The organism is Sinomonas sp. R1AF57 (assembly GCF_002224485.1).
GTDB classification, from domain to species: Bacteria; Actinomycetota; Actinomycetes; order Actinomycetales; family Micrococcaceae; genus Sinomonas; species Sinomonas flava.
The window spans coordinates 2,548,843-2,605,763 of sequence record NZ_CP022463.1 but is presented as its reverse complement, the minus strand read 5'-3'; the positions used below and the strand labels follow the sequence as shown (position 1 = coordinate 2,605,763).

Annotated in this window: 51 protein-coding genes (2 of these 51 only partly in view); 42 read left to right on the top strand and 9 right to left on the bottom strand. The window is 69.5% G+C overall.

Going from position 1 to position 56,921, the window contains the following annotated elements; all coding sequences use genetic code 11:
* The 10 genes from rplA to rplL form a co-directional block, all read left to right on the top strand.
* On the top strand, positions 1-445 hold the 3' portion of the coding sequence (gene rplA / locus CGQ25_RS11990) for a 50S ribosomal protein L1 (protein WP_208709984.1). 263 nt of this gene lie to the left of the window's left edge; 445 of the gene's 708 nt are visible here — the last part of the coding sequence; its start codon lies off the left edge, out of view; its stop codon occupies positions 443-445.
* 115 nt (positions 446-560) lie between these two features.
* Positions 561-1,730 carry a hypothetical protein gene (locus tag CGQ25_RS11985; protein WP_208709982.1) on the top strand — a complete coding sequence of 390 codons (1,170 nt, stop codon included), beginning with the start codon at positions 561-563 and terminating at the stop codon, positions 1,728-1,730.
* Positions 1,731-1,798: 68 nt separating this feature from the next.
* Complete coding sequence (locus CGQ25_RS11980; RefSeq protein WP_208709980.1) at positions 1,799-5,536, top strand: nitrate reductase subunit alpha; 3,738 nt, start codon at positions 1,799-1,801, stop codon at positions 5,534-5,536.
* Positions 5,536-7,263 (top strand): nitrate reductase subunit beta, encoded by a 1,728-nt coding sequence (narH, locus tag CGQ25_RS11975; protein WP_208709978.1) that lies wholly within the window; start codon positions 5,536-5,538, stop codon positions 7,261-7,263. The genes CGQ25_RS11980 and narH overlap by 1 nt, the downstream gene beginning before the upstream one ends.
* Positions 7,260-7,889 (top strand): nitrate reductase molybdenum cofactor assembly chaperone, encoded by a 630-nt coding sequence (gene narJ / locus CGQ25_RS11970; protein ID WP_208709976.1) that lies wholly within the window; start codon positions 7,260-7,262, stop codon positions 7,887-7,889. The genes narH and narJ overlap by 4 nt, the downstream gene beginning before the upstream one ends.
* Positions 7,889-8,644, top strand: a complete 756-nt coding sequence (narI, locus tag CGQ25_RS11965) for a respiratory nitrate reductase subunit gamma (protein WP_208709975.1) — start codon at positions 7,889-7,891, stop codon at positions 8,642-8,644. The genes narJ and narI overlap by 1 nt, the downstream gene beginning before the upstream one ends.
* A 15-nt stretch (positions 8,645-8,659) precedes the next feature.
* Positions 8,660-9,910, top strand: coding sequence for an MFS transporter (locus CGQ25_RS11960; protein ID WP_208709974.1), 1,251 nt, complete (start codon positions 8,660-8,662; stop codon positions 9,908-9,910).
* 130 nt (positions 9,911-10,040) lie between these two features.
* Positions 10,041-11,576, top strand: a complete 1,536-nt coding sequence (locus CGQ25_RS11955; protein WP_208709973.1) for an ATP-dependent DNA ligase — start codon at positions 10,041-10,043, stop codon at positions 11,574-11,576.
* A 243-nt stretch (positions 11,577-11,819) separates the two neighbouring features.
* Complete coding sequence (gene rplJ, locus CGQ25_RS11950) at positions 11,820-12,401, top strand: 50S ribosomal protein L10 (protein WP_208709972.1); 582 nt, start codon at positions 11,820-11,822, stop codon at positions 12,399-12,401.
* A gap of 71 nt (positions 12,402-12,472) precedes the next feature.
* Positions 12,473-12,853, top strand: a complete 381-nt coding sequence (gene rplL / locus CGQ25_RS11945) for a 50S ribosomal protein L7/L12 (protein WP_208709971.1) — start codon at positions 12,473-12,475, stop codon at positions 12,851-12,853.
* Between the two features lie 178 nt (positions 12,854-13,031).
* Here rplL and CGQ25_RS11940 read toward each other — a convergent pair whose 3' ends face one another.
* Together CGQ25_RS11940 and CGQ25_RS11935 are read right to left on the bottom strand one after the other, a co-directional pair.
* Complete coding sequence (locus CGQ25_RS11940; protein WP_208709970.1) at positions 13,032-13,526, bottom strand: aminoacyl-tRNA deacylase; 495 nt, start codon at positions 13,524-13,526, stop codon at positions 13,032-13,034.
* A 9-nt stretch (positions 13,527-13,535) separates the two neighbouring features.
* The gene (locus CGQ25_RS11935) at positions 13,536-14,729 is read right to left on the bottom strand and encodes an acetyl-CoA C-acetyltransferase (RefSeq protein WP_208709969.1); all 1,194 of its coding nucleotides are present in this window, start codon (positions 14,727-14,729) and stop codon (positions 13,536-13,538) included.
* A 351-nt stretch (positions 14,730-15,080) separates the two neighbouring features.
* Here CGQ25_RS11935 and rpoB point away from each other — a divergent pair, with 351 nt between their 5' ends.
* The 7 genes from rpoB (at position 15,081) to CGQ25_RS11900 (ending at position 31,913) form a co-directional block, all read left to right on the top strand.
* Positions 15,081-18,581, top strand: coding sequence for a DNA-directed RNA polymerase subunit beta (gene rpoB, locus CGQ25_RS11930; RefSeq protein ID WP_208709968.1), 3,501 nt, complete (start codon positions 15,081-15,083; stop codon positions 18,579-18,581).
* A gap of 56 nt (positions 18,582-18,637) precedes the next feature.
* Complete coding sequence (locus CGQ25_RS11925) at positions 18,638-22,537, top strand: DNA-directed RNA polymerase subunit beta' (protein WP_208709967.1); 3,900 nt, start codon at positions 18,638-18,640, stop codon at positions 22,535-22,537.
* A gap of 531 nt (positions 22,538-23,068) precedes the next feature.
* Entirely contained in the window at positions 23,069-23,443 is a 375-nt protein-coding gene (gene rpsL, locus CGQ25_RS11920; protein WP_077490633.1) for a 30S ribosomal protein S12, read from the top strand.
* Positions 23,443-23,913: a 30S ribosomal protein S7 gene (gene rpsG, locus CGQ25_RS11915; RefSeq protein ID WP_077490634.1), complete on the top strand. Its 471-nt coding sequence runs from the start codon at positions 23,443-23,445 to the stop codon at positions 23,911-23,913. The genes rpsL and rpsG overlap by 1 nt, the downstream gene beginning before the upstream one ends.
* Before the next feature lie 75 nt (positions 23,914-23,988).
* The gene (fusA, locus tag CGQ25_RS11910) at positions 23,989-26,103 is read left to right on the top strand and encodes an elongation factor G (protein WP_208709965.1); all 2,115 of its coding nucleotides are present in this window, start codon (positions 23,989-23,991) and stop codon (positions 26,101-26,103) included.
* Between the two features lie 202 nt (positions 26,104-26,305).
* Positions 26,306-27,496, top strand: a complete 1,191-nt coding sequence (gene tuf, locus CGQ25_RS11905) for an elongation factor Tu (RefSeq protein WP_208709963.1) — start codon at positions 26,306-26,308, stop codon at positions 27,494-27,496.
* A 187-nt stretch (positions 27,497-27,683) separates the two neighbouring features.
* Positions 27,684-31,913: a hypothetical protein gene (locus CGQ25_RS11900; RefSeq protein ID WP_208709962.1), complete on the top strand. Its 4,230-nt coding sequence runs from the start codon at positions 27,684-27,686 to the stop codon at positions 31,911-31,913.
* Between the two features lie 4 nt (positions 31,914-31,917).
* Here CGQ25_RS11900 and CGQ25_RS11895 read toward each other — a convergent pair whose 3' ends face one another.
* Positions 31,918-33,405: a GH1 family beta-glucosidase gene (locus CGQ25_RS11895; protein ID WP_208709961.1), complete on the bottom strand. Its 1,488-nt coding sequence runs from the start codon at positions 33,403-33,405 to the stop codon at positions 31,918-31,920.
* A gap of 415 nt (positions 33,406-33,820) precedes the next feature.
* On the opposite strand from CGQ25_RS11895, the gene rpsJ reads away from it, so the two are divergent.
* The 11 genes from rpsJ to rpsQ are packed head-to-tail and all read left to right on the top strand — an operon-like array spanning position 33,821 to position 39,197.
* A complete protein-coding gene (gene rpsJ, locus CGQ25_RS11890; RefSeq protein ID WP_043119398.1) occupies positions 33,821-34,129 on the top strand; it encodes a 30S ribosomal protein S10 in 309 nt (102 codons plus the stop codon).
* Positions 34,130-34,150: 21 nt separating this feature from the next.
* Positions 34,151-34,801 carry a 50S ribosomal protein L3 gene (gene rplC / locus CGQ25_RS11885; RefSeq protein ID WP_208709959.1) on the top strand — a complete coding sequence of 217 codons (651 nt, stop codon included), beginning with the start codon at positions 34,151-34,153 and terminating at the stop codon, positions 34,799-34,801.
* 4 nt (positions 34,802-34,805) lie between these two features.
* Positions 34,806-35,426, top strand: coding sequence for a 50S ribosomal protein L4 (rplD, locus tag CGQ25_RS11880; protein WP_208709957.1), 621 nt, complete (start codon positions 34,806-34,808; stop codon positions 35,424-35,426).
* Positions 35,423-35,731, top strand: coding sequence for a 50S ribosomal protein L23 (gene rplW, locus CGQ25_RS11875; protein WP_208709955.1), 309 nt, complete (start codon positions 35,423-35,425; stop codon positions 35,729-35,731). The genes rplD and rplW overlap by 4 nt, the downstream gene beginning before the upstream one ends.
* 30 nt (positions 35,732-35,761) lie before the next feature.
* Positions 35,762-36,601: a 50S ribosomal protein L2 gene (rplB, locus tag CGQ25_RS11870; protein ID WP_208709953.1), complete on the top strand. Its 840-nt coding sequence runs from the start codon at positions 35,762-35,764 to the stop codon at positions 36,599-36,601.
* A gap of 12 nt (positions 36,602-36,613) precedes the next feature.
* Entirely contained in the window at positions 36,614-36,895 is a 282-nt protein-coding gene (gene rpsS, locus CGQ25_RS11865) for a 30S ribosomal protein S19 (RefSeq protein ID WP_208709951.1), read from the top strand.
* A gap of 54 nt (positions 36,896-36,949) precedes the next feature.
* Entirely contained in the window at positions 36,950-37,315 is a 366-nt protein-coding gene (gene rplV, locus CGQ25_RS11860) for a 50S ribosomal protein L22 (protein WP_208709949.1), read from the top strand.
* Entirely contained in the window at positions 37,316-38,149 is an 834-nt protein-coding gene (rpsC, locus tag CGQ25_RS11855; protein WP_208709947.1) for a 30S ribosomal protein S3, read from the top strand.
* A complete protein-coding gene (gene rplP, locus CGQ25_RS11850; RefSeq protein ID WP_208709945.1) occupies positions 38,150-38,566 on the top strand; it encodes a 50S ribosomal protein L16 in 417 nt (138 codons plus the stop codon).
* A gap of 2 nt (positions 38,567-38,568) precedes the next feature.
* A complete protein-coding gene (gene rpmC / locus CGQ25_RS11845; RefSeq protein WP_208713058.1) occupies positions 38,569-38,886 on the top strand; it encodes a 50S ribosomal protein L29 in 318 nt (105 codons plus the stop codon).
* A gap of 17 nt (positions 38,887-38,903) precedes the next feature.
* On the top strand, positions 38,904-39,197 hold the full coding sequence (gene rpsQ / locus CGQ25_RS11840) for a 30S ribosomal protein S17 (RefSeq protein WP_304442236.1): 294 nt from the start codon (positions 38,904-38,906) through the stop codon (positions 39,195-39,197).
* A 200-nt stretch (positions 39,198-39,397) separates the two neighbouring features.
* On the opposite strand, the gene CGQ25_RS11835 is transcribed toward rpsQ, so the two are convergent.
* Positions 39,398-40,435, bottom strand: a complete 1,038-nt coding sequence (locus CGQ25_RS11835) for a hypothetical protein (protein ID WP_208709941.1) — start codon at positions 40,433-40,435, stop codon at positions 39,398-39,400.
* 483 nt (positions 40,436-40,918) lie between these two features.
* Between CGQ25_RS11835 and rplN the strand changes: the two genes are divergently transcribed.
* From rplN to map, 12 genes are all read left to right on the top strand, one after another.
* The gene (gene rplN, locus CGQ25_RS11830) at positions 40,919-41,287 is read left to right on the top strand and encodes a 50S ribosomal protein L14 (RefSeq protein ID WP_208709939.1); all 369 of its coding nucleotides are present in this window, start codon (positions 40,919-40,921) and stop codon (positions 41,285-41,287) included.
* A 3-nt stretch (positions 41,288-41,290) separates the two neighbouring features.
* Positions 41,291-41,653, top strand: a complete 363-nt coding sequence (rplX, locus tag CGQ25_RS11825; RefSeq protein WP_208709937.1) for a 50S ribosomal protein L24 — start codon at positions 41,291-41,293, stop codon at positions 41,651-41,653.
* Complete coding sequence (gene rplE, locus CGQ25_RS11820) at positions 41,653-42,231, top strand: 50S ribosomal protein L5 (protein ID WP_208709935.1); 579 nt, start codon at positions 41,653-41,655, stop codon at positions 42,229-42,231. The genes rplX and rplE overlap by 1 nt, the downstream gene beginning before the upstream one ends.
* An 88-nt stretch (positions 42,232-42,319) precedes the next feature.
* Positions 42,320-42,718, top strand: a complete 399-nt coding sequence (gene rpsH / locus CGQ25_RS11815; protein WP_208709933.1) for a 30S ribosomal protein S8 — start codon at positions 42,320-42,322, stop codon at positions 42,716-42,718.
* A gap of 19 nt (positions 42,719-42,737) precedes the next feature.
* Positions 42,738-43,274 carry a 50S ribosomal protein L6 gene (rplF, locus tag CGQ25_RS11810; RefSeq protein ID WP_208709931.1) on the top strand — a complete coding sequence of 179 codons (537 nt, stop codon included), beginning with the start codon at positions 42,738-42,740 and terminating at the stop codon, positions 43,272-43,274.
* Positions 43,275-43,276: 2 nt separating this feature from the next.
* Positions 43,277-43,660: a 50S ribosomal protein L18 gene (gene rplR, locus CGQ25_RS11805; RefSeq protein ID WP_208709929.1), complete on the top strand. Its 384-nt coding sequence runs from the start codon at positions 43,277-43,279 to the stop codon at positions 43,658-43,660.
* 35 nt (positions 43,661-43,695) lie between these two features.
* Positions 43,696-44,358: a 30S ribosomal protein S5 gene (gene rpsE / locus CGQ25_RS11800; protein ID WP_208709927.1), complete on the top strand. Its 663-nt coding sequence runs from the start codon at positions 43,696-43,698 to the stop codon at positions 44,356-44,358.
* A 3-nt stretch (positions 44,359-44,361) separates the two neighbouring features.
* A complete protein-coding gene (rpmD, locus tag CGQ25_RS11795) occupies positions 44,362-44,568 on the top strand; it encodes a 50S ribosomal protein L30 (protein WP_208709925.1) in 207 nt (68 codons plus the stop codon).
* Positions 44,568-45,035: a 50S ribosomal protein L15 gene (gene rplO, locus CGQ25_RS11790; RefSeq protein ID WP_208709923.1), complete on the top strand. Its 468-nt coding sequence runs from the start codon at positions 44,568-44,570 to the stop codon at positions 45,033-45,035. The genes rpmD and rplO overlap by 1 nt, the downstream gene beginning before the upstream one ends.
* A 305-nt stretch (positions 45,036-45,340) precedes the next feature.
* Complete coding sequence (gene secY / locus CGQ25_RS11785) at positions 45,341-46,657, top strand: preprotein translocase subunit SecY (RefSeq protein WP_208709922.1); 1,317 nt, start codon at positions 45,341-45,343, stop codon at positions 46,655-46,657.
* A 5-nt stretch (positions 46,658-46,662) separates the two neighbouring features.
* Positions 46,663-47,238 (top strand): adenylate kinase, encoded by a 576-nt coding sequence (locus CGQ25_RS11780; protein ID WP_208713057.1) that lies wholly within the window; start codon positions 46,663-46,665, stop codon positions 47,236-47,238.
* A gap of 107 nt (positions 47,239-47,345) precedes the next feature.
* Positions 47,346-48,173 carry a type I methionyl aminopeptidase gene (gene map, locus CGQ25_RS11775; protein WP_208709920.1) on the top strand — a complete coding sequence of 276 codons (828 nt, stop codon included), beginning with the start codon at positions 47,346-47,348 and terminating at the stop codon, positions 48,171-48,173.
* A gap of 4 nt (positions 48,174-48,177) precedes the next feature.
* On the opposite strand, the gene CGQ25_RS11770 is transcribed toward map, so the two are convergent.
* Positions 48,178-51,114, bottom strand: coding sequence for an AAA family ATPase (locus CGQ25_RS11770; protein ID WP_208709918.1), 2,937 nt, complete (start codon positions 51,112-51,114; stop codon positions 48,178-48,180).
* A 144-nt stretch (positions 51,115-51,258) separates the two neighbouring features.
* Here CGQ25_RS11770 and CGQ25_RS11765 point away from each other — a divergent pair, with 144 nt between their 5' ends.
* Positions 51,259-51,489: a hypothetical protein gene (locus CGQ25_RS11765; RefSeq protein ID WP_208709916.1), complete on the top strand. Its 231-nt coding sequence runs from the start codon at positions 51,259-51,261 to the stop codon at positions 51,487-51,489.
* 78 nt (positions 51,490-51,567) lie between these two features.
* On the opposite strand, the gene CGQ25_RS11760 is transcribed toward CGQ25_RS11765, so the two are convergent.
* The 3 genes from CGQ25_RS11760 to CGQ25_RS11750 form a co-directional block, all read right to left on the bottom strand.
* On the bottom strand, positions 51,568-52,911 hold the full coding sequence (locus tag CGQ25_RS11760; protein WP_208709914.1) for an ABC transporter substrate-binding protein: 1,344 nt from the start codon (positions 52,909-52,911) through the stop codon (positions 51,568-51,570).
* A 75-nt stretch (positions 52,912-52,986) separates the two neighbouring features.
* A complete protein-coding gene (locus CGQ25_RS11755) occupies positions 52,987-53,886 on the bottom strand; it encodes a carbohydrate ABC transporter permease (RefSeq protein WP_208709912.1) in 900 nt (299 codons plus the stop codon).
* The gene (locus CGQ25_RS11750; protein WP_208709910.1) at positions 53,883-54,833 is read right to left on the bottom strand and encodes a carbohydrate ABC transporter permease; all 951 of its coding nucleotides are present in this window, start codon (positions 54,831-54,833) and stop codon (positions 53,883-53,885) included. The genes CGQ25_RS11755 and CGQ25_RS11750 overlap by 4 nt, the downstream gene beginning before the upstream one ends.
* Before the next feature lie 247 nt (positions 54,834-55,080).
* On the opposite strand from CGQ25_RS11750, the gene CGQ25_RS11745 reads away from it, so the two are divergent.
* On the top strand, positions 55,081-56,127 hold the full coding sequence (locus tag CGQ25_RS11745; protein ID WP_208709908.1) for a P1 family peptidase: 1,047 nt from the start codon (positions 55,081-55,083) through the stop codon (positions 56,125-56,127).
* 363 nt (positions 56,128-56,490) lie between these two features.
* Here CGQ25_RS11745 and CGQ25_RS11740 read toward each other — a convergent pair whose 3' ends face one another.
* Positions 56,491-56,921: the 3' portion of an endonuclease domain-containing protein gene (locus CGQ25_RS11740; protein ID WP_255405288.1), read on the bottom strand. It continues 274 nt past the right edge of the window; 431 of the gene's 705 nt are visible here — the last part of the coding sequence; its start codon lies beyond the right edge, outside the window — the gene reads right to left on this strand; it ends in the stop codon at positions 56,491-56,493.

Below are 56,921 nucleotides of genomic sequence, written 5' to 3'. Positions count from 1 at the left end.
GGCTGCCGGCGCCGACATCGTCGGCTCGGACGACCTCATCGAGCGCATTCAGGGCGGCTGGACGGACTTCGACGCCGCCGTGGCCACCCCGGAGCTCATGGGCAAGGTCGGCCGCCTCGGCAAGATCCTCGGCCCCCGCAACCTCATGCCGAACCCCAAGACCGGCACGGTGACCCCGGACGTCGCGAAGGCCGTGACGGACATCAAGGGCGGCAAGATCGACTTCCGCGTCGACAAGCACTCGAACCTGCACTTCATCATCGGCAAGAGCTCGTTCGACGCCCGCCAGCTGGCCGAGAACTACGCGGCCGCCCTTGAGGAGATCCTCCGCCTCAAGCCGTCCGCGTCGAAGGGCCGCTACATCCAGAAGGCCACCGTCGCCACGACGTTCGGCCCGGGTGTCCCGGTCGACCCGAACGCGACCAAGGTGATCCTCGAGGGCTGATCGGCCCACGGCGCCTCGACAGTGAGAGCCCCCTTCCCGAGCGGGAGGGGGCTCTCGCGTTCCCCGGGGAAGCATTGCCGCGCGCCACTAGACTGGCGCCCATGAGGAGGCTTCCATGAGCCGGGACGCCGAGGCCGGCCGCCGCACCGCCGAGCCGGCGCGCCGCAGCGCTGACGCGCCGCGCCGCAGCGCCGACCTGCCGCGCCGCGTCGTGGGCCCGGCGACCACGGCGGAAGCCCACGCGCTCTTCGGTGCGGGGGCGGCCGCCGTCGTGGGTGTGGCCGTGGCGCTCGCAGCCTTCGCCGAGCGCAGGCCGGCGCTGTCGGGAGACAACGGGGTCGGCGACGTCGCGGCGATCGTGGCCGGGGCCGCGGCGCTGCTGTCCTTCCCGGTGGCCTACCGGCGCTCCTACGCCGACCCGGAGCGCCGCTGGCTTGCGGAACGGCCGCTCTGGCGCCGGCTCCTCGGGCTCGTGGCGCTGTCCTTCGCGCACGCGGCGATCGCGTTCATGGTCACGTGGGCGAGCTTCCAGATCTTCCAGCGCGCGTTCACCGGCCTGACGCTGGACGCGTTCGCCGCCTCGCTCCTCACGGCGGTGGCAGGTGGTCTCGCCGGCTACTCGTCGCACCAGTCCGGCTCTCGGATGGACAGCTACGCCCTGTCCAACCTCCTCGCGACCTTCCTGGCGGCGGGCGTGCTGACCTCGATGGTCACCACCAACCGCACCGATTGGTGGGAAGTGAACTTCAGCGTGCTCGGGGCCGCCGACTACGGGGTCTCGCTCACGTTCAACGCGACGCTCGTCACGGCCGGCGCCGTCATCACGCTCCTGGCGGAGTACATGACCCGCGACCTGAGGTCGCTGGACCTCTACAGGCGCCGGGCCCGCTCGCCTCTGGGCCCCACACGCGAGCGCGCGCTCCTCGCCAGCCTCGTGCTCCTCGGGGTCCTCCTCGCGGGCGCCGGACTGATTCCGGTGGACGTCTTCATGCCGCTCCACAACACACTCGCGACGGCGATGACGGCCGTCTACACGTTCCTCGTCCTGCGCGCGCCCGCGTGGCTGCCCGGGCTGGGCCGGACGTTCTACGCCGCTGGGTACGTGATGCTGGGGGCGGCCGTGCTCTCCGTGCTCATCTGGTGGCCCCTCGCGTACTACAACATGACGGCCATGGAGCTCGTCGTGGCGGGCGTCATTCTCTCATGGCTTGTGCTCTTCACAAGGAATGTCGCGGCCGCTGTCGAGGACAGTCGCGTGACCGATCCAAATCCGGCATCCGATTAGCGCAGATTTTCCTTCGCTAGGGTCCTTGGTCCTTCACGCCGGTCTGACCCGCTTCCTAGAGTGTGGCCATGGCTGCCGGACCAATCCGCCCCGGGCTGGACGGAAGCGCATCCGACGCGATGCTCGCGATGGGTCGCTTCTTCACCCGCTGGGACGAGACCGATGATGGGCGCGCTGTGTTCCGCGAGGGCGGGCGCGCAGGGGATGTGTTCTACCGGGACCGGTGGAGCCACGACAAAGTGGTCCGCTCGACCCATGGCGTGAACTGCACGGGCTCGTGCTCGTGGAAGGTGTACGTGAAGGACGGCATCATCACGTGGGAGTCGCAGCAGACCGACTATCCCTCGGTGGGCCCGGACCGTCCCGAGTACGAGCCCCGGGGCTGCCCCCGCGGTGCGGCCTTCTCGTGGTACACCTATTCGCCCACGCGTGTGCGCTACCCGTACGTGCGCGGCGTGCTGCTGGAGATGTACCGGGAGGCGAAGCAGCGCCTGGGGGACCCCGTCGAGGCCTGGGCCGACGTCGTGTCGGACCCGGAGCGGCGGCGCCGCTACCACCAGGCCCGCGGCAAGGGCGGCCTCGTGCGCGCCAGCTGGAACGAGGCCACCGAGATGGCGGCGGCCGCCCACGTCCACACCATCCGCACGTACGGGCCCGACCGGTGCGCGGGGTTCTCGCCGATCCCCGCGATGTCGATGGTGAGCCACTGCGTCGGGACACGCTTCGTCCAGCTCATCGGCGGCGTCATGACGAGCTTCTACGACTGGTACGCGGACCTCCCCGTGGCCAGTCCACAGGTGTTCGGGGACCAGACGGACGTCCCCGAGTCCGGCGACTGGTGGGACTCCACCTACCTGGTCATGTGGGGCTCGAACGTCCCGGTGACCCGGACCCCGGACGCGCACTGGATGGCCGAGGTGCGCTACCGCGGCACGAAGGTGGTCGTGGTGAGCCCCGACTACGCGGACAACACGAAGTTCGCCGACGAGTGGATGCCCGCGCAGGCGGGCACCGATGCGGCCCTGGCCATGGCCATGGGCCACGTGCTGCTCACCGAGTTCTTCCGCGACCGGCAGGTCGGCTTCTTCACCGACTACGCCCGCCGGTACACCGACCTCCCGTTCCTCATCACGCTGGTGCCGGGGCCCGACGGCGCGGGGCTGGTGCCGGGAAAGTTCCTCACCGCCGCGGACCTCCCCGACGGCCAGGACCAGGGCGGCCAGGACGGCACCGAGGATGCCAAGTGGAAGACCGTGCTCCTCGACGACGCGACCGGCCAGCCCGTGGTGCCCAATGGTTCGATCGGCTTCCGCTACAGCGACTCCGGCGAGGGCAAGTGGAACCTCGACCTCGGCGACGTCGTGCCGCGCCTGAGCCTGCACGGTGATCCCGAGGGCGGCACGGCCGAAGTCCTCCTGCCCTGCTTCGAGGCCCCAGACGGGTCGGGGTCGGTACTGACGCGCGGGGTCCCGGTGCGCGAGCTGGGGGGACGCACCGTGACCACCGTGTTCGACCTGATGATGGCCCAATACGGCGTGGCGCGGCCAGGCCTGCCCGGGGAGTGGCCTGCGGGGTACGACGAAGCGTCCAGCCCCTACACTCCCGCCTGGCAGGAGGCCATCACCTCAGTCCCGGCGTCCCAGTGCATCCGGATCGCGCGGGAGTTCGCCCGCAACGCCGAGGAGTCCCAAGGACGCTCGATGGTCATCATGGGCGCGGGAATCTGCCAGTGGTTCCACGGCGACGCGACCTACCGCTCGATCCTCGCCCTCCTGCTCCTCACCGGCTCCATGGGCCGCAACGGCGGCGGCTGGGCGCACTACGTGGGCCAGGAGAAGACCCGCCCCATCACCGGGTGGGTCTCGCTCGCGAACGCCCTCGACTGGAGTCGGCCGCCGCGCACCATGACCGGGACCTCGTACTGGTACATGCACACCGGACAGTGGCGCAACGACGGGTACTCGGCGGCCTCGCTCGCCTCTCCGCTGGCGGAGGGCCACCTCGACGGCATGCACACGGCCGACGCGATCGCGCAGTCGGCACGGCTCGGATGGATGCCGTTCTACCCGCAGTTCGACCGCAGCCCGCTCGCGGTCGCGGATGAGGCGCACGACGCCGTCGCGTCGGGTGCCGCTGCCAGCGAGGCCGAGTACGTGGCGGCACAGCTCAAGCAAGGCACGCTGAAGCCCGCGATCGACGACGTCGACGCCGAGCAGAACTGGCCCCGGACCCTCGTGCTGTGGCGCTCCAACCTCATGGGCTCCTCCGCGAAGGGCAACGAGTACTTCCTCAAGAACCTGCTCGGCACCCACAACAACGTGATGGGGACTGCGGCAGAGCCCGGGATGCCGCGCCCGCGCGACGTCGCGTGGCACGAGGAGACGCCCGAGGGCAAGCTCGATCTGCTCATGTCCGCGGACTTCCGCATGACGAGCACGACCCTGCTCTCCGACATCGTGTTCCCGGCCGCGACCTGGTACGAGAAGTACGACCTCTCATCGACCGACATGCACCCGTACGTCCACGCGTTCACCCCCGCGATCGATCCCCCGTGGGAGGCGCGGAGCGACTTCGAGATGTTCCACGGGCTGGCCCGCGAGTTCTCGAGGCTGGCCCGCAAGCACCTCGGCGTCCGGCGGGACCTCGTCTCGGTGCCCCTGCAGCATGACACGCCGGGGCAGCTGGCCCAGCCCGGCGGCGTCGTGCGCGACTGGCGCGACGGCGACGTCCCCGCCGTGCCGGGGCAGACGATGCCGGTCTTCGCCGTGGTCGAGCGCGACTACACGGCGATCGCGGACAAGCTCGCTGCCGTCGGGCCGCTGGCGCGCGAGAAGGGCTTCACGGTCAAGAACGTCACCTATCGGCTCGGGCACACGCTCGACCGGCTGGCCGGCAGCAACGGGGTGATGTCCCACGGGCCGGCCGCGGGCCTGCCGGCGATCGACACGGACGCGAAGCTCGCCGAGGCCATCCTCGCGTTCTCCGGGACCACGAACGGCGAGCTGGCGGTGCAGGGCTTCAAGGACCTCGAGGTGCGCACGGGCCGGCGGCTCGCCGACCTCGCCGAAGGGTCCGAGGAGAGGACCATCCGGTTCGCCGACACGCAGGTCGCGCCCGTCCCCGTCATCACCTCGCCGGAATGGTCGGGCTCGGAGACCGGCGGCCGGCGGTACGCGCCGTTCACCATCAACGTCGAGCGGCTCAAGCCGTGGCACACGCTCACCGGGCGCATGCACTTCTTCCTGGACCACGACTGGATGCGGGACCTGGGGGAGGCCCTGCCGCTGTACCGGCCGCCTCTGGACATGAACCGGCTGTTCGGCGAGCCCAGGCTCGGCGGCGACGGCCTCGAGATCACCGTCCGGTACCTCACACCCCACAACAAGTGGTCCATCCACTCCGAGTACCAGGACAACCTGTTCATGCTCTCGCTCTCCCGCGGCGGCCCCACGTGCTGGATGAGCCGCGAGGACGCGGAGGCGATCGGCGTGAAGGACAACGACTGGATCGAGTGCGTGAATGCCAACGGCGTGTTCGTGGGGCGGGCCATCGTGAGCCATCGCATGCCTGCCGGCGTCGTGTATGTCCACCATGCGCAGGAGCGCACGATCGACGTGCCGAAGTCCGAGGCGACCGGCCGGCGCGGCGGCATCCACAACTCGGCGACCCGGCTCCTGGTCAAGCCGACGCACCTCATCGGCGGGTACGCGCAGCTCGCGTACGCCTTCAACTACCTGGGCCCCACCGGGAACCAGCGCGACATGGTCGCGACGATCCGCAGGCGTTCGCAGGAGGTGCAGTACTGATGAGGGTCATGGCCCAGGTGGGCATGGTGATGAACCTGGACAAGTGCATCGGGTGCCACACGTGCTCGGTCACCTGCAAGCAGGCGTGGACCAACCGCGCCGGCGTCGAGTACGTCTGGTTCAACAACGTCGAGACGCGCCCCGGCCAGGGCTACCCGCGCCAGTACGAGGACCAGGAGCGCTGGCGGGGCGGCTGGGAGCTGAACAAGCGGGGACGGCTGCGGCTCAAGGGCGGAGGCCGCGTCAAGAAGCTCCTCGGCATCTTCGCGAGCCCGGTCCAGCCCGAGCTCAAGGACTACTACGAGCCGTGGACCTACGACTACCGGAACCTCGTCGAGGCGCCGCTCGGCGACGACTTCCCCGTCGCGCGGCCCAAGTCCCTCATCACGGGCGAGGACATGAAGGTCACGTGGAGCGCCAACTGGGACGACAACCTGGGCGGGTCGGCTGACCACGGGCTGCAGGACCCGATCGTGGCAAAACTGCGCCAGCAGGAGAGGGCCCAGCAGGAGAGGGCGCAGGAGCAGCGGGCCGAGGCGGAGGAGAAGATCCGCTTCGAGTTCGAGAAGACGTTCATGTTCTACCTGCCGCGCATCTGCGAGCACTGCCTCAATCCCTCGTGCATGGCCTCGTGCCCCTCGGGCGCGATCTACAAGCGCAGCGAGGACGGGATCGTCCTCGTGGACCAGGACCGCTGCCGCGGCTGGCGCCAGTGCATCACGGGATGCCCGTACAAGAAGATCTACTTCAACCACAAGAGCGGCAAGGCCGAGAAGTGCACCTTCTGCTACCCGCGGGTGGAGATCGGGCTGCCGACGGTGTGCTCGGAGACGTGCGTGGGCCGGCTGCGGTACCTGGGCATCTTCCTGTACGACGCCGACGCCGTCACCGCTGCGGCCTCGGTCCCCGACGAGAAGGACCTCTACCGCGCGCAGCTCGACCTCATGCTGGACCCCGACGACCCGGAGGTCATCGCCGCCGCGCGGCGGGACGGCATCCCGGAGGACTGGCTCGACGCGGCCCGGCGCTCGCCGGTCTACAGGCTCGCGAAGGTCTATGAGGTCGCCCTCCCGCTGCATCCGGAATACCGCACCATGCCGATGGTCTGGTACGTGCCGCCGCTCTCGCCCGTCATCGACCTCCTGTCAGACCAGGGGCACGACGCCGAGGACGCCGGGACCCTCTTCGGTGCCATCGAGGCCCTGCGCATCCCGCGCGAGTACCTCGCCGAGCTGTTCACGGCAGGCGACACGGCCGTCGTCGACCGCGTGCTCCGCCGGCTCGCGGCGATGCGCGCCTACATGCGGGGGATCTCCCTCGGCACGGGCGCGGACGAGTCGATCGCGGCGAGCGTCGGCATGGAGGGCGCGGACGTCCAGGAGATGTACCGTCTCATGGCGATCGCCAAGTACAGCGAGCGGTACGTGATACCCAAGGCCCACGTCGAGGAGGCGCACAACCTCGAGGAGCTCGGCTGCTCCCTCGACTTCGACGAGGGCCCCGGGATGTACCCCTCGGACGCGTTCGGCGAGGCCAGCGGCCGCCCCGTGCCGGTCGCCGTCGAGACGTTCCACGCGCTCAAGGACCGCCAGACCACCGAGGGGGAGTCCCAGCCCGGGTCGCTGCGCGGCCGCGTGAACCTCCTCAACTGGGACGGCCGGGGCGTGCCCGAGGGCCTCTTCCCGGAGGGGAACGGGGCCTCCGCGGAGAAGGGACCGGGGTCATGAGACGGCACGAGCATGCGGTCCTCTACGCCGCCGCGGCGCGCCTCCTCGAGTACCCCGACGAGCGCTGGCGCGACGGTCTCGGGCTCGTGCTCGCCGCCCTCGCCGAGCAGCGCGGCCCGCTGCCGCGGCTCCTCGAGTCGGCCGCGGCCCGGATCGCGGACGACGACGCCGAGGCCGCCCGCCGCTGCTACGTCGAGACGTTCGACATGTCCCGCAGGCACGCCCTCTACCTCTCCTACTGGACGGACGGCGACACGAGGCGCAGGGGCGAGGTCCTCGGCACGTTCAAGCGGCGCTACCGCGACTCCGGCTGGCTCGTGGACCTCGACGGCGAGCTGCCGGACTACCTGCCCCTCGTCCTCGAGTTCACGGCCCGCGCGGACTACCGCTCCGGCCGCGCGCTCCTGGCGGAGTACCGCGCGAGCCTGGAACTCCTGAGGATGGCCCTCGCCGACGCCCGATCGCCGTACGCGTCCGTGCTCGAGGCCGTGTGCCGGTCCCTCCCCGGGGCGTCCCCCACGAGCCGGGCCGAGGCCATGGCGCTCGCGGGGCCCCCGCGCGAGGCGGTCGGGCTCGACCCGTACGACCCCCGGCTGCTCCCCATGGCCCAGGAAGGGAACCTCTGATGGACGTCCTGCTGTGGGGCGTGGCCCCCTACCTCATGGTGGTGCTCCTCATCGCCGGGAGCATCTGGCGCTACCGCTACGACCAGTTCGGCTGGACCACCCGGTCTTCGCAGCTGTACGAGTCCCGGCTCCTGCGCATCGCCTCGCCCCTGTTCCACTTCGGGCTGGTCTTCGTCATCGCGGGCCATTTCGTGGGGCTCGTCATCCCCAAGGCGTGGACCGAGGCGCTCGGGGTGACGCAGGAGCTGTACCACTTCCTGGCCCTGTCGGTGGGGCTCATCGCCGGCGTGTGCACGCTGCTGGGCATCGTGCTGCTCGTGTACCGGCGCCGCCGCACCGGCCCGGTGTTCATGGCCACCACGAAGAACGACAAGGCGATGTACATCTTCCTCGTGGGCGCGATCGCGCTCGGGGTCTGGACCACCCTCGTGAGCACAGTGTCCCCGAACCCCCACGCCTATGACTACCGCGAGACCGTGAGCCCCTGGTTCCGGTCGCTGTTCGTCTTCCAGCCGGACGTCGCCGCCATGGCGGCCGCACCGTTCGAGTTCAAGTGGCACACGGTCGTGGGCATGGTCCTCTTCGCGATGTGGCCCTTCACGCGCCTCGTCCACGCCTTCACCGCGCCGTTCCACTACCTGTTCCGCCCGTACATCGTGTACCGCTCGCGCGACGTCGGGCCTGCGCCCGGGAGCCGCGCGCCCCAGCGCGGCTGGGAGCGGACCGGCGCCCGGGACCGTGACCGCGCCCGCTGAGAGGGGACACCGACTGTGAGCACCGCACCTGAGCCCGCCCGCACTGGCCACCTCGATCCGGACGCCGCGCGACCCGGAGCGCCCCGCAACCTGACCCTCGCGACCCTCGCCTCGGTCGTGGGGTTCTGGGGGTGGACCGTGATCGCCCCGCTCGGAACGTTCTACGCGAAGGACATGGGCCTCAACGCAGCGCAGACCGGCCTCCTCGTTGCGATGCCGGTCCTGGTCGGATCTCTCGGCCGCATCGCGGTCGGCGTCCTCACGGACCGGTTCGGCGGGCGTCGGCTGCTGACCTGGATCCTGTTCGCCACCGCGCCCGTCGTCGTGCTCGTGGCGCTCGCGGGGAGCCTGAAGTCGTTCGCCCTCATGCTGCTGTTCGGGTTCTTCCTCGGGGTCGGCGGCACGGTCTTCACGGCCGGCATCCCGTTCTCGGCGGCCTGGTACCCGGCGTCCCGGCAGGGCTTCGCCACCGGCATCTTCGGCATGGGCATGGGCGGCACGGCACTCTCCGCGTTCCTCACCCCGCGCCTCGTCGGCTGGATCGGCTACTGGCCCACGCACATCGCGATCGCGGTGCTGCTCGTCGTGACGGGCCTGGTGGTGCACTTCGCGATGCGCGAGTCGCCGACGTGGAGGCCTGCCGGCGCGGGGACGTTCGGCAAGCTCGTCCGGGCCGCGAAGCTGCCCGTGACGTGGCAGCTGTGCTTCCTCTACGCGGTCGTGTTCGGCGGATTCGTCTCCTTCAGCACCTACCTGCCCACGTACCTGCGGGACATCTACGACTTCAACCTCACCGACGCCGGCACCCGCACCGCGGGCTTCGCCCTCGCCGCTGTCGTGGCGCGGCCCATCGGCGGGATCATCGCGGACCGGATCGGCCCCAAGCCGGTCGTCGCCGTCGCCCTGGCCGGGGTTGCCGTGCTCGCGTTCATCGTGAACCTGCAGCCCTCCGGCGAGGTCGCGACCGGCGCGACCTTCCTCGCGATGGCCGCAGCCCTCGGCCTGGGAACCGGAGGCGTGTTCGCGTGGGTCGGCCGGCGCTCGCCGGCGGGGATGGTCGGCGCTGTGACGGGCGTCGTGAGCGCCGCGGGCGGCCTGGGCGGCTACTTCCCGCCGCTGATCATGGGCGCCACCTACAACGCCGCGGAGCGCTCGTACGCGATCGGGCTCCTGCTCCTGGCCGGGACCGCGATCGTCGCCCTCGTCCTGACGCTCCTCATGGCCCGCAGGCAGGCCTCGGCCTCGCCGGCCGGGGCGCGGGCCTGAGACCGGCCACCGCCCGCGCACGACGGCGGGCGACCGGCCCACGCGTGCCGCCCACCCGGCGTCGTGCGCGCCCCCGCTCCCGGGCGAGCCCTGTACCGTGAGGACGGCGCCGGGTGCGAGACTGGGCCCCATGCTGCTCGACGAGCTCGTCGCCACCGCAGAGGCGGTAACGTCCACCCGGTCGCGGCTGGCCAAAGTCGAGTCGCTCGCGCGGCTGCTGCGCCGGGTCGCCGACGAGTCGCCGTCGGAGGTCGCCACCGCCGTCGGGATGCTCGTGGCGAAGCCGCGCCAGGGCCGGGTGGGAGTCGGCTGGCGGGGGCTCGCGCAGGTGCGGGACGCCATCCCAGCCGCCGAGGCGCCGTCGCTCACGGTCCGCGACTTCGACGAGCTGCTCGACCGGCTCTCCAGCACGTCAGGAGCAGGGTCCGCGGCGGCGCGGACCGACCTCCTGGGCGGCTTCCTGCGCCGGGCCACAGAGCGCGAGCAGCGGTTCGCCATCGGGGTCCTGCTGGGGGAGATGCGCACGGGAGCCCTTGAGGGGGCGCTCGCCGATGCGGTCGCAGCGGCAGGCGGCCGGCCCATCGCGCTCGTGCGGCGGGCGGCGATGCTCTCGGGCGACCTCCGCGAGACCGCGCGGATCGCGCTCACCGGGACCGAGGAGGACCTGTCGGGTGTCGGGCTCGTCGTCGGACGCCCGGTCCTGCCGATGCTCGCCGCCTCGGCGAAGAGCCCCGCGGAGGCGCTTGCCTCGACGGGGGAGGCGTCGGTGGAGTTCAAGCTCGACGGCGCCCGGATCCAGGTCCACCGCGCCGGCGACGAGGTGCGGGTCTTCACCCGCAGCCTGGCGGACGTCACGCAGCGCGTGCCCGAGGTGGTCGCGGTGGTGCAGGGCATGCCTGTGCGTGACGTCATCCTCGACGGCGAGACGCTCACCCTCGACGAGGGCGGCGCGCCGCGGCCGTTCCAGGAGACCATGTCCCGATTCGGTGCGGAGCAGGCGCGCGAAACCGTGCTGCGGCCCTGGTTCTTCGACGTGCTCCACGTCGACGGCAGGGACCTCCTCGACGAGCCGCTCGCCGTGCGCCGGGCCGAGCTCGCGAGGCTCGCGCCGGACCATGTCATTCCCGGCGAGGTGACCGGCGATCCCGAGGCTGCGGAGCGGATTTCCCGTGAGGCGCTCGCCGAGGGCCACGAGGGCGTCGTCGTCAAGGCGATCGGCTCGCCGTACGCTGCCGGGCGACGCGGCTCGAGCTGGATCAAGGTCAAGCCGGTCCACACCTACGACCTCGTCGTCCTCGCCGCCGAATGGGGCAGCGGCCGCCGGCGCGGCTGGCTCTCCAACCTCCACCTCGGCGCGTACGACCCGGCGGGGGAGTTCGGCGAACCGGGCGGATTCGTGATGGTCGGGAAGACGTTCAAGGGCCTCACCGACGACCTCCTGCGCTGGCAGACCGAGCACTTCCCCACGCTCGAGGCCAGCCGCGACGCGCACACGGTCTACCTCGAGCCCGTCACCGTGGTGGAGATCGCCATCGACGGCGTGCAGCGCTCGCCCCGCTACCCGGGAGGGATCGCGCTCCGCTTCGCGCGCGTCAAGCGGTACCGCGACGACAAGCGCCCCGACGATGCCGACACGATCCAGGCGCTGCGGACCCTGCTGCGCTGATTTGGAGCGCTGGGCGGCGTCCAGTACAGTGGAAGGACCAAAGACCGCCGGTCGTTGGCTGTCGTGTGCCGAAAGGCGGGGCACGGCACCCATCGAAGGTCCCCGACAGGGGCGGCCTGCGCAGGTGAACCGAGCGAGACGCTCCCGGCCCCGGCCGAGACTCCAACGCCCTGTGCATCTGCGCGGGGCGTTTTCCATGTTGCGGACCGCCCCCTCCGGCGTCAATTCCCCGGAAGGAGGGTTATGGCAACGCCTACCAAGGTGGCAGCTGTCGAGGAGATCACCAAGGATTTCCAGGAGTCGAACGCTGCGGTCCTGACCGAATACCGCGGGCTCACCGTCGCCCAGCTCAAGCAGCTGCGTCGTTCGCTCGGCACTGAGAACAAGTTCTCGGTCGTCAAGAACTCCCTGACCGCCATCGCCGCGAAGGAGGCTGGCGTCGAGGCATTCGACGGCCAGCTTGCCGGTCCGACCGCGATCGCGTTCATCAAGGGTGACGCCGTTGCGGCCGCCAAGAGCCTGACCGACTTCGCCAAGGACAACAAGCAGCTCATCATCAAGACGGGCTTCTTCGAGGGCAAGGCCCTCGACGCCGGCGAGGTTGCCGCTCTTGCGGCGCTGGAGTCCCGCGAGCTGCAGCTCGCCAAGGTTGCCGGCGTCCTCAAGGCGCCCATGGCCGCGGCTGCACGCATCATCGACGCCCTGCGTCTCAAGCTCGAGGAGGAGGGTGGCGCTCCGGCTGCCGCCGAGGCTCCCGCTGCTGAGGCTTCCGACGAGGCTGCGGCTCCGGCCGAGGCCCCCGAGGCGGCCGCCGAAGAGGCCTGAGCCTCTTCCCCCACCCCAAACTCCGGCGCGCCGCCTGACGGCGGGCGCCACCTAGCGAAAGGACGCCAACCATGGCGAAGCTCACCCAGGACGAGCTGATCGAGGCCTTCAAGGAGCTCACCATCATCGAGCTCTCCGAGTTCGTGAAGAAGTTCGAGGAGGTCTTCGAGGTCACCGCTGCTGCCGTGGCCGTTGCCGGCCCGGCCGGCGGTGCCGGCGAGGCCGCTGCCGAGGAGGAGAAGGACTCCTTCGACGTCATCCTCGAGGCCGCTGGCGACAAGAAGATCGCGGTCATCAAGGAGGTCCGCTCCCTCACGTCGCTCGGCCTCAAGGAGGCCAAGGACCTCGTCGACGGTGCTCCGAAGGCCGTCCTCGAGGGCGCCAACAAGGAGACCGCCGAGAAGGCCAAGGAGGTCCTTGAGGCCGCCGGCGCCACGGTCACCCTCAAGTAAGCTCCGCGCTTCCTGCGCCAGGGCCCCGCATCCGACTCCGGTCGGCGGCGGGGCCCTTCCGCGTCCCATCCCCCGCCGAGGTCACCCCGTGTGGGCGCGAGGTCACCCCGTGTGGTGCCGAGGTCACCCCGTGTGGGCGCGAGGTCACCCCGTGTGGTGCCGAGGTCACCCCGTTGCTTCAGAGGGGGTCGCTGATGTCCGCGACCGTCGCATCGAGGGCCCGCACGAGCTGGTCGGCATCCACGAACGCGCTGCGCCCATGCGCCCCCGCGCCCATCGAGACCCTGCCGCTGATCGCCGCGTCGGCGATGACCGGCCAGACCGTGGTGGACCCCAGGGGAGTGATCGTCCCGCGCTCGTACCCCGTGGCCGCGAGCGCGACGTCGGCCGGGGGCATCGAGAGCCGGTTCACCCCCAGCAGCGCGCGCAGCTTGGGCCAAGAGATCTGCCGGTCGCCCGGGATGAGGGCGAACAGGAACGTCCCGTCCGGCCGCTTTACCACGAGGGACTTCACGACCTCCCGCGGCGAGATCCCCAGGTTCGCAGCGGCTTCCTCGAGGCTGCGGGCACGGCCGCGGTCGGCCACCTCCACGTCGATCCCGTGCTGCCGCGCGGCCGCCAGGAAGCGGGCGTGGCCGTCTGCGCCCGGGGGAGGGGCGCCGTCGTGCGTCACCGCCGCCGCTCAGTCCCGGTAGAGCAGGAGCGCCTCGCCCTGCCCTCCGCCGCCGCAGAGCGACACCGCGGCACGGCCCGAGCCGCGGCGTGCGAGCTCGTGCGCGGCGTGCCCGGCAAGGCGCGCTCCGGAGGCGCCGATCGGATGGCCGAGGGCGATCGCCCCGCCGTGGAGGTTGCACTTCTCGAGCGGGTAGTCCAGATCCTTGAGCGACTGCACCGCGACGGACCCGAAGGCCTCGTTGATCTCGATGAAGTCCAGGTCCGCGGTCGTCCAGCCCGCACGGGAGAGCGCGTTCTGGATCGCGTGCGAAGGCTGGGAGTGCAGCGAGTTGTCCGGCCCGGCCACCTGACCCGGCCTGCCCACGACGGCGAGCCACTCGAGCCCGTGCTCCTCGGCGTACGCGCGGCTCGCCAGCACGAGGGCCGCGGCGCCATCGGAGAGCGGCGAGGAGTTGCCTGCCGTGATGGTGCCGTCGGTCGCGAAGGCGGGGCGCAGCGGCGCGAGGGTCTCGAGGGATGTGTTGGGCCGCACGCCCTCGTCCTCGGCGATCACGATGGCATCGCCCTTGCGCTGCTTGACCTCGATGGGAGCGATCTCCTTCTCGAAGACCCCCTCCTTCTGGGCGATCGCGGCGCGGACATGGGACGCCGCGGCGACCTCGTCCTGGGACTTCCGGTCGATCCCCAGCGTCAGGTTCCGGGTTTCGGTGGAGAGCCCCATGGACTCGCCGTCGAAGGCGTCGGTGAGGCCGTCGTGCGCGGCGACGTCGAGTGCCGCGACCGTCCCGTAGGTCCAGCCCTGGCGCGAGCCGGGCAGCAGATGCGGGGCGCGGGACATCGACTCCTGTCCGCCGGCGACGACGACGGTCGCGTCCCCTGCGCGGATCATCCGGGCGGCGTCGATCACCGCGGTGAGCCCGGAGAGGCAGACCTTGTTGATCGTGACGCAGGGGACGTTCCAGCCGATCCCGGCCCCGATGGCGCTCTGCCGGGCCGGGTTCTGGCCGGCCCCTGCCTGGAGGACCTGGCCCATGATGACGGCGTCGACCGCCGAGGCCCCGACCCCGCTGGCCTCGAGCGCGGCCTGGATGGCATGGGTGCCGAGGTCGACCGCGGTGAACGAGACGAGCTGCCCGTTGAGGCGACCCTGCGGCGTGCGGACGGCCGACAGGATGACAACGTCGTTGGTGCCTTCGCTCATGGTTCTCTCCTTTGCTCTCTGTGAGAAAGGCTACAGCCGGGGGAGGCGCCACCGCACAGCCCGGACACCCTGAAACCGGCGCAGCTGCGGGTGTACAGTGGTCTGCGTGCGACGGAGCGAACCGCGCGGCCGGCGGGCACCGAACGTTGCACTTGACCTTGGCCGCTGCGTGCGCTAGACACGTGTGCCTTTCTGCGGTATGGTGATTCTTTGCGTTCTCCCTTTAAACCGTTGCCTTCATATAGCGGTGGGCTCTCGGGACGGCATCACGTTCAACTGGACAGGTTGGGTGGGTCATGCCTCGTCTGGGGAGGGTGCGGACAATCCTGAAGGTCTGTGGAAGGATCCCTCTTGGTCGCCTCGAGCACCTCTGAAACCCAAACCGCTACCACCGACGGTGCAAACCGCCGGCTCTCTTTCGCCAAGATTCACGAACCGTTGGATGTTCCGAATCTGCTGGCCCTCCAGACCGAGAGCTTCGACTGGCTCGTCGGCAACGAGCGCTGGCAGGCCCGCGTCGCGAAGGCGCAGGCCGAGGGCGATGACAGCGTCGCGACGACGTCCGGCCTCGCGGACATCTTCGAGGAGATCTCCCCGATCGAGGACTTTCAGGGAACCATGTCCCTGAGCTTCTCGGACCCGGAGTTCGCCGACCCGAAGTACACGATGGCGGAGTGCAAGGACCGCGACGCCACCTACTCGGCCCCGCTGTACGTCAAGGCCGAGTTCATGAACAACAACACGGGCGAGATCAAGCAGCAGACCGTGTTCATGGGCGACTTCCCGCTCATGACGGACAAGGGCACGTTCGTCGTCAACGGCACCGAGCGCGTCGTCGTCTCCCAGCTGGTCCGCTCGCCGGGCGCCTACTTCGAGCGCACCGCAGACAAGACGAGCGACAAGGACATCTACACCGCGAAGATCATCCCGTCGCGCGGTGCATGGTTCGAGCTCGAGATCGACAAGCGCGACCAGGTCGGCGTCCGCCTCGACCGCAAGCGCAAGCAGTCCGTCACCGTGCTCCTCAAGGCGCTCGGCTGGACCGAGGGCCAGATCCTCGAGGAGTTCGGCGAGTACGACTCGATGCGCGCCACGCTCGAGAAGGACACCACGGAGACCCGCGAGGACGCGCTGCTCGACATCTACCGCAAGCTCCGTCCGGGCGAGCCGCCCACGGTCGAGGCCGCCCAGTCCCTCCTGGACAACCTCTACTTCAACGTCAAGCGCTACGACCTCGCCAAGGTCGGCCGCTACAAGATCAACCGCAAGCTGGGCATCGACCGCCCGCTCTCGGATCCGACGGCGTCCATCCTCCACATCGAGGACATCGTCGCCATGATCAAGTTCCTCGTCGCGCTCCACGCCGGCGAGAAGTCGATCAAGGGCACGCGCGACGGCGAGGAGATCGACGTCCGCGTCGAGGTCGACGACATCGACCACTTCGGCAACCGCCGCATCCGCGCCGTCGGCGAGCTCATCGAGAACCAGGTCCGCACGGGCCTGTCCCGCATGGAGCGCGTGGTGCGCGAGCGCATGACGACGCAGGACGTCGAGGCGATCACGCCGCAGACCCTCATCAACATCCGTCCCGTCGTGGCCGCGATCAAGGAGTTCTTCGGAACCTCCCAGCTGTCGCAGTTCATGGACCAGAACAACCCGCTGTCGGGCCTGACGCACAAGCGCCGCCTCTCCGCGCTCGGCCCCGGCGGCCTGTCCCGCGACCGCGCGGGCATGGAGGTCCGTGACGTCCACCCGTCGCACTACGGCCGCATGTGCCCGATCGAGACCCCTGAAGGCCCGAACATCGGCCTCATCGGCTCGCTCGCCTCCTACGGGCGCATCAACCCGTTCGGCTTCATCGAGACGCCGTACCGCAAGGTCTCCAACGGCGTCGTGTCGGACCAGGTCGACTACCTCACCGCGGACGACGAGGCCGAGGTCCAGATCGCCCAGGCGAACTCGCCGCTGAACGAGGACGGCTCCTTTGCCGAGGAGATGGTCCTCGTCCGCCAGCGCGGCGGCGGCGGCGAGCCCACGCTCGTCCCGGCCGACGAGGTCGAGTACATGGACGTCTCCCCGCGCCAGATGGTGTCGGTCGCGACCGCCCTCATCCCGTTCCTCGAGCACGACGACGCCAACCGAGCCCTCATGGGCGCGAACATGCAGCGCCAGGCCGTGCCGCTCGTCCGCTCCGAGGCTCCCGTCGTCGGCACCGGCATGGAGCGCTCGGCCGCGGTGGACGCGGGCGACGTCGTGGTGGCCAAGAAGGCGGGCGTCGTCACCGAGGTCTCGGCGGACCTCGTGGTCGTGCTCAACGACGACGGCACGGAGACGAACTACCGCATCGGCAAGTTCGCCCGCTCGAACCAGGGCAACTGCTACAACCACCGTGTGCTCGTGAACGAGGGCGACCGCCTCGAGCTCGGCGGCATCATCGCCGACGGGCCGGCGACGGACCAGGGCGAGCTCGCGCTCGGCAAGAACCTCCTCGTGGCGTTCATGTCGTGGGAGGGCCACAACTTCGAGGACGCGATCATCCTCTCCCAGCGCCTCGTGGCCGAGGACGTCCTGTCCTCGATCCACATCGAGGAGCACGAGATCGACGCCCGCGACACGAAGCTGGGCGCCGAGGAGATCACCCGTGACATCCCGAACGTCTCGGAGGAGGTGCTCTCCCAGCTCGACGAGCGCGGCATCATCCACATCGGTGCCGAGGTCGAGGCGGGCGACATCCTCGTCGGCAAGGTCACCCCGAAGGGCGAGACCGAGCTGACCCCGGAGGAGCGCCTGCTGCGCGCGATCTTCGGCGAGAAGTCCCGCGAGGTCCGCGACACGTCCCTCAAGGTTCCCCACGGCGAGTCCGGCACGGTCATCGGCGTGCGCGTGTTCGACCGCGACAACGACGACGAGCTGCCCCCGGGCGTCAACCAGCTCGTGCGCGTCTACGTGGCCGCCAAGCGCAAGATCACCGACGGCGACAAGCTCGCCGGCCGCCACGGCAACAAGGGCGTCATCTCCAAGATCCTGCCGGTGGAGGACATGCCGTTCCTGCCCGACGGGACCCCGGTCGACGTCGTCCTCAACCCGCTCGGCGTCCCCGGCCGCATGAACGTCGGCCAGGTCCTCGAGCTCCACCTCGGCTGGATCGCCAAGACCGGCTGGAAGGTCGAGGGCGATCCGGAGTGGATGAAGAACCTGCCGAACATGCCGCGCGAGGTCGGTCCCAACCAGACCCTCGCCACGCCGGTGTTCGACGGCGCCCGCGAGGAGGAGATCTCCGGTCTGCTCGACTCGACGAACGTCACGCGCGACGGCGACCGGCTCATCGACTCCTCGGGCAAGGCCCAGCTGTTCGACGGCCGCTCCGGCGAGCCGTTCCCGGACCCGATCTCCGTGGGCTACATGTACATCCTGAAGCTCCACCACCTCGTGGACGACAAGATCCACGCCCGCTCCACCGGCCCGTACTCGATGATCACCCAGCAGCCGCTCGGTGGTAAGGCGCAGTTCGGCGGCCAGCGCTTCGGTGAGATGGAGGTGTGGGCCCTCGAGGCCTACGGTGCCGCGTACACCCTCCAGGAGCTCCTGACGATCAAGTCGGACGACATCCACGGCCGCGTGAAGGTCTACGAGGCGATCGTCAAGGGCGAGAACATCCCCGAGCCGGGTGTGCCCGAGTCCTTCAAGGTCCTCATCAAGGAAATGCAGTCGCTGTGCCTGAACGTGGAGGTCCTCTCCGCCGACGGCCAGACGATCGAGATGCGCGACGCGGACGATGCAGTCTTCACTGCCGCGGAAGAGCTCGGCATCGACCTCTCCCGCGACGAGCCCAGCTCCGTCGAAGAGGTCTGACCCCCTTCCGCACCGGCAGACGAACGACTTAGAGACACGAGAGATAAGGGACCACATTGTCCAGCGAATCCTCCTTCGGCCTCATGCAGATCGGCCTCGCGACCGCGGAAGACATCCGCAACTGGTCGCACGGCGAGGTCAAGAAGCCGGAAACCATCAACTACCGCACGCTCAAGCCCGAGAAGGACGGCCTCTTCTGCGAGAAGATCTTCGGCCCGTCCCGTGACTGGGAGTGCTACTGCGGCAAGTACAAGCGCGTGCGCTTCAAGGGCATCATCTGCGAGCGCTGCGGCGTCGAGGTGACCCGCGCCAAGGTCCGCCGCGAGCGCATGGGCCACATCGAGCTCGCCGCGCCCGTGACGCACATCTGGTACTTCAAGGGCGTCCCGTCGCGCCTGGGCTACCTCCTCGACCTGGCTCCGAAGGACCTCGAGAAGGTCATCTACTTCGCGGCCTACATGATCACCAAGGTCGACGAGGAGCGCCGCCACGAGCAGCTGCCCAACCTCCAGGCCGAGCACGACCTCGAGCGCAAGCGCCTCGTGGACACCCGCGACTCCGACATCGCCGCCGTCGCCCGTGACCTCGAGGAGGAGCTTGCCCGGCTCGAGGGCGAGGGCGCGAAGGCCGCGGACAAGAAGAAGGCCCGCGACCTCGCCGACAAGACGATGGCGACCATCCGCAAGCGTGCGGATGCCGACATCGAGCGCATGGAGGCCGTCTGGGACCGCTTCAAGAACCTCAAGGTCGCCGACCTCGAGGGCGACGAGGCGCTCTACCGCGAGCTCCGCGACAAGTACGGCATGTACTTCGAGGGCTCCATGGGCGCCGAGGCGATCCAGAAGCGCCTCGAGACCTTCGACCTGGAGGGTGAGGCGGAGACGCTCCGCGAGATCATCCAGAACGGCAAGGGCCAGCGCAAGACCCGCGCGCTCAAGCGCCTCAAGGTCGTCAACGCGTTCCTCACCACCGACAACAAGCCGCAGGGCATGGTCCTCGACGCCGTCCCGGTGATCCCGCCGGAGCTGCGCCCGATGGTCCAGCTGGACGGTGGCCGCTTCGCGACCTCCGACCTGAACGACCTGTACCGCCGCGTGATCAACCGCAACAACCGCCTCAAGCGTCTGCTTGACCTCGGCGCGCCGGAGATCATCGTCAACAACGAGAAGCGCATGCTCCAGGAGGCTGTGGACTCGCTGTTCGACAACGGCCGCCGCGGCCGCCCCGTCACGGGCCCGGGCAACCGCCCGCTGAAGTCGCTGTCGGACATGCTCAAGGGCAAGCAGGGCCGGTTCCGCCAGAACCTGCTCGGCAAGCGCGTCGACTACTCGGGCCGTTCGGTCATCGTCGTCGGCCCGCAGCTCAAGCTGCACCAGTGCGGCCTGCCGAAGCAGATGGCGCTCGAGCTGTTCAAGCCGTTCGTCATGAAGCGGCTCGTGGACCTCAACCACGCGCAGAACATCAAGAGCGCCAAGCGGATGGTGGAGCGCTACCGCCCGCAGGTGTGGGACGTGCTCGAGGAGATCATCACCGAGCACCCGGTGCTGCTCAACCGCGCACCTACCCTGCACCGCCTCGGCATCCAGGCGTTCGAGCCGCAGCTCGTGGAGGGCAAGGCCATCCAGCTGCACCCGCTCGTCTGCGCGGCGTTCAACGCGGACTTCGACGGCGACCAGATGGCTGTGCACCTGCCCCTGAGCCCGGAGGCCCAGGCCGAGGCGCGCATCCTGATGCTCTCCTCGAACAACATCCTCAAGCCGTCGGACGGCCGCCCGGTCACCCTGCCGTCGCAGGACATGATCATCGGCCTGTACCACCTCACCACCAAGCGTGAGGGCGCCGCCGGCGAGGGCCGCGTGTTCTCCTCGGTGGCCGAGGCGATCATGGCGCACGATGCGCGCGAGCTGCACCTGAACGCACAGGTGAAGATCCGCCTCGAGGGCTTCGTGCCGTCGAAGGACCGTCCTGCGCCCGAGGGCTGGGAGCCGGGCGAGCCCGCGCTCGTCGAGACCTCGCTCGGCCAGGTGGTCTTCAACGAGACGCTGCCTGCGGACTACCCGTGGGTTGAGTCCGTGGCGGACAAGGGCCAGCTCTCCCGGATCGTCAACGACCTCGCGGAGCGCTACCCCAAGGTCGTCACGGCGGCGACGCTGGACAACCTCAAGGACGCTGGCTTCTACTGGGCCACGCGTTCTGGCGTCACGGTCGCGATCTCCGACATCGCCGTCCCGGAGGCCAAGCCGGCCATCCTGGCCGGCTACGAGGACCGCGCCGCGAAGATCCAGAGCCAGTACGACCGTGGTCTCATCGACGACGAGGAGCGCCGCTCCGAGCTCATCGAGATCTGGGACAAGGCCACCAACGAGATCGCCTCGGTCATGCGCGATTCCATGCCGAAGATGAACACCATCAACCGCATGGTCTCCTCCGGTGCCCGTGGTAACTGGATGCAGGTCCGTCAGATCGCCGGTATCCGCGGCCTCGTGGCAAACCCGAAGGGTGAGATCATCCCTCGCCCGATCAAGTCCTCGTACCGCGAGGGCCTCTCGGTCCTCGAGTACTTCATCGCGACGCACGGTGCCCGCAAGGGTCTGGCCGACACGGCTCTCCGTACGGCCAACTCGGGCTACCTGACCCGTCGTCTCGTGGACGTCTCGCAGGACGTCATCGTCCGCGAGGAGGACTGCGGGACCGAGCGCGGCCTGAACGTCACGATCGCGGTGCCAGACCACAACGGCGAGCTCGTCCGCGACGAGAACGTCGAGAACACGGCCTACACGCGCACGCTGGCCGTCGACGTCACCGACTCCGAGGGCAACGTCCTCGCCGAGGCAGGTGCGGATCTCGGCGACGTGCTGATCAACCGCCTCGTGGACGCCGGCATCACGACGATCCGGGTGCGCTCCGTGCTCACCTGCGAGTCCGCCGTCGGCACCTGCGCGAAGTGCTACGGCCGCTCGCTCGCCTCGGGCAAGCTCGTGGACATCGGCGAGGCGGTCGGCATCATCGCCGCCCAGTCGATCGGTGAGCCCGGCACGCAGCTGACCATGCGTACCTTCCACACCGGTGGCGCCGTGTCGGCGTCGGGCGGCGAGGACATCACGCAGGGTCTGCCCCGTATCCAGGAGCTCTTCGAGGCCCGCACCCCCAAGGGTGTGGCCCCGATCTCCGAGGCTGCCGGACGCATCACGATCGAGGACACCGAGAAGCAGCTGCGTCTCGTCCTCACGCCGGACGACGGCACCGAGGAGATCGCCTACCCGGTCTCCCGCCGCTCGCGCCTGCTGGTCGAGGACGGCGACCGCGTCGAGGTCGGGCAGAAGCTCGTCAACGGGCCGGTCGACCCGAAGCAGGTCCTGCGCATCCAGGGCCCGCGCGAGGCGCAGAAGTTCCTCGTCGACGAGGTCCAGGGCGTGTACCGCAGCCAGGGCATCGGCATCCACGACAAGCACGTGGAGGTCATCGTCCGCCAGATGCTGCGGCGCGTCACGGTGATCGAGTCCGGCGACACGGACCTGCTCCCGGGCGAGCTCGCGGAGGGCCGTCGCTACCGCGACGAGAACCGCCGCGTCGTGTCCGAGGGCAAGCGTCCGGCCTCCGGCCGTCCCGAGCTCATGGGCATCACGAAGGCCTCGCTCGCGACCGAGTCGTGGCTGTCCGCCGCGTCGTTCCAGGAGACCACGCGTGTCCTCACGCAGGCCGCCATGGAGGGCAAGAGCGACCCGCTGCTCGGCCTCAAGGAGAACGTCATCATCGGCAAGCTCATCCCGGCCGGCACCGGCCTCCCGCGCTACACGGAGGTCAATGTCGAGCCGACCGAGGAGGCCAAGGCGACGCTCTTCACCGGCCCGAGCGCGTTCAGCGACTTCGCCTACGACCCGCTGAACGGCGACGGTGTCCAGGAGTTCCACGCGATCCCGCTGGATGACTACGACCTCGGCGGAGACTTCCGCTGAGTTCCCAGCCCCTGCCGGACGGGCGGCCCTAGGCCGCCCGTCCGGCGCACGACGGCGGCCGGTACCCTCCGCGGGTGCCGGCCGCTGCCGTCCCAGCTCCTCCCGCCGGGGTCACCCCGTGTGGCGCCGAGGTCACCCCCTGTGGCGCCGAGGTCACCCCTCCTTCTTTCCGCAGGGGTGACCTCGCGCCCACTAGGGGTGACCTCGCGCCCACCAGAGGTTACTTCGGCGGCGGGGGAGGGGCGCGGCGTCGGCCGTTTAACGCCCTCGGCTCCGCCCGTGATAGGCTTTCTTCGATTGTTTCTGTGTGGCAGTGGATGAAGGCCGTCGAGAGCCGGTGTTAACCGAAGAGCGACGGGGCCTGTTTCCGGGTTGCGGGGTTGGTGCGCAACGAATGCCACACTTTTGCACGCCTACGGTCGGCTGCCGCAGTGAGTGCGAAGCAACCGACAGCGTCCGCCGGTCCTGCGACTGCAGGTATCGCGTGGGCGGAAGTTCAACGAAGTACGCAAGTACGAAGACGGAGCGAAAGTGCCTACTATTCAGCAGCTGGTCCGCAAGGGCCGCACGCCGAAGGTCTCCAAGACCAAGGCTCCTGCCCTCAAGGGCAACCCGATGCGCCGCGGCGTGTGCACCCGCGTGTACACGACGACCCCGAAGAAGCCGAACTCTGCTCTCCGCAAGGTCGCCCGTGTCCGCCTGACCGGCGGCGTCGAGGTCACGGCCTACATCCCGGGTGTCGGCCACAACCTCCAGGAGCACTCGATCGTGCTCGTCCGTGGCGGTCGTGTGAAGGACCTTCCGGGTGTCCGCTACAAGATCGTCCGCGGTGCCCTCGACACCCAGGGTGTCAAGAACCGCCAGCAGGCCCGCAGCCGCTACGGCGCCAAGAAGGAGAAGAAGTAATGCCTCGCAAGGGTCCTGCCCCCAAGCGTCCTCTCGTCGTCGACCCGGTCTACGGCTCGCCGCTCGTGACGCAGCTCATCAACAAGGTCCTCGTGGACGGCAAGAAGTCCACGGCCGAGCGCATCGTCTACGGCGCCCTCGAGGGTGCCCGCCAGAAGACGGGCGGCGACCCCGTCGCCGCGCTCAAGAAGGCCATGGACAACGTCCGCCCGACCCTCGAGGTCCGCTCCCGACGTGTCGGTGGCGCCACCTACCAGGTTCCGGTCGAGGTCAAGCCGGGCCGCGCCACGGCGCTGGCCCTCCGCTGGCTCGTGGGCTACTCCAAGGCCCGCCGCGAGAAGACGATGACCGAGCGTCTCCAGAACGAGATCCTCGACGCTTCGAACGGCCTCGGTGCCGCGGTGAAGCGCCGCGAGGACACTCACAAGATGGCCGAGTCGAACAAGGCCTTCGCCCACTACCGCTGGTAAACCCAGTGCTCGCCGCCGGCTCCCAGTGAGCCGGCGGCGAACGTGCAGCCAATCAGGGACAAACAGGGAGACACCGTGGCACTCGACGTGCTTACCGACCTCAGCAAGGTCCGCAATATCGGCATCATGGCGCACATCGATGCCGGCAAGACCACCACGACCGAGCGCATCCTCTTCTACACGGGCGTGAGCCACAAGATCGGCGAGACCCACGACGGCGCCTCGACGACCGACTGGATGGAGCAGGAGAAGGAGCGCGGCATCACCATCACGTCCGCCGCGGTCACCTGCTTCTGGAACAAGAACCAGATCAACATCATCGACACCCCCGGCCACGTGGACTTCACGGTCGAGGTCGAGCGCTCCCTGCGCGTGCTCGACGGCGCCGTCGCCGTCTTCGACGGCAAGGAAGGCGTCGAGCCGCAGTCCGAGACGGTGTGGCGCCAGGCCGACAAGTACAACGTCCCGCGCATCTGCTTCGTCAACAAGATGGACAAGCTCGGCGCCGACTTCTACTTCACGGTCGACACCATCGTGAAGCGCCTCGGTGCCAAGCCGCTCGTCATGCAGCTGCCCATCGGCTCCGAGAGCGACTTCGTCGGCGTCGTCGACCTGCTCACCATGAAGGCCTTCGTGTGGCCTGGCGACGCCAAGGGCGACGTGACCATGGGTGCCTCCTACGAGACGCAGGAGATCCCTGCTGACCTCCAGGAGAAGGCCGAGCAGTACCGCCACGAGCTCGTCGAGGCCGTCGCCGAGGCGTCCGAGGAGCTCATGGAGAAGTACCTCGAGGGCGAAGAGCTGACCATCGACGAGCTCAAGGCGGGCATCCGCAAGCTCACGGTCAACTCGGAGATCTACCCGGTCTTCTGTGGCTCCGCGTTCAAGAACCGCGGCGTGCAGCCGATGCTCGACGCGGTCATCGACTTCCTCCCGTCCCCGCTGGACGTGCCGGCCATGATCGGCCACGACCCCAAGGACGAGTCGATCGAGCTCACCCGCAAGCCGAGCGAGGACGAGCCGTTCTCGGCTCTCGCGTTCAAGATCGCGGCGCACCCGTTCTTCGGCCAGCTCAACTTCATCCGCGTCTACTCGGGCAAGGCGACCTCGGGCATCCAGGTCCTGAACTCGACGAAGGGCAAGAAGGAGCGCATCGGGAAGCTCTTCCAGATGCACGCCAACAAGGAGAACCCGGTCGACGAGGTCCACGCGGGCCACATCTACGCGGTGATCGGCCTCAAGGACACCACCACGGGTGACACGCTCTGCGACATCAACAACCCGATCGTCCTCGAGTCGATGTCCTTCCCGGAGCCGGTGATCTTCGTCGCCATCGAGCCGAAGACCAAGGGCGACCAGGAGAAGCTCTCCACCGCCATCCAGAAGCTCTCCGCTGAGGACCCGACGTTCACCGTCTCCCTCAACGAGGAGACCGGCCAGACCGAGATCGGCGGCATGGGCGAGCTCCACCTCGACATCCTCGTGGACCGCATGCGCCGCGAGTTCAAGGTCGAGGCCAACGTGGGCAAGCCGCAGGTGGCCTACCGCGAGACGATCAAGAAGAAGGTCGAGAAGGTCGACTACACGCACAAGAAGCAGACTGGCGGTTCTGGCCAGTTCGCGAAGGTGCAGGTCACTTTCGAGCCGCTCGATACCTCCGAGGGCACGTTCTACGAGTACGTGAACGCCGTCACCGGTGGCCGCGTCCCGCGCGAGTACATCCCGAGCGTGGACGCCGGCATCCAGGACGCCATGCAGTTCGGCATCCTCGCGGGCTACCCGATGGTGGGCGTCAAGGCGACGCTCGTCGACGGCGCCTACCACGACGTCGACTCTTCGGAGATGGCGTTCAAGATCGCCGGTTCGCAGGTGTTCAAGGAGGGCGCACGCCGCGCCAACCCTGTGCTCCTCGAGCCGCTCATGGCCGTCGAGGTTCGCACCCCGGAGGAGTACATGGGCGACGTCATCGGCGACCTCAACTCCCGCCGTGGCCAGATCCAGGCCATGGAGGACGCTGTCGGCGTCAAGGTCGTGCGTGCCCTCGTGCCGCTCTCCGAGATGTTCGGCTACATCGGCGATCTGCGTTCGAAGACCCAGGGCCGCGCTGTCTACTCGATGCAGTTCGACAGCTACTCCGAGGTCCCGAAGGCCGTGGCCGACGAGATCATCCAGAAGTCGCGCGGCGAGTAGTTCTGGACAGCGGCTCGCCTGCCGCCGTGGGTGCGGTCCTCACGGACCGGCGCGCACGACGGCGGCGGGTCGCCCTCCGCGCGGAAGGCCTGCTTCCGCGTGATTTCACGAAGAAACACAGCCCACAGTAGACTTGCGAGAGTTTCAGTTGCGAAAGACGCGGCTGGAAGCAAGTCTTCTGAATCAGTTCTAGGAGGAACAAGTGGCGAAGGCAAAGTTCGAGCGGACCAAGCCGCACGTCAACATCGGCACCATCGGCCACGTTGACCACGGTAAGACGACGCTGACTGCCGCCATCTCGAAGGTGCTTGCCGACAAGTACCCGGACCTGAACGAGCAGCGCGACTTCGCGCAGATCGACTCGGCTCCGGAGGAGCGCCAGCGCGGCATCACCATCAACATCTCGCACATCGAGTACCAGACGGAGAAGCGCCACTACGCTCACGTCGATGCTCCGGGTCACGCCGACTACATCAAGAACATGATCACCGGTGCGGCTCAGATGGACGGCGCGATCCTCGTGGTCGCCGCAACCGATGGCCCGATGGCCCAGACGCGCGAGCACGTCCTGCTCGCCCGCCAGGTCGGCGTTCCGTACCTCCTTGTCGCCCTGAACAAGGCTGACATGGTCGAGGACGAGGAACTCCTCGACCTCGTCGAGATGGAGGTGCGCGAGCTCCTCTCCTCGCAGGGCTTCGACGGCGACAACGCTCCGGTCATCCGCGTCTCGGGCCTCAAGGCTCTCGAGGGCGACCCGAAGTGGGTCAAGTCGGTTGAGGACCTCATGGAGGCCGTCGACGAGAACGTTCCGGACCCGGTCCGTGACCGCGACAAGCCGTTCCTCATGCCGATCGAGGACGTCTTCACCATCACCGGCCGTGGCACGGTCGTGACGGGCCGCGCCGAGCGCGGTACCCTCGCCCTCAACTCCGAGGTCGAGATCGTCGGCATCCGCCCGATCCAGAAGACCACGGTCACTGGTATCGAGATGTTCCACAAGCAGCTCGACGAGGCGTGGGCCGGCGAGAACTGTGGCCTCCTGCTCCGCGGCATCAAGCGCGAGGACGTCGAGCGTGGCCAGGTTGTCGTCAAGCCGGGCTCGATCACCCCGCACACCGACTTCGAGGCGAACGTCTACATCCTCTCCAAGGACGAGGGTGGGCGTCACAACCCGTTCTACTCGAACTACCGTCCGCAGTTCTACTTCCGCACCACGGACGTCACCGGTGTCATCACCCTCCCCGAGGGCACCGAGATGGTCATGCCTGGCGACAACACTGAGATGACCGTTGCGCTCATCCAGCCGATCGCCATGGAGGAGGGCCTCGGCTTCGCCATCCGCGAGGGTGGCCGCACCGTTGGCTCGGGCCGCGTCACCAAGATCATCAAGTAGTCATCTCGCCTCAGAGGTACTGCTGGTCCGAGGGCCTGACGGCCTGACGGCCTAATTCGGGAAGGACCCCGTCGCATCCGCGGCGGGGTCCTTCTCGTGTCTTTGGCCTCTGCGTGGGAGGCCCGGGGCCTCCCTAGAATCCAGTCAGGACCACCCACACCAGGGGGCTGACTGGAAGGGGGCCGTGATGACACGCGACGCCTATGACGAGGGCTTCCGGGCCGGCTGGCTCGAGGGCCACCGGGCCGGCTGGTTGGAGGGGCACCGGGCCGGCTGGTCGGACGGCGTCGCCGCCCGGCAGGCTGCGGCCGCGCCCGCTGGTCCCCACCCCGCCACGGCCGACGAGCCGCTGCGGGCGCGGGAACCTCGAGCACCCCATCCCGCAGTTGTCCTCGTCCCGCCAGGGAAGGCACCGCCGGCGCAGGCCCCACCGGCGCAGGGCTCACCGCTGCAGGTCCGTGTGCCGCCCAGCCCCGAGCAGCGCGCAGCCCAGGCCGAGGCAGACCGGAGGCGCCGCGAGCGGCGCGGGATCCAGAGCGCCAACATCGCCCTCTACGCGGCGTCGCTCCTCATCGTGGCTGCGGGCTCGCTGTTCCTGTACAGCGCCACGTCCGAAGGCGCCAGGCTCGCCGGGCTGGCTGTGATCACGGCCCTCTTCTACGTCGCGGGCCTCGTCGTGCATGCCCGCTATGCGAGGCTCCGCCCCGCCGCCGTTGCCCTCACCGGCACTGGCCTGGCGCTGCTGCCCGTGACGGGGCTGGCCTTCGACCTCCTCGCGGTCCACGACCCATCGGCCACCGTGGCCGTGACGAGCCTCATCGGGATCGTGGCGTATGGCCTGGCCGCGCTGCGGATCGAGAGCCGTGTCCTGGTGTTCCTCACGCTGGCCTTCTTCATCTCCGGGGCCTGGTCCGGGGCATCCGCCCTCGGCGGCCCGCTCGCGTCGGCGCTCGGAGCCGTCCTCGGTGTCTCGGCGCTCTTCGGCGCCGTCTCCCTGGTGCGCCCCGCCTGGGTTCCGCCCCTCGTGCTGCGGCCGATCGCCGTCGTCCATCCGTTCGTCGTCCCGGCGACCTTCGTGGCAGCCACCGTGTCCGCCGGGCGGCTGGCCCCGGGTCAGTACGCCCTGCTGGTGGGGATCATGGCCGTGTACCTCGGCGTCGAGACGTTCCTGCCCGGCGGAGTCCGTGCGCGTCGGGCGGCGTGGTGGGGCGCCCGGGCCCTGGGGTTCGTGGCGGCGGTGGGAGCCGTCGGCGACGCCGTCGACACGGGCGTGCTGCGGTACCCGAGCGCCATTGACGCAGCCCTTGCCGCGGGAATCGTGGCGCTGGGCGCCGAGACCGCGGCAGTGTGCCTGCTCGGCAGACGGCTCGCTGCCGCGCTCGGGCCGGCCAAGGGCACCGACCGCGTCCACAGGTTCGGCGTGGCCGAGCAGTCGGTCGCGGCGGGCTTCCAGATCCTCGTGATGCTCGTGGCGGTCTCGGTCGCGATCGCCACGCCCGAGACGGCGCCGCTCGGCCGGATCGAGGTGGGAAGCGTCCTCGCGACGGCCGTCCTGATCGCGTCGTGGTACGGGATGCGCAGCGAGTTCCTGCCGGTGGCCGCGTTCCTCGGGGTGTGGATCATCGGGTCCGAGGTGGGGGAGACGTGGTTCGCCAGCGCGGCCGCGGCCTACGCCGTGTACTTCGGGGTCCGCGCGGCCTGGCCGGCTCCGCTGGTCCGTGGCGCCGGCCGTCCGGCCGGGCGTGGAGGCTACTGGAGGCGCGGGCACTTCCTGACGGCGTCCGGGCTGGTCTCGATCGTCGCGGTCGCGGCGCTCGTCGATGCCGGCCTCGCCTCAAGCGACGCCGCGGTGCGAGCCGCCTCCGTCGCACTGTCGGTGGTGCTGACCGCCGTGGCCGAGCTCCTCGTCGTCGCGGTCCTCGGATTCCTCGACCGGCCCGCCCGCTGGAGGCCAAGCCTCGTCGCCGTCCTCGGGATGGTCGCGGTCGCGGCACTGGCGGTCGTCGCGGCCGCCGAGCAGGACGCGGGGAGCTGGCGGTACTCGCTCGCGGTCTCGGCGGTCTGCGCCGGGAGCCTGGGTCTCTCGGCAGGGCTCGTGCTTGTGCCCTCCGGTGCAGCCCGTCGCGCCGTCTGGGCAGGGCCGATCACCATCGGCGAACTCGCACCGCCGCTCCTGCTCACGGCGGCCACGCTGGCCGCGCTCCTCCAGGAGCGGTGGTGGGGCGCCGCCGTCGTGCTCACGGTGCTCGCAGTCCTGCTCGGGGCCTGCGCCTGGCGCACGGCACGCGCTGGCCGGCTCTGGCCGTATGTCTGGCTCGCGCGGGCCTTCGGCACCATCGCTGCCACCGTGGCCTTCCACGCCCTGCTGGAGGACGGCGCACGTCCGGCGGTGGCCGGCGAGGCGCTGACCGAGTGGCACATCGTGGCCGCGGCAGCCCTGCTCCAGATGGCCGTGCCGCTTGCCGTCGACGCCGTGCGCCGGGCCCGCGGGGGATCGTTCGAGTGGGCCCTCCAGGACTCCTCCACCACGCTGACGGTCGCCCTCTTCGCCGGTGTGGCCCTCCACGCGGCGGGCGTTGCCGGCGGTCGCGTGACGTCGCCGGTCACGGCGGGGTTCGTCGTCGCACTCGGCGGCGCCGCCGCAGCCGCCGGCCTGGTGCTGCACGCCCGCAGAGCTGCGGCGGGCTTCGGGGCGGTCGGCCTCGTCGCGACCTGGCTGCTCGCGGGTGAGGACCTGCGGCTGACCGAGGTCCTGCTCGGACTGTTCACGGTCTATTCGGCGCTCATGGTGCTGCTCGCCCCAAGCCGCCGGCTCAAGGGAGCGCACCTCGTCGCGGCCCGGGCCCTCCCGCTGGTGCTCGCCGCTGTGATCACGTGGGACGCTGCCGCCTCGGTCGCCATCACGCACCTCGTCCTGGCGCTCGGGCTCGCGGGCCAGCACGCGGTGCGGGCCCTGCTCGGGCGGCACGCGGACATCCCCTTCCAGAGGGCCGCGTACTGGTCGGGGCTCGCCGCGCAGCTGGCGCTGCCGTTCGCCTACGGGGCCGGGAACTGGCGTGAACCTGAGGGCGGACGCTGGGTGCTGCTCCTCGAACTGCTGCTGGTAGTGGTCAGCGCCGCGGCGACGGCCCGCACGCACCGTGGCGCAGCTCAGGTGGGTGTGGTTGCGGCCGCGCTCGCGCTCGTCGCGGCCAGCCCGTTCCTGGCCTTCGCCGAGGGCACGGCCCTCGCCGATCCGCTCGTCACTACCACGGGCCTCATCCTGATCGCATCTGCCCTCGCGGCGGTCCATGTCGTCGGCATGGCCCGGTGGGGCGAGTCGGGGCCCGAGGGCTGGCCGCGGCCGTGGACGACGGGTGCGGCCGTGTTCGCCGCCCTGGCCCTCGCGGTCGCGAGCGACTACGTGCCGCGTTCCGAGCTCCACGAGTACTGGCTCCTCGGGCTCGCGTACGGCGTCTGCGCGGCCGTGCTCGTCGCCGTCAGCAACGTCTGGGCACGCCTGGGTGCAGTGGCTGCTGTCAGCTTCCCGCTGGGTGTGCTGCTGACCCTCGGGGCCGGCAGCTGGACCGCCCGCAGCGCGTTCGACGGCGTCACCGCGCCCTGGCAGCAGCCGCTCGTCGCGCTCGTGGGGACGCTGGTGCCGGCCGGCCTCTGGCTCGCGGCCCGCTGGGCCGGTGTCTGGGCGCGCGACGCCGGTACCCGGCTCGAGCGGTCCGCTCGCCTCGGCGAGCCGCTGCGTCGCTGGACGATTCTGGCAGCAGCAGTCGGAGCGCTCGGCGTTGCGGGCGGGACGTCGTGGAGTGCGCCGGCCAGCATCGTGCTCCCGGCCCTCGCGGCGGCCCTGGTGGCGGTGGTCGCGGCCGAGCTCGCACCCCGGCACCGCAGACTCGCCGTGGAGCTCGGCGCGGTCCTCGCCACGGCAGCGGTGCAGCGTGCGATCCTCTCCGCGGACATGCACAGCCCCCTCTGGCTCGAACAGTGGAGGGAGGCGCTGGTGGACCGTGGCGCCGCCCGCGCCTTCTGGCTCGGCCAGTGGTACGTCGTCGTCACCGCGGCTGTGGCGCTCCTGCGCTATGTTGCCCGGTCCCGCGACGAGGAGCCGCGGGCGATGGCACCGCGGATCTGGCTCGGGGCTGCCGCGGCGCAGCTGAGCTTCTGGGGCCTCGGCACTGCGCTGTACGGGGACACGGGGGAGCAGGTCTGGCTGCTCGTGGGGTTCGCCGCGCTCACGGGGTTGGGCGTGGTCTTCGGCGAGCGGCCGTTCGCGGTCTGGGGCGCCCTCGGCGTCCTGGCCTGCATCCTGTGGGCCGTGCGCTCCTACGCATACGCGCTCCTGGGAGTGCTGGGGCTCGCACTCATCGGCGCCGCCATCTGGTGGCTCGCGCGCAGGCCCCGTGCTCCCCGCCCGGGGGAGTGAGGGGCTAGGCGGCGCTCTGGGAGCCCGTCCGGGTCCGGGCCAGGCGCCGCAGCCAGTAGTAGGAGGCCTTGGGGGTGCGCTCGAGCGTGGCGAAGTCGGTGTGCACGAGGCCGAACCGCTGGCTGTACCCGGCCGCCCACTCGAAGTTGTCCATGAGCGTCCATACGTACCAGCCCCTCAGGTCCACGCCGTCGGCGGGACCGCCGGGGGCCACGGCGTCGAGCGCGGCACCCAGATGCGAGGCGAGGTAGTCGATCCGCTCGTCGTCGTACAGCAGGCCGTCCGCCTGGGCCGGCTCGGGGAAGCTCGCGCCGCTCTCCGTGATGTACACGGGCGGCAGGGCGTCCCCGTAGCGCTGCTTGAGCTCTCCGAGCACCACGCCGCAGTACTTGGGGGAGATGGGCCACCCGAAGCCGGTGCTCGCGTGCTCGGGGAAGTCGGCGAGGTGGAACGGGACCTTCTTCATCGCCTTCGTGGGCTTGACCCCCTCAGGGGTCGGCCCCGGGCCGGAGCGGATGCGGGCCGGGTAGTAGTAGTTGACGCCGTAGAAGTCGAGCGGCTGGTGGATCGTCGCGAGGTCCTCGGGCCGGGGGTCCCTGAGGGCGTGGAAGAACTTGCGCGCCACGAGCGGCGGCTTGGGGTAGCGGCCCAGCAGGACGGGGTCGGCGTAGAGCCTGTTGACCATGAGGTCGACCACGCGGGCGTGGATCCAGTCGAGGGGATTCCGGCCCGCCGGGTGCACGGGAGCATGCATGTTCGTGATGCCGATGGACCCCTGGGCGCCCGAGGCGCGCAGCGCCTGCACCGACAGGCCGTGTGCGAGGAGCTGGTGGTGGACGGCTGGCATCGAGTCGAAGAGGAGCTGCTTGCCCGGGGCGTGGATGCCCACCGCGTAGCCGTTCAGCGTCACCGAGACGGGCTCGTTGAGGGTGATCCAGCGGTCGACCCGGTCGCCGAAGCGCCGCCCGGCCTCGGCCGCGAACTCGCCGCACCGCAGCGCGGTCTCCCGGCTCAGCCACCCGCCGTCGTGCTCGAGGGGGAGTGGGGTGTCCCAGTGGTAGAGGGTGGCCATGGGTGAGATGCCGCGCGCGAGCATCGCGTCGATCAGGCGGTCGTAGAAGTCCCAGCCCTTCTCGTTCCAGGCGCCCCGACCGTCCGGCTGGACGCGCGGCCACGCGATGGAGAAGCGGTAGGAGTCCACCCCGAGATCCCGGATGAGGTCGAGGTCCTCGCCGACCCGGTGGTAGTGGTCGCACGCGCGCCGGGCGTTGTCGCCGTGCGCGATGGCCCCCGGCCGTTCGGTAAACTCGTCCCAGCCCGCTGGCCCTCGCCCGTCCTCGTCCACGGCGCCCTCGATCTGGAACGCGGCTGTCGCCACTCCGAGCGTGAAGTCCTCGGGGATCCTCGCGGCCAGGACCTCGACGGCGGAGGCCCCCGGCGCTGTTGGGTCGCGGTCCGGTTCCGGGGTGGGCGACTGGTCCGCGGGGAGCATGGGACCATCATCCTCAGCGAGTGCCGTGAGAGCAAGATCGCGTTTCCGGGTCCCGGGCCTCCGTCCGGCGGCCACGCAGGACGGTCCCCGTGGCCCCGATTGGCATGCTGGGCAGATCTCTGGCAAACTAGATGAGTTGTTCAAGCGCTCCTTCGTGTCCCGATCCGGATAATGCCGGATGCGGGGGCCAGGCTGGGGCCCAAATATGACCCACCTTCGCGAACGAGGCTAGGGGTACGTGTGCGCACACAGTGCGACACGCCCGACCGCGGGGGTCGGAGAGGTCGACTGTCTGAGGAACCCGGGGGACCGGATTCAGGCAGTGCGGCCCGTGGTGGTCTCGACCTTGAATGCTTCGGCAGCCACAGCCAACAGAAAAGTGCAGTGCTAGACAGACGAAAGCGAGTCAGGCGATATGGCGGGACAGAAGATCCGCATCCGGCTGAAGTCGTACGACCACGAGGTCATCGACACTTCGGCTCGGAAGATCGTTGAGACGGTCACGCGCGCAGGCGCAACGGTGGTGGGCCCCGTCCCGCTCCCGACGGAGAAGAACGTGTACTGCGTCATCCGCTCTCCGCACAAGTACAAGGACAGCCGCGAGCACTTCGAGATGCGCACGCACAAGCGGCTGATCGACATCATCGACCCGACGCCCAAGGCCGTCGACTCGCTCATGCGTCTCGACCTGCCGGCCGACGTCAACATCGAAATCAAGCTCTAGTAGGGAGGTGCTGAGAGAACTATGACCGCAACCCGTACTGTGAAGGGCCTGCTGGGCACGAAGCTCGGCATGACCCAGGTCTGGGACGAGAACAACAAGCTCATCCCCGTCACTGTCGTTAAGGCCGACTCCAACGTCGTCACCCAGCTGCGCAACGCCGAGACCGACGGCTACACCGCCGTCCAGATCGGCTACGGCCAGATCGACCCCCGCAAGGTCAACAAGCCGCTCACCGGCCACTTCGAGAAGGCCGGCGTGACCCCCCGCCGCCACCTCGTCGAGATCCGCACCGCCGACGCCGACTCCTACGAGCTCGGCCAGGAACTCGCCGTCGCGCAGTTCGAGGCGGGCCAGAAGATCGACATCGTCGGCACCACCAAGGGCAAGGGCTTCGCCGGTGTCATGAAGCGTCACGGCTTCTCCGGCGTCGGCGCCTCGCACGGTGCCCACAAGAACCACCGCAAGCCCGGTTCCATCGGTGCCTGCGCCACCCCGGGCCGCGTCTTCAAGGGCCTCCGCATGGCCGGCCGCATGGGCCACGTGCGCCACACGACGCTCAACCTCACCGTCCACGCCGTGGATGCCGAGAACTCGCTGCTCCTCATCAAGGGCGCCCTCCCCGGTGCCCGCGGCTCGGTCGTCCTCGTCCGCTCCGCCGTGAAGGGAGCCTGAACTCATGGCTAACGCAACTGTCAAGGTTGATCTCCCCGCCGAGATCTTCGACGTCCAGACGAACGTCCCGCTGCTGCACCAGGTTGTCGTCGCCCAGCTGGCCGCTGCACGCCAGGGCACGCACAAGGTGAAGACCCGCGGCGAGGTGGCCGGCGCCGGCCGCAAGCCGTTCAAGCAGAAGGGCACCGGCCGTGCCCGCCAGGGTTCGGTCCGCGCTCCGCACATGACCGGCGGCGGCGTCGTCCACGGCCCCGTGCCGCGCGACTACAGCCAGCGCACCCCCAAGAAGATGAAGGCCGCCGCGCTCCGTGGCGCCCTGTCGGACCGCGCCCGCAACGGCCGGATCCACGTCGTCGAGTCCCTGGTCTCCGGTGACAAGCCGAACACCAAGGCCGCCCTCGGCGTCCTGCGCGCCCTCTCGGAGCGCAAGAACCTGCTGGTCGTCCTCGACCGCAACGACGAGCTCGGCGCCCTTTCGGTGCGCAACCTCACCGAGGTGCACGCGCTGTACGCGGACCAGCTCAACACGTACGACGTGCTCGTCTCCGACGATGTGGTCTTCACCAAGGCCGCTTTCGACGCGTTCGTCGCATCGAAGTCCCAGAACGAGGAGGGCTCCAAGTGAGCGCAGCCACCTACAAGGACCCGCGCGACGTCATCCTCGCGCCGGTCGTCTCCGAGAAGAGCTACGGCCTGATCGACGAGGGCAAGTACACCTTCCTGGTGGACCCGCGCTCGTCCAAGACCGAGATCAAGCTCGCGATCGAGAAGATCTTCTCGGTCAAGGTCGACTCGATCAACACCCTCAACCGTGCTGGCAAGCGCAAGCGCACCAAGTTCGGCTGGGGCCAGCGCAAGAGCACGAAGCGCGCCATCGTGTCCCTCAAGGACGGCGCGACGATCGATATCTTCGGCGGTCCGCTCGCCTGAGCGGAGACCACTTTAACGAGGAACAGGTAAATGGCAATCCGTAACTACAAGCCGACCACCCCGGGCCGCCGTGGCTCGAGCGTGGCCGACTTCGCAGAAATCACGCGCTCGACGCCGGAGAAGTCCCTGGTTCGTCCGCTTCCCAAGAAGGGCGGCCGCAACAACTCCGGCAAGATCACCACGCGCCACAAGGGTGGCGGCCACAAGCGCCAGTACCGTCTGATCGACTTCCGTCGTCACGACAAGGACGGCGTCGACGCCAAGGTCGCGCACATCGAGTACGACCCGAACCGCACCGCGCGCATCGCGCTGCTGCACTTCGTGGACGGCACCAAGCGCTACATCATCGCGCCGAACAAGCTCTCCCAGGGCGACATCGTCGAGTCCGGCCCGGACGCCGACATCAAGCCCGGCAACAACCTGCCGCTGCGCAACATCCCGGTCGGTACGGTCATCCACGCGGTCGAGCTCCGCCCGGGCGGCGGCGCCAAGATGGCCCGCTCCGCCGGCGCCTCGATCCAGCTCGTGGCGAAGGAGGGCAAGTACGCCCAGCTCCGCCTGCCGTCGGGCGAGGTCCGCAACGTCGACGTCCGCTGCCGCGCGACCGTCGGCGAGGTCGGCAACGCCGAGCAGTCGAACATCAACTGGGGCAAGGCCGGCCGCATGCGCTGGAAGGGCGTCCGCCCGACCGTCCGTGGTGTCGCGATGAACCCGGTCGACCACCCGCACGGTGGTGGTGAAGGCAAGACCTCCGGTGGCCGTCACCCCGTCAACCCGAACGGCAAGCCCGAGGGCCGCACCCGCCGCCCGAACAAGGCGAGCGACAAGCTCATCGTCCGTCGTCGTCGTACTGGCAAGAACAAGCGATAGGAGCCTGGACACATGCCACGCAGCCTGAAGAAGGGTCCTTTCGTTGACCAGCACCTCTTTGTGAAGGTCGCCAGGGAAAACGATAAGGGCACCAAGAACGTCATCAAGACCTGGTCCCGCCGCTCGATGATCATCCCCGACATGCTCGGGCACACGATCGCCGTGCACGACGGGCGCAAGCACATCCCGGTCTTCGTCACCGAGTCGATGGTCGGGCACAAGCTCGGCGAATTCGCCCCGACGCGGACTTTCCGCGGCCACGTGAAGGACGACAAGAAGGGCAAGCGCCGCTGACCCCCTGCCTCACGGCAGCAGCAGCGCTGAGCTCTGAGAAAGAGAAGGAAAGCAATGGAAGCCAAGGCAATTGCGCGCCACATCCGCGTAACGCCGATGAAGGCCCGGCGCGTCGTCAACCTTGTTCGTGGCAAGCAGGCGAATGAGGCTCTGGCGATCCTGAAGTTCGCCCAGCAGGCGGCTTCGGAGCCGGTGTACAAGGTCCTCGCATCCGCGATGGCCAACGCCCGTGTCCTCGCCGACCGCGACGGTGTCGCGTTCGACGAGAGCGACCTCTACATCTCTGAGGCGTTCGTCGACGAGGGTCCGACCATGAAGCGGTTCCAGCCGCGCGCCCAGGGCCGCGCCTACCGCATCAAGAAGCGCACCAGCCACATCACCGTGGTCGTCGCGACGCCCGAGAACGAGGAGGCCCGGTAAATGGGACAGAAGGTCAACCCGCACGGGTTCCGACTCGGCATCACCACCGACCACGTCTCGCACTGGTTTGCCGACAGCAACAAGCCGGGTCAGCGCTACAAGGACTTCGTCCGTGAGGACGTCAAGATCCGCCAGCTCATGACCAACGGCATGGAGCGCGCCGGCATCGCCAAGGTCGAGATCGAGCGCACCCGCGACCGCGTCCGCGTGGACATCCACACGGCCCGTCCGGGCATCGTGATCGGCCGCCGCGGCGCCGAGGCGGACCGCATCCGCGGCGAGCTCGAGAAGCTCACCGGCAAGCAGGTCCAGCTCAACATCCTCGAGGTCAAGAACCCCGAGGTCGAGGCCCAGCTCGTCGCCCAGGGCGTCGCGGAGCAGCTCTCGAGCCGCGTCGCGTTCCGCCGTGCGATGAAGAAGGCCATGCAGTCGGCGCAGCGCGCCGGCGCCAAGGGCATCCGCATCGCGTGCTCCGGCCGTCTCGGCGGCGCCGAGATGTCGCGCTCGGAGTTCTACCGCGAAGGCCGTGTGCCGCTGCACACCCTGCGCGCGAACATCGACTACGGCTTCTACGAGGCCAAGACCACCTTCGGCCGCATCGGCGTGAAGGTCTGGATCTACAAGGGCGATGTGACCTCCAAGGAGCTGGCTGCCCAGGCCGCCGCCGCTCCGTCCCGCGGCCGTGGCGACCGCGGCGACCGTCCGGGTCGCCCCGGTGGCGAGCGCCGCCGTCGTCCGTCTGGCGACCGCCAGCAGCAGTCCTCGGCTCCCGCCGAGACCGCCGCTCCGGCCGCCGAGGCCGCTGCTCCGGCAGCAGAAGGAGGAGAGGCTTAAATGCTTATCCCGCGTCGTGTGAAGCACCGCAAGCAGCACCACCCGGGTCGTTCCGGCGCTGCTACCGGCGGCACGAAGGTCTCGTTTGGCGAGTACGGCATCCAGGCCCTCACGCCTGCCTACGTGACCAACCGTCAGATCGAGTCCGCTCGTATCGCCATGACCCGTCACATCAAGCGTGGCGGCAAGGTCTGGATCAACATCTACCCGGACCGTCCGCTGACCAAGAAGCCTGCCGAAACCCGCATGGGTTCCGGTAAGGGTTCTCCGGAGTGGTGGATCGCCAACGTCAAGCCCGGCCGTGTGCTCTTCGAGCTCTCCGGCGTGTCCGACGAGGTGGCTCGCGAGGCCCTGCGCCTGGCCATCCACAAGCTCCCGTTGAAGGCGCGCATCGTGCGCCGCGAAGGTGGTGAATGAGAATGGCAGTCGGTTCGAAGGATCTGACGGCTGAGAAGCTCGACCAGCTGGACAACGAGCGCCTCTTCGAGGAGCTCAAGAAGGCCAAGGAAGAGCTGTTCAACCTGCGCTTCCAGTCGGCCACCGGCCAGCTCGAGAACCACGGCCGCCTGCGCGCCGTGAAGAAGGACATCGCCCGCATCTACACGATCATGCGTGAGCGTGAGCTCGGCATCCGCGCCGAGGCGGCCCCCGCCGTCGTCGACGCGAAGGACGAGAAGAAGGCGGCGAAGGCCGAGAAGAAGTCCGCCAAGGCTGAGGCCGAGGAGGACGCCAAGTGAGCGATCAGGAGAACAAGGTGACGGAGAACTCCGTGACGGAGAACGCCGCCGCCGAGCGCCAGCGCGGTTACCGCAAGACCGCCCGCGGCTACGTCGTGTCCGACAAGATGGACAAGACGATCGTCGTCGAGGTCGAGGACCGCGTGAAGCACTCGCTGTACGGCAAGGTCATCCGCCGCACCGAGAAGCGCAAGGCCCACGACGAGAACAACAGCGCCGGCATCGGCGACCTCGTTCTCATCGCGGAGACCCGCCCGCTGTCCGCCACCAAGCGGTGGCGTCTCGTGGAGATCCTCGAGAAGGCCAAGTAAGCCTCCTCGCGTTTCTCGCGGACATGCCGGAAGGCCCGTTCCCCTCGTGGGGGCGGGCCTTCCGCCGTCTCGGCGGCGCACGACGGCGGGTGCCCGGCCGGGGCGGGTGCGTCGCCGCCGTCGGGGGTGCCTGTCCGGTCTGGTGACGCCGTCCGGGCGCGGCCGCGACGAAGAGTGCCCGTGCGCACCGGAAGTCGCGGTCACGCGCACTTCTGGATGAAAGCGGCACTTCTCGTCGGGACGAGGCCGAACGTGACGAGCTTCGCGCGGAACCGCGCCTGCCGCTCGAGGTCTGCCCAGTCCCAGCGGAGCACGGGATGCCCGAGCGCGAGCAGGCGGTTCTCACGCTGCTTCTCACGCTGAAGCCCAGAGACGGCATCCTCCCCATGGGTGAGTCGAGTGTCGAGGTACTTGCCCCATCCGTCGAACTCGCCGAGCCGGTCCCGCCCAGAAGGGGACTGCGGTACCAAGGGGCTGTGCCAGGTGAAGTCCGCGAATCCGATGAGGCCCGGGCTGTCCCTGTATTCGGTCTGGAGTGCGGGCTCCGGGAACCCCCACATGAGCACGAGCGCACGGCTGACGGACTCACCGGGAGATTCCGCACCTGCGCGTGCCAGCAGTGCGCGGCTCTGCGCCCTCTCGCGCTGCGACCTGAAAGTGAGCCGGGCGATGGCGTCGGCCACCGGTGTCCTGTCCAGAAGTGGCTGCGCCGGGTCGAGGCGGAGGACTCCGTCGGCGACCGTGAGCGCTCGCGCGAACTTCGCCGACGCCAGAACCTCCACGAGGGCGTCGGGGGCCGGGATGCAATCCAGCGTTCCGACGGCCTCGGCGACCAGGGGCGAATGGCGGTGCCTCCGCACAGGGGGCGGGGCGAGCGTCCGCGCCCGCCGTGCCACATCGGTGTCACCGCGTGCCTCGAAGGTCGGAGGGCGTGTGCCCAGCTGGGCGTTCGTTCCGACAGCCACGTCTATGGCTGTCGGCGTCCTGACGACGGGGAGCCCGCGGAGGAAGAGCGATGTCTCGCCGCAGAAGACGGCACCGGGCACGAACCAGGCGTGCACGGCAGCTGCGAGTGCGAACCGGGACGGGGCGTCGAGCAGCACCCACAGCTCCGTGGGCACATAGGCGCCTCGACGCAGGCGCACGAGGTCGCCCCGAGCGAAGGCCCGGGACGCATTCGGGGGAGGGATCCGCGCGAACGCGAAGGCAGCGTCGTAGAGCCCGTTCATGGTGTCCATGGACCGAGCATCGGCGCACCGCTCGCGAGGGCGCATGCGAGCGGGGGGCCATGTGGACAACGCGCGGGCCCGGGAAGCTGGTGAGGGAAGATCCGACGCGGGGGAGTCGGGTTCCGCGCCGGGAGTGGCTGTGACGGCGACTTCCCGATGAGAACGTGACTTCTAGCGGGCACGGCCCCGGCCCCTCGGCGATGCGGGGTGGACAGCGGCGGCGTGGTACGATATTGAGCTTGTACGGCTGGCTTCGCCATGCCGTGACAAACCTCGTGAACCATCGTGCCACCGCATAATGCCCTTCTGCCGAAGGGGAGCGCCCCGGCGCTGCTCCTCGCAGCAGGAAGGGGACACATGCGCGTGGCACGGCGATTCAGGCCCGTTCTGGCGACATCCAGGCGGGTCGAGAGACACCCCATCAACCGTTCCGCAAGGCTCGCTCTGCAGCAGGACCGCAGTGCGAGAACCGGCGAGACGTAAGGAGTAAAAGTGATTCAGCAGGAGTCGCGGCTCAAGGTCGCCGACAACACGGGTGCCAAGGAAATCCTTACCATCCGCGTTCTCGGTGGATCCGGCCGCCGCTACGCAGGCATCGGCGACGTCATCGTCGCCACCGTCAAGGACGCTATCCCTGGCGGCAACGTCAAGAAGGGCGACGTGGTCAAGGCCGTCGTCGTCCGTACCAAGAAGGAGCGCCGTCGTCCGGACGGCTCCTACATCCGCTTCGACGAGAACGCGGCAGTCATCCTCAAGAACGACGGCGACCCCCGTGGCACGCGTATCTTCGGCCCGGTCGGCCGCGAGCTGCGCGACAAGAAGTTCATGAAGATCGTCTCGCTGGCTCCGGAGGTGCTCTGACTCATGGGCGCAAAGATCAAGAAGGGCGACCTGGTCCAGGTCATCACCGGCACCAAGCAGGACAAGGGCGGTGACAAGGGCAAGCAGGGCAAGGTCCTGAAGGTGTTCCCGACCGAGAACCGTGTTCTCGTCGAGGGCATCAACCGTGTCACCAAGCACGTCAAGGCCGGCCAGACCCAGCGCGGCACCAAGACCGGCGGCATCGAGCAGGTCGAGGCCCCGATCCACATCTCGAACGTGGCCCTCGTGGACCCCGAGACCAAGAAGCCCACTCGCGTCGGCTTCCGCCTCGAGACCGTGGAGAAGGACGGCGTCTCCAAGACCGTCCGCATCCGCTACTCCAAGGCCACCGGGAAGGACATCTGATGACTGAGACTGTCGAGACTCCGGTCAAGGTCGTGCCCCGCCTCAAGGCGAAGTACGCCGAGAGCATCAAGCAGGCCCTCCAGGACGAGTTCAACTACGAGAACGTGAACCAGGTCCCGCGCCTGGTCAAGGTTGTCGTGAACATGGGCGTCGGCGACGCCGCCAAGGACTCGAAGCTCATCGAGGGCGCTGTGCGCGACCTGACCCTCATCACGGGCCAGAAGCCGCAGGTCGTCAAGGCCCGCAAGTCGATCGCCCAGTTCAAGCTCCGTGAGGGCATGCCGATCGGCGCCTTCGCGACGCTCCGCGGCGACCGCATGTGGGAGTTCGTGGACCGCCTCGTGTCCCTCGCCCTGCCCCGTATCCGCGACTTCCGCGGCCTCTCGGGCAAGCAGTTCGACGGCAACGGCAACTACACGTTCGGCCTCACCGAGCAGGTGATGTTCCACGAGATCGATCAGGACAAGATCGACCGCCTCCGCGGCATGGACATCACGGTCGTCACGACCGCCAAGACCGACGACGAGGGCCGTGCGCTCCTGAAGCACCTCGGCTTCCCGTTCAAGAACGAAGACTGAATCACTACGTGAAAGGTCCGCGCCGCACCGAGAGCCGCCGGCTCCCGGGCAGGGCGGAAACCGTCATGAGGAAGGGCACGAGCCCACAATGACTATGACTGATCCCGTCGCAGACATGCTGACGCGTCTGCGCAACGCCAACTCGGCCTACCACGACTCGGTGACCATGCCGTCGTCGAAGCTCAAGGTCCGGGTTGCTGAGATCCTGAAGGCCGAGGGCTACATCTCGGCCTACAAGGAAGAGGACGCCGAGGTCGGCAAGAAGCTGACCCTGGACCTCAAGTTCGGCCCCAACCGCGAGCGTTCGATCGCCGGTGTCCGCCGCATCTCCAAGCCGGGCCTCCGCGTGTACGCGAAGTCCACGAACCTCCCGCATGTGCTGGGCGGCCTCGGCATCGCCATCCTGTCCACGTCCTCTGGGCTCCTGACTGACCGTCAGGCCGCCAAGAAGGGCGTGGGCGGCGAAGTCCTCGCGTACGTCTGGTAAGGGAAGGAAGGAAGAAGATATGTCCCGCATTGGACGTCTCCCCATCACCGTCCCCGCCGGCGTCGAGGTCAAGATCGACGGCTCCGTGGTGACCGTGAAGGGCTCCAAGGGCGAGCTGACCCACACTGTGGCCAGCCCGATCGAGGTTTCCCTCGACGACTCGACCCTCTCGGTGACCCGCCCGAACGACGAGCGCATCGCTCGCTCGCTCCACGGCCTGACCCGCACGCTCATCTTCAACATGATCGAGGGCGTGACCAAGGGCTACGAGAAGAAGCTCGAGATCGTCGGCACCGGTTACCGTGTGCAGGCCAAGGGCTCGGACCTCGAGTTCGCGCTCGGCTACTCGCACCCGGTCACGGTGAACGCGCCCGAGGGCATCACGTTCACGGTCGAGGGCCCCACCAAGCTCTCCGTGTCCGGCATCAACAAGCAGCAGGTCGGCGAGGTCGCTGCCAACATCCGCAAGCTGCGCAAGCCCGACCCGTACAAGGGCAAGGGCATCCGCTACGCCGGCGAGGTTATCCGCCGCAAGGTCGGAAAGGCTGGTAAGTAACCATGGGTCTGGGCATCAACAAGAAGCGCGTGGCCAAGTCCAAGCAGCAGGCTCGGGCTCGTCGCCACTTCCGCCTCCGCAAGAAGATCGTCGGCTCCGCCGAGCGTCCCCGCCTCGTCGTGAACCGCTCCTCGCGCCACGTCTTCGTCCAGGTGGTCGACGACAGCAAGGGCATCACGCTGGTCTCCGCCTCCACTCTCGAGGCCGACCTCCGTTCCTTCGAGGGCGACAAGACCGCCAAGGCCAAGCGCGTGGGCGAGCTCATCGCCGAGCGTGCGAAGGCTGCTGGCATCGAGGCCGTCGTGTTCGACCGCGGTGGCAACAAGTACCACGGCCGCGTGGCTGCGATCGCGGACGGCGCACGTGAAGGTGGGCTGGCACTGTGACCGCAGACAACGCAGCGAATGCAGAGAAGGTGAACGTGACCGAGCAGAATGCAGCTGAGGCTGCTGAGACCGCTCCCGCCACCGAGGAGCGCCGCGGCGGTCGTCGTGGCGAGGGTCGCGGCCAGGGCCGCGGTGACCGCGGCGGCCGTGGCGGTCGCGACAACCGCGACGCCGAGAAGAGCCAGTTCATCGAGCGCGTCGTGACGATCAACCGCGTCGCCAAGGTCGTCAAGGGCGGCCGTCGCTTCAGCTTCACCGCCCTCGTGGTGGTGGGTGACGGCAACGGCATGGTCGGCGTCGGCTACGGCAAGGCCAAGGAGGTCCCCGCGGCCATCGCCAAGGGTGTGGAGGAGGCCAAGAAGTCCTTCTTCCGCGTCCCCCGCATCGGCACCACGGTCCCGCACCGTGTGCAGGGCGAGTCCGCCGCAGGCGTCGTCATGCTGCGCCCGGCTGCCCCGGGTACCGGTGTGATCGCCGGTGGTCCGGTCCGCGCCGTCCTCGAGTGCGTCGGCATCCACGACGTGCTGTCCAAGTCCCTGGGTTCCTCGAACGCCATCAACATCGTCCACGCGACGGTCGAGGCGCTCAAGGGCCTTGAGGAGCCGCAGGCTGTGGCTGCCCGCCGTGGCCTCGCGCTGGACGAGGTCGCCCCGGCCGCCATGGTGCGCAACCTCCAGAACTCGAAGGCAGGTGCATGAGTCATGGCGAAGAACCTGGCTCCCTCCGACGCCACGTTGGAGATCACCCAGATTAAGGGCGTCATCGGCGCCAAGCAGAACCAGCGCGACACCCTCCGTTCGCTCGGCCTCAAGCGGATCGGCCACACGGTCACCCGCAAGGCCGACGCCGTGACGGTGGGCATGGTCAACACGGTTCCGCACCTCGTGAAGGTTGAGGAGGCGAAGTAATGGCAGAGAACGAGACTGAGAAGTCTTCCGCGCTGAAGGTCCACCACCTGCGTCCCGCCGCTGGCGCCAAGACCGCGAAGACCCGTGTGGGTCGCGGTGAGGGCTCCAAGGGCAAGACCGCCGGCCGTGGCACCAAGGGCACGAAGGCCCGCTACCAGGTCAAGGCCGGCTTCGCTGGCGGGCAGCTTCCGCTGCACATGCGCCTGCCGAAGCTCCGCGGCTTCAAGAACCCGTTCCGGGTCGAGTTCCAGGTCGTGAACCTGGACAAGCTCTCCGAGCTGTTCCCGGAGGGTGGCACCGTGACGGTCGAGGACCTCGTGGCCAAGGGCGCCGTTCGCAAGAACGAGCCGGTCAAGGTGCTCGGCTCGGGCGACATCACCGTCAAGGTCGATGTCACCGTGCACGCCTTCTCCGCGTCCGCCTCGGAGAAGATCGCCGCCGCCGGCGGCTCCGCGAACGTCCTCTGACCTTCGCAGGAGCGCAGCTGACGCTGTGAGACGAGGAGGCCCCTGCCGCCGTCGTGGATCACCCACGACGGCGGCGGGGGCCCTTCGCGTTGGGGCGCGCCCAGAGCGCGGGGCAGGGGGCGCACGACGCCGCCGCGGGCCTTCCGCGTTCGCCGCGCCGGAGGTGCCGCTCGCCGCTCGCCCGGGCGCCGATTCACTGCTCACGGCCCGGTAACGGTAAACTCGTGAGCTGGACCCTCGACTCCGGGCCGCCATCCATGCCCTGGAGCCAATGACCCTACATTCCTCGGATGGGGAGGAGAAGCGTGCTTTCTGCGATTGGCCGGGCTGTCCGGACGCCCGACCTGCGGCGCAAGCTGCTGTTCACGCTGGGCATCATCACGATCTTCCGCCTGGGTGCCTTCATCCCCGCGCCGGGCGTCAACTACGCGAACGTGCGGCAGTGCCTCTCCCCGTCGGTGACGGGCGACCAGCAGGGCATCTACCAGATGATGAACCTCTTCAGCGGCGGTGCGCTGCTGCAGGTGTCCATCTTCGCGCTCGGGATCATGCCGTACATCACGGCGAGCATCATCGTGCAGCTGCTGCGCGTGGTCATCCCGCGGTTCCAGGAGCTGTACGACGAGGGCCAGGCCGGGCAGACGAAGCTCACGCAGTACACGCGCTACCTCACGATCGCCCTCGGCCTGCTGAACGCGACCACGCTGGTCTCGCTCGTCCGCTCGGGCCAGCTGTTCCCGAACTGCCAGCTGCAGATCATCCCGGACCAGAGCATCATCACGACGATCCTCGTGATCATCACGCTCACGGCCGGCACCGGCCTGATCATGTGGCTCGGCGAGCTCGTGACGGAGAAGGGGATCGGCAACGGAATGTCGCTGCTGATCTTCACCTCGATCGCCGCGACCTTCCCGACCTCGCTCGGTCAGATCTGGTCCTCGAAGGGCCCGGGCACGTTCTTCCTCGTGATCGTCATCGGCATCATCACGATGACGCTGGTCGTGTTCGTCGAGCAGTCCCAGCGCCGCGTGCCGGTGCAGTACGCGAAGCGCATGATCGGCCGCCGCACGGTGGGCGGGACGAGCACGTACATCCCGATCAAGGTGAACATGGCGGGTGTCATCCCGGTCATCTTCGCCTCGTCGATGCTGTACCTGCCGGCCCTCGTGGCGCAGTTCAACACGCCCCACGACGGCTCGCCGATCCCCGGCTGGGTGGAGTGGATCAACAACAACCTGACCCGCGGCGACCACCCCGTGTACATGGCGATCTACTTCCTGATGATCCTCTTCTTCACATACTTCTACGTCGCGATCACCTTCAACCCAGAAGAGGTCTCCGACAACATGAAGAAGTACGGCGGCTTCATCCCCGGCATCCGTGCCGGGAAGCCCACTGCGGACTACCTGCAGTACGTACTTTCGCGCATCACTCTGCCGGGCGCCCTGTACCTGGGCATCGTGGCCCTGATCCCGCTGATCGCCCTCGTGCTCGTCAACGCGAACCAGAACTTCCCGTTCGGCGGTACGTCGATCCTCATCATGGTCGGCGTGGGCCTCGAGACCGTCAAGCAGATCGATGCTCAGCTCCAACAGCGACACTACGAAGGACTACTGCGATGACGAGAATGCTGCTCATTGGCCCGCCCGGTTCCGGCAAGGGCACCCAGGCGGAACGGATCTCCGACCGCCTCGGCATCGTCGCCATCTCGACGGGCGATATCTTCCGCTTCAACGTCAAGGAGCAGACGCCCCTCGGCATCGAGGCGAAGAAGTACATGGATGCCGGCGACTTCGTCCCGGACTCGGTGACGAACAGCATGGTGCGCGACCGCCTCGCGCAGGACGACGCCGCGAACGGCTTCCTCCTCGACGGGTACCCGCGCACCGTCGCGCAGGTTGAGTACCTCGACGAGATCCTCGCGGAGAAGGGCCAGTCCCTCGACGTCGTCCTCCAGCTCACTGCCGACGACGAGGAGCTCGTGGCGCGCCTGCTGAACCGTGCGAAGGAGACCGGGCGCAGCGACGACACCGAGGACGTGATCCGTCACCGCCTCGAGCTGTACCACACGCAGACGGAGGCCGTGGTCTCCAAGTACGACGAGCGCGGCACGCTGACCCGCGTCGACGGCATCGGCGCCATCGACGAGGTCACCGACCGTGTGCTCGCGGCGATCGAGACGACGGTGCGCTCCGCCTCCTAGGGGGACGCGCACGACGACGACAGGCGCCGTCCGCGGGTCACTCCCCGCGGGCGGCGCCTTGTCCTGTGGAGCGTGGGCCATGGGCCCACTGGAGGAAGGGAGCGGCTGTGATCGGCCAGCGGAAGATCGAGTACAAGAACAACGGGCAGCTGCGCATCATGGCCCAGGCCGGGGTGCTGCTGAGCCGTGCCCTCGACGCCGCCGTGGCCGCCGCCGTGCCCGGGGCCACGACCGACGACCTCGACGCGGCCTTCGCCGCGGTCGTGGACGAGGCGGGCGCCCAGTACAACTTCCTCGGCTACCACGGCTACCCGCGCCACATCTGCGCCTCCGTGAACGACGAGGTCGTGCACGGCATCCCCGGCAGCCGCGTGCTCGCCGAGGGCGACATCATCTCGATCGACGGCGGCTGCGTGGTCCGCGGCTGGAACGCGGACTCGGCGCGGACGGTGATCGTCGGCGAGGGCGACCCCGAGGACGCACGGCTGTCCGAGGTGACCCGCCAGGCCATGTGGCACGGGATCGCCGCCTTCGCGAAGGGCTCCTTCGTGGGGGACATCGGGGACGCGATCGACGACTTCGTCTCCGCCCAGGAGGGGGCCCCGCTGGGCATCCTCGAGGACTACGTGGGCCACGGGATCGGCTCCCAGATGCACATGGCGCCGGACGTGCTGAACTACCGCACGGGGCACCGGGGGGCGAAGATCAAGCCGGGCATGGCCCTCGCGATCGAGCCGATGCTCGTGCGCGGGTCCATCGACACCAAGGTGCTCGACGACGAGTGGACGGTCGTGACCACGGACGGCTCGCACGCCTCCCAGTGGGAGCACTCGGTCGCGCGGCACGCGGGCGGCATCTGGGTGCTCACCGCGCCCGACGGCGGGGCCTCCGAGCTCGAGCCCCTCGGCGTCACGCCGGTTCCCATCCCCGCCTGACGCTTCACTCCCGCCCGGTGACGTCCCGCTGCGCCCGCGCGGCCATCCGCGCGAGGTCCACGCGGTTCGCGGCCCCGGTCTTCCGCAGGAGGCTCGAAATGTGGGAGCTGACGGTCTTCTCGCTGATCACGAGTTCCCGCGCGATTTCGCCGTAGGTCCTGCCCGCGACGACGTAGTCGAGGATGGCCGCCTCGCGGGGCGTGAGCCCGGGGAGGCGGGCAGGGCCGGCGTCGCGCGTCTGGGCGGCCGGGCCGGTGGGGATCCTCGCCTGGGACGCGAGCTGGTCGAGCGCCTCGAGGACGGGCCGGGCCTGAAGCTCGGCAGCGAGGGCGAGGCCGCGGCGGAGGAACGCGCTGCCCTGTGCCCTGGAGGCTCGGCCGTGGAGCAGGAACGCCTCGGCCGCCCGGCGGCAGGCATACGCCTCCTCCCAGAGCAGCGACGCCTCTGCGCACGCGTCCGCGGCCGCGGCCCAGGCCGCGGCGTTGTCCCGGTCTCCGCGGGCGCGCCCGAGCTCTGCGAGGTAGAGGCAGTGGAGCGCCGTGAGCACGGACAGATAGAGTTCCTGGTCGCCGTGGATTTCCTGGAGCCCCCGCGGGAAGCGCTGCTGGAGCTCGTCGGCCGCGCTCACGAAGCTGTCGGCGCGGCGGCCGCCGTCCCTCGCGTCCTGCGCCTGGTCGGCGAGGGCCCGCGCTGCCTGCATCACGAGCCACTCGCACATGGTGGGCGGGGGACCCGGCCGTGTCGCTCCTGCCATGGCCGCCGAGAACGATTCCGCGGGTCGGCCGCAGGCGGCGTACACCTCGGCCCGGATCGCGGCGAAGTCCAGGTTCAGGTACGCCTCCCCGTTGTCCGAGAGCTCCTCGGCCCGTGCGAGCTGGGCGAGCGCGTCGTCGTTCCGGCCCTGGAGGGCGGCGAGCCGGGCCGCCGTGAGGCGTGCGGAGACGTCGGCGATGGGCCCGGGGTCAGCGCCGAGGGTGTTCCTGAGTGCTGCAAGGGTGCGCCGCCACTCGCCGACGGCAAGCCAGCTCTCGGCCTCGATCGCGGCGAGCTTCGCCGTGTAGGCGTGCGGGGACCCGTGGGCCTCCAGCCGCCGCCGGCCCTCGGCGATGATGTCCGCGTACTCCCTGAGGAACATGGTGGGGAGCTGGGCGTTCGCGTGCCACATCACGGCGTGGATGGCGGCCCAGAAGTCCCGCGCGCTGAGGGCGTCCGCAATCGCCTCGGCGGTCAGCTCGACCGCTTCCTGGTTCCGCCCTTCGGCCAGGGCGGCCATCGCCGAGGCAGCCCTCGCGTAGGTGAGTGCGAGGGGATTCCCTGCGCCGACAGCGATGGCGAGCGCGCGCTCAGCCAAGGCGCCGCCTTGCCTCCGGTCCCTCCACATGAGCGCGTGGGCGTGCTCCGAGAGCGCGTAGGCATGCTGCCAGCTGCGCGGTTCCGCTTCGGCCAGCCGGACTGCCTGCGCCGCGACATCCGGGTCGAAGAAGGCTTCCCCGGTGGACCAGCGCAGGTGCATGCGGCGGATCATGAGCTCCGCGACCGCGAGCGGCTCCCCCTGCGGGTCGAGCGCAGCCAGCAGGGCGTCGACCGCCTCGAGTTCCCCGGTGAAGTCCCCTGCGTCGCGGGCGGCCGAGCGGACCGCCTCCCACAGGTCGCGGGGCGCCTCCCGGGCGCTCGGCACCCGCTCTCGGAGGGCGACGGCGCGCCTCAGCAAGCGCACCGTGTCGCTCTGGGTGATCGAGCCGTCGCCGGAACCGGCGGCCCGCAGCGCCCACCGGTAGGCGGCCTCCGTGTTCCCGGCGCGGTGGTGGTGGTCGGCGAGGGCGATGAGCCGCAGCGGCGGCCGCTCGGCGTCGTGCGCCTCGGCGGGCTCCTCGTAGACCGCGGCGAAGGCGCCGTGCCAGCGCTGCCGCTCGTCGGCGGAGAGGGTCTGCACGAGAGTCTCGGCGATGAGCGGGTGGTGGAACCAGTAGGTCCCGTCGGGGGAGAGGTCGAGGATCCCCGCGGCGGCGGCCGCGCGCAGGAGGGGCACGACGGCGTCGGGCGACACCTCGCCTGCCGCGACCCGGCGGAGGTCCCGCACGGCCACCTCCCGGCCTCCGACGGCGAGCATCGCGGTCAGGAGCCGCGCCTGGTCCGGGAGCCCGTGCCACGACCTGAGCACGGCTGCCCGGAGGTCGGTGGGGAGGCCTGGGCCGAGGTGCCGGTCGGCTGCGGTCAGGCCGCGGGCCAGGAGGGACGTGAGGTATGGGTTGCCGGCCGAGCGGGCGAAGACCTCGGTGACCAGCGACTGGCTCGGCGGCGCTCCGAGGAGACGGGCGAGCAGGGCCTCCGTGCCGGGGCGGTCGAGCGGCTGGAGCGTGCTGACCTCGACGCCGGGGAGCCGCCGCACGTCCGCGAGCCACTCCCGCAGCGGGGAGGCGGAGTGGGCCTCGCTGAGCCGCGACGTCGCGAGGACGGCCAGGCGGCGCTCGGCGGGCCCGGCGATGAGGTACATCAGGACGTCCAGGGTCCCCTGGTCGGCCCAGTGCAGGTCGTCGACGGCGAGGACGACGGGGGCGTCCTCGGTGAGGGCGGTGAGCCAGTCGTCGATGAGCAGCGGCATGTTCGCCAGCGACTCGCCGGAAGCCCGCTGCATGAGCGGAACCGGCCCCCGGTCGGTTGGCGCGGACCGGAACGCCGAGCGGAGGGCGAGGTACGGGACCGCCGAGGAGCCCATCGGCAGCGCCGCGCCCTTGAGGACGTGCACACGGCTGCCCGCGGCTGCAGACGCAGCCGCACACGCCGTCGCGACGAGGGCGGTCTTGCCCACTCCGGGGTCGCCGAGGATGAGGACGCTGCCGGCGTGGCCCGAGCACGCCGCGTCGATGACCCCGGCCAGCCCGGCCAGTTCCTCCGCGCGCCCCACCACGCCGGGGCCGCCGCCGCGCCCCTGTTCCGCCACGCCTCCAGCGTGCCACCGGCGTGCTCCCGCGGGCCAGATCTGAGGGTCCGGCGAGCGGATCTGAGGGGATGCTCCCGATGTGGCGCAGCGCGCCTGGGAGGACTGTTGAAGCATCATCCCACCAGTTGACGGAAGGTGAGTCCGATGATCGCAGCACCCGCATCCCGCACGAGGACGACCGCCATGGCGGCCGCCGTGGCAGCCCTCTTCCTCGCAGTCCTGGCCCCCGGGCCGGCGGGAGGTGCGACCCCGCCCGCGGTCCCCTACGACTCGTCGTTCGCCCCGCTGACCCGCATCGGCGACCAGCTGACGCGGGGAGACCAGCTCACCGGGCACGGCGCGCAGGCCCCCTTCTGGATCCCGGAGCAGCCGTAGGGATGCCCGCCGACGCGCGACGGCGCCGCCAGCCGTGGACGGCCGGCGGCGCCGTCGTGCGGGGTTGCCGCGGTGACGCTACTTGAGCTTCGGCTTCACGTCCTTGTCGTAGATGCCCTGGAGGGTCTTCTTCAGGTCGGACATCGTGGACTTCACGTCGCCCTGCTGGGTGACGATCTTGGCGACGGACTTGGCCATCTCCTGGTCCGCGCCGGGGAGGAACACGCGGGCGTTGTCCTGGACCCGGGTGACGGCGAGCTGATCGATCGCGGTCTGGATCTGGGGCGTCTTGGCGAGGACCTGGGTCATGTCAGCGGACTTGCGGTTCGGCATGTAGCCGGTGGCGGCGGAGAATGCCGCCGTGTTCTCCGGCTCTCCGACGAACTTGATGAACATCGCCGCCGCGAGCTGCTGCTCCTTCGAGATGCCCGAGGGGATGCCGAGGCCGGCGCCGCCGGTCGGGCACACGGGCTTCTCCGACTTCGGGCCGCCCGGCAGGAAACCGACGCCCACGTTGAACTTCGCGCTCGCGAGGATGCCCACGAGGGAGCCCGTGGAGGAGATCGTGGTCGAGGTGATGCCGGCGGAGAAGTCGTCCGCGGACTCCTTCGAGGACACGCCCGCCCACTTGTCCTTGTACACCGAGTCCTGGACCCACTGCATCGCGGCGACGGCGTCGTCCGAGTCGCACGTGATGTCCCAGTCCTTGGACCAGCCGGACCCCCAGCCCCACAGGTTGTTCTGCAGCGTCCAGCCCGCGTACCCGGCCAGCGCCGGGTACATGTAGGCGTACTGCGCACCCGAGGCGGCCTTGAGCTTCGGCGCCCAGTCGGCGAACTCGGACCAGGTCTTCGGGGCGCGGTCCGGCAGCCCGGCGGCCTTGAAGTGGTCCTTGTTGTAGTAGAACAGCGGGGTCGAGCGCCCGTACGGCATGGCCCACTGCTTGTTGGCGTACTGGTAGTCCTTCACGAGGGAGTCGCGGTAGTCGCCGAGGTCGAAGTTCAGCTGCTTGATGAGCGAGTCCATCGGGATGATGTTGCCGTTGATGTAGTAGCGGAACCACCACACGTCGGAGAGCACGACGACGCCGGGCAGGCCCGAGTTCGCCGCCTGCGCGGTCTGGAACTTCTGCGCGATCTCCTCGTAGTTCGCGCCCGCGGTCACGAGGTTGACCTTGATCGTGGGGTTCGCTGCCTGGAACTTGTCGACGAGCTGCTTCTCGACGTCCTGCGACTTGCCGGGGTGGCTGGTCCAGAAGTCGATGGAGGCGGCGGGCTTGACGTCCTTGAAGTCGAGGTCCGCGGCGGCGGAGGACGCCGATCCGCCGGAGGTGTCCGGGCCGCCGCAGGCGGCGAGGGCCGCGGCGCCGGTCCCTGCGCCGGCGAGGGCGAGGAAGTGACGGCGATCGAGTCGGAATGCCATGGTCTGCCTTTCGTGGGTGGGTGCTGGAGTGGGGAAGGAGGCGCACGACGGCGGGTGCGCACCCGCCGTCGTACGTCACCCGGTGACGCTGCCCTGGGTGAGTCCGGCCACGATGTAGCGCTGCAGCATCGCGAAGACCACGAGGACGGGGATGATCACGAGGACCGCGCCGGCCATGAGCATGCCCCACGCCCCGCCGCCGCTCTCGGAGTTCTGCAGGAGGGTCAGCCCGACCGGGAGGGTCATGACCTCGGGGCGGTCGGTGATGATGAGCGGCCAGATGTAGTCGTTCCACTCGGAGACGATCGTCACGAGCGCCACGGTGGCGATCGAGGGCACCGAGACCGGAACCACGATCTGCCAGAGCCGCTTCCAGTGCCCGGCCCCGTCGATCTCGGCGGCCTCGAGGATCGATGCCGGGAGCGTCATGAAGTGCTGGCGCAGGAGGAACGTGCCGAACGCGGTGCCGAGGCCCGGGAGGATGATGCCCCACAGGGTGTTCTTCCCGCCGATCCCTGCGACGAGGATGTAGTTCGGCAGGATCGAGACCTGCGGGGGCACCATGAGCGCGACGAGGATCAGGATGAAGATCAGGTTCTTGAACGGGAAGCGCACGAACACGAGCGCGTAGGCGGTCATGATCGCCAGGGTCACCTTGACCGTGGCCCCGGCGGCCGTGACGATGGCCGAGTTCAGGAAGAACCGCCCGAAGGGGACGGTGGTCATCGCGTCGCGGTAGTTGTCCAGGTTGAGGGACTGGGGAAGGACCTGCAGTTCGGTAGTGACGATCTCACCGGGGGTCTTGAACGAGCTCAGGACCATCCACAGCAGGGGCAGCGCCACGATGAGGGTGGCGATGACGAGCGGGAGGTACCCGCCAGCGATCGTGCGGACCAGGTTCTGCCTGGAGAACGGCCGCTCCCTCAGGGGCTCGCCGGCGTGCTCGGCGACGGGGGCGGGTGCGGGGGCGGTCATGCGTAGTGCACCTTCCTCTCGACGAAGCGGAGCTGCACAACCGTGACCACGAGCAGGATCACGAAGAGGACCACCGAGATGGCCGCCGAGTAGCCTGCGCGGTTGTACGAGCCGAAGGCCTGCAGGTAGGCCTCGTAGATGAGTGTGCTCGTGCCGGTGCCGAGGGGGGTCATGATCCGGATGAGGTCGAACGCCTGGAGGCTCGACAGGATCGTGGTGATGAGCAGGAAGAACGTCGTGGGGGAGAGCAGCGGGAGGCTGATGCTCCAGAAGCGGCGCGCGGACCCGGCGCCGTCGATCGCGGCGGCCTCCATGATGTCGCTCGGAAGGGACTGCAGCCCCGCCAGGTACACCACCGCGCAGTAGCCCAGGTTCTTCCAGACGTACACGAGGATCACCATGGTCAGCGCGAGCTGCGGGTCGTTGAACCACTCGGGGCTGCGCGCCCCGAAGCTGCGCAGGATCCACGCGAGGGCGCCGTACCCCGGGTCGAAGATGAACATCCAGACCAGTCCGACGCCGACGCCGGAGAGCACATAGGGCGCAAACACGGCCGAGCGGGCGAAGGTGGTGCCGCGCACCCTCGCGTTGAGCGCGAGGGCAACGAGGAGGCCCAGCACCATCGACAGCCCCACGGTCAGGACCGTGAAGACAGCGGTGGTGCCGAGGACTCGCGCGGCGTCGTCGCTGCCGAAGAACGTCGCGTAGTTGTCGAAGCCGATGTTCCGGGCCCTCGGCGAGCCGAGCGTCCAGTCGAGGAACGAGTACTGGAGGTTCGCGAACAGGGGCCGGTAGGTGAAGACGGCGATGAGGGCCAGATTCGGCAGCGCGAACGCGAGGAAGACGAAGAAGTCGCGGCGGGTGCGTCCGGAGAAGCGGGCGCGTCTGGCCGGCGGCGACGTGGGTGCTGCGCCCTTGCGGCGGCGCTCCGCGGTGAGGTCGCTCATTGTCGTATCCTGCGACCGGAATGAGTCGTTGACAAGCTTTTCCTTCATGGTTCTCGGGGCTGGTGCGGAATTCCCCCCGCCCAGTAGTGGACCACGCCCGGCCTAGGTGGACTGACCACGGTGCACGGATCCGTGGGTTAATTCCGCCGGACGTATCCAAGAGTTCACCCTGAGTTCGCGCGGGGCCGGTCCCGCCCGGTGCGCGGGGCTGTTGAGCGGAGTCGGAGAGGAGGCGTTGAATGGCCCCATGGGTTCCCTCCTCGATGTACCCGGCATCCGCGTGGGCCACGCCCAGCGCGTCGGCGACGGATGGCTCACGGGGGTGACCGCCGTCGTGCTTCCCCCCGGCAGTGCGGGCGGCGTGGACGTACGGGGCGGTGGCCCCGGCACCACCGAGACCGATGCGCTCGACCCCTCGACCCTCGTCCAGACAGTCGACGCCGTTGCGCTCTGCGGTGGGAGCGCGTACGGGCTCGCCGCCGCGACCGGCGTGCAGCTGTGGCTCGAGTCGCAGGGGCAGGGGCACCCGGTGATGGGCGGCGTGGTCCCGATCGTGCCGGGGGCCGTGATCTTCGACCTCGGCCGCGGCGGAGACTTCTCAGCCCGCCCCGACACGGCGATGGGGTTCGCTGCCGCGGCCGCCGCCGTCGGGTTCGCGGCCGCGGACGACGCCGGCCTCCGCGGCTGCGTCGGTGCCGGCACCGGGGCGGTGCTCGGCAGGATGCAGTACAAGGGAGGCGTCGGCATGGCCTCGGTGCGTGTGCCCGGCGGGCCGGTGCCAGGGCCGCCCGGGATGCCCGAGGTTTCGCTGCCTGAGGGCATCGTGGTGGGGGCGCTCGCCGTCGTGAACGCCGCCGGCCTGCCCGTGTTCCCCGGCGCCCAGGCCACAGCCGTCGCGGAGGAGGCGGGCGCGGCGGCCGAGGTCCGGCCGGGTGGGCCGGGTGGGCCCGGCGGGGGCGGCGCCGGAGGCGGGCTGAACACGACACTCGTGGTGGTCGGGACGAACGCCGCGCTGACGCCCGCGGAGTGCCAGCGGCTCGCGACAGCCTCGCACGCCGGCCTTGCCCGCGCGCTCGACCCGAGCCACACCCTCGTGGACGGGGACACCGTCTTCGCCGTCTCGACGCGGGAGATTGCCGCCGACCGTTCGAGCGACCAGGCGCGGGTCTCCCTCATGATGGCCGTGCAGATCGCCGCAGCGGAGGCGACCCGGGACGCCATCCTCGACGGCGTCCTCGCAGCGACCCCCGTCACGACCCCCTTCGGCAGCTGGGACCCCTACCCGACCCCCTGATCCGCCGAGGTCACCCCGTGTGGCGCCGAGGTCACCCCGTGTGGCGTCGAGGTCACCCCGTGTGGGGCCGAGGTCACCCCGTGTGGGGCCGAGGTCACCCCGTGTGGGGCCGAGGTCACCCCGTGTGGGGCCGAGGTCACCCCGTGGGGGTCCGAGGTCACCGCGTGTGGCGTCGAGGTCACCCCGTGTGGGGCCGACCCGCGGAAGGCGTACTGATCTCCCCAGCTCTTGGGGCCAGCCGCGCGCTCGGCAGGCTCCGAGCCCACGGATTGCACGGGTCGGAAGCTGAAGCTGGGGACCAACGCCCCAGAAGGTGGGGAGGAATGCCCGCCTCAGAGCAACCTCCCTCAGAGGGACGCCCCCTCAGAGGACCGGCGGTCTGCCCAGAGAACGCCGAGCGGCCACCACAGCCTTCACCCGCTCGACCATCTCGCCCGGACGGTGGACGACATCGGCGTAGCCGAAACGCACGACGGGAAGACCTAGAGCCTGGGCGCGGGCATCCCGCGCGTAGTCCTCGTACCGGCTGGCGGGCTTCTGATGCTCTTTCCCATCGGTCTCGACAGCCACGCATTCCTCGACGAGGTGATCCACCCACCCCACGCCCTTCACCCAGACCTGCGGCTGCACCCGCAGCCCGGCTCTGCGCAGGTGGGTTCGGGCCAATGTCTCAACGAGGGAATCGGCTCCCGTGTCGATGAGATCCAGAACGGCGCGGGCCCGCCCGTTGCGACGCCCCGGGAGGTGGGCCCGGAGGAAGTCCTTCGACAGCCCCCTCTGCACAGCCGACTCGG

What these genes read in the sequence shown, in the direction of transcription:
- CGQ25_RS11955 (WP_208709973.1), top strand. Translation starts at nt 10,041, where the DNA reads ATGCTGCTCGACGAGCTCGTCGCCACCGCAGAGGCGGTAACGTCCACC.
- rplB (WP_208709953.1), top strand. Translation starts at nt 35,762, where the DNA reads ATGGCAATCCGTAACTACAAGCCGACCACCCCGGGCCGCCGTGGCTCG.
- rpsG (WP_077490634.1), top strand. Translation starts at nt 23,443, where the DNA reads ATGCCTCGCAAGGGTCCTGCCCCCAAGCGTCCTCTCGTCGTCGACCCG.
- rpsC (WP_208709947.1), top strand. Translation starts at nt 37,316, where the DNA reads ATGGGACAGAAGGTCAACCCGCACGGGTTCCGACTCGGCATCACCACC.
- narI (WP_208709975.1), top strand. Translation starts at nt 7,889, where the DNA reads ATGGACGTCCTGCTGTGGGGCGTGGCCCCCTACCTCATGGTGGTGCTC.
- rplD (WP_208709957.1), top strand. Translation starts at nt 34,806, where the DNA reads ATGGCTAACGCAACTGTCAAGGTTGATCTCCCCGCCGAGATCTTCGAC.
- rplV (WP_208709949.1), top strand. Translation starts at nt 36,950, where the DNA reads ATGGAAGCCAAGGCAATTGCGCGCCACATCCGCGTAACGCCGATGAAG.
- narJ (WP_208709976.1), top strand. Translation starts at nt 7,260, where the DNA reads ATGAGACGGCACGAGCATGCGGTCCTCTACGCCGCCGCGGCGCGCCTC.
- CGQ25_RS11900 (WP_208709962.1), top strand. Translation starts at nt 27,684, where the DNA reads ATGACACGCGACGCCTATGACGAGGGCTTCCGGGCCGGCTGGCTCGAG.
- CGQ25_RS11750 (WP_208709910.1), bottom strand. Translation starts at nt 54,833, where the DNA reads ATGAGCGACCTCACCGCGGAGCGCCGCCGCAAGGGCGCAGCACCCACG.
- rpmC (WP_208713058.1), top strand. Translation starts at nt 38,569, where the DNA reads ATGGCAGTCGGTTCGAAGGATCTGACGGCTGAGAAGCTCGACCAGCTG.
- CGQ25_RS11980 (WP_208709980.1), top strand. Translation starts at nt 1,799, where the DNA reads ATGGCTGCCGGACCAATCCGCCCCGGGCTGGACGGAAGCGCATCCGAC.
- CGQ25_RS11760 (WP_208709914.1), bottom strand. Translation starts at nt 52,911, where the DNA reads ATGGCATTCCGACTCGATCGCCGTCACTTCCTCGCCCTCGCCGGCGCA.
- CGQ25_RS11755 (WP_208709912.1), bottom strand. Translation starts at nt 53,886, where the DNA reads ATGACCGCCCCCGCACCCGCCCCCGTCGCCGAGCACGCCGGCGAGCCC.
- rplL (WP_208709971.1), top strand. Translation starts at nt 12,473, where the DNA reads ATGGCGAAGCTCACCCAGGACGAGCTGATCGAGGCCTTCAAGGAGCTC.
- CGQ25_RS11935 (WP_208709969.1), bottom strand. Translation starts at nt 14,729, where the DNA reads ATGAGCGAAGGCACCAACGACGTTGTCATCCTGTCGGCCGTCCGCACG.
- rplC (WP_208709959.1), top strand. Translation starts at nt 34,151, where the DNA reads ATGACCGCAACCCGTACTGTGAAGGGCCTGCTGGGCACGAAGCTCGGC.
- CGQ25_RS11835 (WP_208709941.1), bottom strand. Translation starts at nt 40,435, where the DNA reads ATGGACACCATGAACGGGCTCTACGACGCTGCCTTCGCGTTCGCGCGG.
- narH (WP_208709978.1), top strand. Translation starts at nt 5,536, where the DNA reads ATGAGGGTCATGGCCCAGGTGGGCATGGTGATGAACCTGGACAAGTGC.
- CGQ25_RS11985 (WP_208709982.1), top strand. Translation starts at nt 561, where the DNA reads ATGAGCCGGGACGCCGAGGCCGGCCGCCGCACCGCCGAGCCGGCGCGC.
- CGQ25_RS11765 (WP_208709916.1), top strand. Translation starts at nt 51,259, where the DNA reads ATGATCGCAGCACCCGCATCCCGCACGAGGACGACCGCCATGGCGGCC.
- rplJ (WP_208709972.1), top strand. Translation starts at nt 11,820, where the DNA reads ATGGCAACGCCTACCAAGGTGGCAGCTGTCGAGGAGATCACCAAGGAT.
- CGQ25_RS11780 (WP_208713057.1), top strand. Translation starts at nt 46,663, where the DNA reads ATGCTGCTCATTGGCCCGCCCGGTTCCGGCAAGGGCACCCAGGCGGAA.
- rplO (WP_208709923.1), top strand. Translation starts at nt 44,568, where the DNA reads ATGGCAGAGAACGAGACTGAGAAGTCTTCCGCGCTGAAGGTCCACCAC.
- CGQ25_RS11745 (WP_208709908.1), top strand. Translation starts at nt 55,081, where the DNA reads ATGGGTTCCCTCCTCGATGTACCCGGCATCCGCGTGGGCCACGCCCAG.
- rplR (WP_208709929.1), top strand. Translation starts at nt 43,277, where the DNA reads ATGGGTCTGGGCATCAACAAGAAGCGCGTGGCCAAGTCCAAGCAGCAG.
- rpsJ (WP_043119398.1), top strand. Translation starts at nt 33,821, where the DNA reads ATGGCGGGACAGAAGATCCGCATCCGGCTGAAGTCGTACGACCACGAG.
- rplP (WP_208709945.1), top strand. Translation starts at nt 38,150, where the DNA reads ATGCTTATCCCGCGTCGTGTGAAGCACCGCAAGCAGCACCACCCGGGT.
- rpsH (WP_208709933.1), top strand. Translation starts at nt 42,320, where the DNA reads ATGACTATGACTGATCCCGTCGCAGACATGCTGACGCGTCTGCGCAAC.
- rpmD (WP_208709925.1), top strand. Translation starts at nt 44,362, where the DNA reads ATGGCGAAGAACCTGGCTCCCTCCGACGCCACGTTGGAGATCACCCAG.
- rplX (WP_208709937.1), top strand. Translation starts at nt 41,291, where the DNA reads ATGGGCGCAAAGATCAAGAAGGGCGACCTGGTCCAGGTCATCACCGGC.
- rplF (WP_208709931.1), top strand. Translation starts at nt 42,738, where the DNA reads ATGTCCCGCATTGGACGTCTCCCCATCACCGTCCCCGCCGGCGTCGAG.
- CGQ25_RS11895 (WP_208709961.1), bottom strand. Translation starts at nt 33,405, where the DNA reads ATGCTCCCCGCGGACCAGTCGCCCACCCCGGAACCGGACCGCGACCCA.
- rplE (WP_208709935.1), top strand. Translation starts at nt 41,653, where the DNA reads ATGACTGAGACTGTCGAGACTCCGGTCAAGGTCGTGCCCCGCCTCAAG.
- rpsS (WP_208709951.1), top strand. Translation starts at nt 36,614, where the DNA reads ATGCCACGCAGCCTGAAGAAGGGTCCTTTCGTTGACCAGCACCTCTTT.